Source organism: Stappia sediminis, from assembly GCF_009826895.1.
GTDB lineage: Bacteria > Pseudomonadota > Alphaproteobacteria > Rhizobiales > Stappiaceae > Hongsoonwoonella > Hongsoonwoonella sediminis.
In genome coordinates this window covers 510,859-567,371 of record NZ_WUMV01000003.1, presented here as the reverse complement: position 1 = coordinate 567,371, position 56,513 = coordinate 510,859, and the positions used below count along the sequence as shown (strand labels likewise).

56 protein-coding genes (2 of these 56 only partly in view) are annotated in these 56,513 nt (G+C 62.2%); 31 read left to right on the top strand and 25 right to left on the bottom strand.

The genetic code is table 11. The features are described 5' to 3' along the window. The 3 genes from GR183_RS09570 to GR183_RS09560 form a co-directional block, all read right to left on the bottom strand. Window positions 1–102: the 5' portion of an FtsK/SpoIIIE family DNA translocase gene (locus GR183_RS09570; protein WP_160775371.1), read on the bottom strand. It extends 2,598 nt beyond the left edge of the window; only the first 102 of its 2,700 coding nucleotides appear in the window; its start codon is at window positions 100–102; its stop codon lies beyond the left edge, outside the window. Continuing rightward, window positions 99–1,325 carry an aminotransferase class I/II-fold pyridoxal phosphate-dependent enzyme gene (locus tag GR183_RS09565; RefSeq protein ID WP_160775370.1) on the bottom strand — a complete coding sequence of 409 codons (1,227 nt, stop codon included), beginning with the start codon at window positions 1,323–1,325 and terminating at the stop codon, window positions 99–101. The genes GR183_RS09570 and GR183_RS09565 overlap by 4 nt, the downstream gene beginning before the upstream one ends. A 110-nt stretch (window positions 1,326–1,435) precedes the next feature. After that, window positions 1,436–1,687, bottom strand: coding sequence for a DUF1674 domain-containing protein (locus GR183_RS09560; protein ID WP_160775369.1), 252 nt, complete (start codon window positions 1,685–1,687; stop codon window positions 1,436–1,438). A 117-nt stretch (window positions 1,688–1,804) separates the two neighbouring features. On the opposite strand from GR183_RS09560, the gene htpX reads away from it, so the two are divergent. From htpX to purH, 4 genes are all read left to right on the top strand, one after another. Beyond that, window positions 1,805–2,791: a zinc metalloprotease HtpX gene (htpX, locus tag GR183_RS09555; RefSeq protein ID WP_160775368.1), complete on the top strand. Its 987-nt coding sequence runs from the start codon at window positions 1,805–1,807 to the stop codon at window positions 2,789–2,791. A gap of 136 nt (window positions 2,792–2,927) precedes the next feature. Further along, window positions 2,928–4,304 (top strand): RsmB/NOP family class I SAM-dependent RNA methyltransferase, encoded by a 1,377-nt coding sequence (locus tag GR183_RS09550; protein ID WP_160775367.1) that lies wholly within the window; start codon window positions 2,928–2,930, stop codon window positions 4,302–4,304. Window positions 4,305–4,432: 128 nt separating this feature from the next. Continuing rightward, window positions 4,433–6,181: a heparinase II/III family protein gene (locus tag GR183_RS09545; RefSeq protein WP_160775366.1), complete on the top strand. Its 1,749-nt coding sequence runs from the start codon at window positions 4,433–4,435 to the stop codon at window positions 6,179–6,181. Between the two features lie 129 nt (window positions 6,182–6,310). Next, complete coding sequence (gene purH / locus GR183_RS09540) at window positions 6,311–7,927, top strand: bifunctional phosphoribosylaminoimidazolecarboxamide formyltransferase/IMP cyclohydrolase (RefSeq protein WP_160775365.1); 1,617 nt, start codon at window positions 6,311–6,313, stop codon at window positions 7,925–7,927. Between the two features lie 13 nt (window positions 7,928–7,940). Here the strand turns inward: purH and GR183_RS09535 are convergent, their stop codons facing one another. Continuing rightward, complete coding sequence (locus tag GR183_RS09535) at window positions 7,941–9,317, bottom strand: MFS transporter (protein ID WP_160775364.1); 1,377 nt, start codon at window positions 9,315–9,317, stop codon at window positions 7,941–7,943. Continuing rightward, on the bottom strand, window positions 9,317–14,116 hold the full coding sequence (locus tag GR183_RS09530; RefSeq protein WP_160775363.1) for an NAD-glutamate dehydrogenase: 4,800 nt from the start codon (window positions 14,114–14,116) through the stop codon (window positions 9,317–9,319). Before GR183_RS09530 ends, GR183_RS09535 begins: the two co-directional genes overlap by 1 nt. 330 nt (window positions 14,117–14,446) lie before the next feature. Here GR183_RS09530 and GR183_RS09525 point away from each other — a divergent pair, with 330 nt between their 5' ends. The 4 genes from GR183_RS09525 (at window position 14,447) to msrQ (ending at window position 17,801) form a co-directional block, all read left to right on the top strand. After that, a complete protein-coding gene (locus GR183_RS09525) occupies window positions 14,447–15,019 on the top strand; it encodes a peroxidase-related enzyme (protein WP_160775362.1) in 573 nt (190 codons plus the stop codon). Between the two features lie 125 nt (window positions 15,020–15,144). Next, window positions 15,145–16,095: an N-acetyl-gamma-glutamyl-phosphate reductase gene (argC, locus tag GR183_RS09520; RefSeq protein ID WP_160775361.1), complete on the top strand. Its 951-nt coding sequence runs from the start codon at window positions 15,145–15,147 to the stop codon at window positions 16,093–16,095. A 31-nt stretch (window positions 16,096–16,126) separates the two neighbouring features. Further along, on the top strand, window positions 16,127–16,732 hold the full coding sequence (gene leuD / locus GR183_RS09515; protein ID WP_160775360.1) for a 3-isopropylmalate dehydratase small subunit: 606 nt from the start codon (window positions 16,127–16,129) through the stop codon (window positions 16,730–16,732). A gap of 172 nt (window positions 16,733–16,904) precedes the next feature. Further along, on the top strand, window positions 16,905–17,801 hold the full coding sequence (gene msrQ / locus GR183_RS09510; RefSeq protein WP_160775359.1) for a protein-methionine-sulfoxide reductase heme-binding subunit MsrQ: 897 nt from the start codon (window positions 16,905–16,907) through the stop codon (window positions 17,799–17,801). 52 nt (window positions 17,802–17,853) lie between these two features. Here the strand turns inward: msrQ and GR183_RS09505 are convergent, their stop codons facing one another. Both GR183_RS09505 and GR183_RS09500 read right to left on the bottom strand, forming a co-directional pair. Next, window positions 17,854–18,357: a cyclic nucleotide-binding domain-containing protein gene (locus tag GR183_RS09505; protein WP_160775358.1), complete on the bottom strand. Its 504-nt coding sequence runs from the start codon at window positions 18,355–18,357 to the stop codon at window positions 17,854–17,856. Window positions 18,358–18,659: 302 nt separating this feature from the next. Then, window positions 18,660–19,067, bottom strand: a complete 408-nt coding sequence (locus GR183_RS09500; protein WP_160775357.1) for a DUF2794 domain-containing protein — start codon at window positions 19,065–19,067, stop codon at window positions 18,660–18,662. A 470-nt stretch (window positions 19,068–19,537) separates the two neighbouring features. Here GR183_RS09500 and GR183_RS09495 point away from each other — a divergent pair, with 470 nt between their 5' ends. The 7 genes from GR183_RS09495 (at window position 19,538) to GR183_RS09465 (ending at window position 26,662) form a co-directional block, all read left to right on the top strand. After that, on the top strand, window positions 19,538–20,062 hold the full coding sequence (locus GR183_RS09495) for a GNAT family N-acetyltransferase (RefSeq protein ID WP_160775356.1): 525 nt from the start codon (window positions 19,538–19,540) through the stop codon (window positions 20,060–20,062). Window positions 20,063–20,217: 155 nt separating this feature from the next. After that, window positions 20,218–20,754, top strand: a complete 537-nt coding sequence (gene ppa / locus GR183_RS09490) for an inorganic diphosphatase (protein ID WP_160775355.1) — start codon at window positions 20,218–20,220, stop codon at window positions 20,752–20,754. Window positions 20,755–21,091: 337 nt separating this feature from the next. Further along, a complete protein-coding gene (locus GR183_RS09485; protein WP_160775354.1) occupies window positions 21,092–21,868 on the top strand; it encodes a methyltransferase domain-containing protein in 777 nt (258 codons plus the stop codon). A gap of 119 nt (window positions 21,869–21,987) precedes the next feature. Further along, window positions 21,988–24,426, top strand: coding sequence for a hypothetical protein (locus GR183_RS09480; RefSeq protein ID WP_160775353.1), 2,439 nt, complete (start codon window positions 21,988–21,990; stop codon window positions 24,424–24,426). Between the two features lie 137 nt (window positions 24,427–24,563). After that, complete coding sequence (yddG, locus tag GR183_RS09475) at window positions 24,564–25,487, top strand: aromatic amino acid exporter YddG (RefSeq protein ID WP_160775352.1); 924 nt, start codon at window positions 24,564–24,566, stop codon at window positions 25,485–25,487. Window positions 25,488–25,528: 41 nt separating this feature from the next. Then, window positions 25,529–26,419: an HpcH/HpaI aldolase/citrate lyase family protein gene (locus GR183_RS09470; RefSeq protein WP_160775351.1), complete on the top strand. Its 891-nt coding sequence runs from the start codon at window positions 25,529–25,531 to the stop codon at window positions 26,417–26,419. Window positions 26,420–26,455: 36 nt separating this feature from the next. After that, window positions 26,456–26,662, top strand: coding sequence for a DUF1737 domain-containing protein (locus GR183_RS09465; protein WP_160775350.1), 207 nt, complete (start codon window positions 26,456–26,458; stop codon window positions 26,660–26,662). Between the two features lie 10 nt (window positions 26,663–26,672). On the opposite strand, the gene GR183_RS09460 is transcribed toward GR183_RS09465, so the two are convergent. The 7 genes from GR183_RS09460 to GR183_RS09430 form a co-directional block, all read right to left on the bottom strand. Beyond that, entirely contained in the window at window positions 26,673–27,308 is a 636-nt protein-coding gene (locus tag GR183_RS09460) for a septation protein A (RefSeq protein WP_160775349.1), read from the bottom strand. 75 nt (window positions 27,309–27,383) lie between these two features. Next, entirely contained in the window at window positions 27,384–28,625 is a 1,242-nt protein-coding gene (gene ftsY / locus GR183_RS09455) for a signal recognition particle-docking protein FtsY (RefSeq protein ID WP_160775348.1), read from the bottom strand. 4 nt (window positions 28,626–28,629) lie between these two features. Next, window positions 28,630–29,898, bottom strand: a complete 1,269-nt coding sequence (mtaB, locus tag GR183_RS09450; protein ID WP_160775347.1) for a tRNA (N(6)-L-threonylcarbamoyladenosine(37)-C(2))-methylthiotransferase MtaB — start codon at window positions 29,896–29,898, stop codon at window positions 28,630–28,632. Continuing rightward, window positions 29,895–30,803, bottom strand: coding sequence for a diaminopimelate epimerase (dapF, locus tag GR183_RS09445; protein WP_160775346.1), 909 nt, complete (start codon window positions 30,801–30,803; stop codon window positions 29,895–29,897). Before dapF ends, mtaB begins: the two co-directional genes overlap by 4 nt. 144 nt (window positions 30,804–30,947) lie before the next feature. Then, a complete protein-coding gene (locus GR183_RS09440; protein ID WP_160775345.1) occupies window positions 30,948–31,586 on the bottom strand; it encodes a LysE family translocator in 639 nt (212 codons plus the stop codon). Between the two features lie 37 nt (window positions 31,587–31,623). Beyond that, window positions 31,624–32,262, bottom strand: coding sequence for a LysE family translocator (locus GR183_RS09435; RefSeq protein ID WP_208999803.1), 639 nt, complete (start codon window positions 32,260–32,262; stop codon window positions 31,624–31,626). Between the two features lie 125 nt (window positions 32,263–32,387). Then, window positions 32,388–32,921: a L,D-transpeptidase family protein gene (locus tag GR183_RS09430; protein ID WP_160775343.1), complete on the bottom strand. Its 534-nt coding sequence runs from the start codon at window positions 32,919–32,921 to the stop codon at window positions 32,388–32,390. Window positions 32,922–33,114: 193 nt separating this feature from the next. Between GR183_RS09430 and GR183_RS09425 the strand changes: the two genes are divergently transcribed. Further along, window positions 33,115–33,798 carry a response regulator transcription factor gene (locus GR183_RS09425; protein ID WP_160775342.1) on the top strand — a complete coding sequence of 228 codons (684 nt, stop codon included), beginning with the start codon at window positions 33,115–33,117 and terminating at the stop codon, window positions 33,796–33,798. Between the two features lie 27 nt (window positions 33,799–33,825). On the opposite strand, the gene GR183_RS09420 is transcribed toward GR183_RS09425, so the two are convergent. Continuing rightward, entirely contained in the window at window positions 33,826–34,419 is a 594-nt protein-coding gene (locus tag GR183_RS09420) for a TetR/AcrR family transcriptional regulator (RefSeq protein WP_160775341.1), read from the bottom strand. A 226-nt stretch (window positions 34,420–34,645) separates the two neighbouring features. Between GR183_RS09420 and GR183_RS09415 the strand changes: the two genes are divergently transcribed. After that, window positions 34,646–35,107: a (2Fe-2S)-binding protein gene (locus tag GR183_RS09415; RefSeq protein ID WP_160775340.1), complete on the top strand. Its 462-nt coding sequence runs from the start codon at window positions 34,646–34,648 to the stop codon at window positions 35,105–35,107. Between the two features lie 4 nt (window positions 35,108–35,111). Next, a complete protein-coding gene (locus tag GR183_RS09410; RefSeq protein WP_160775339.1) occupies window positions 35,112–37,310 on the top strand; it encodes a xanthine dehydrogenase family protein molybdopterin-binding subunit in 2,199 nt (732 codons plus the stop codon). Window positions 37,311–37,650: 340 nt separating this feature from the next. Here the strand turns inward: GR183_RS09410 and GR183_RS09405 are convergent, their stop codons facing one another. Continuing rightward, a complete protein-coding gene (locus GR183_RS09405) occupies window positions 37,651–38,031 on the bottom strand; it encodes a SpoIIAA family protein (RefSeq protein WP_160775338.1) in 381 nt (126 codons plus the stop codon). 68 nt (window positions 38,032–38,099) lie between these two features. Further along, a complete protein-coding gene (locus GR183_RS09400; protein WP_160775337.1) occupies window positions 38,100–38,834 on the bottom strand; it encodes an NAD(P)H-dependent oxidoreductase in 735 nt (244 codons plus the stop codon). A gap of 109 nt (window positions 38,835–38,943) precedes the next feature. On the opposite strand from GR183_RS09400, the gene GR183_RS09395 reads away from it, so the two are divergent. From GR183_RS09395 to GR183_RS09380, 4 genes are all read left to right on the top strand, one after another. Next, window positions 38,944–39,840 (top strand): LysR family transcriptional regulator, encoded by an 897-nt coding sequence (locus GR183_RS09395; protein WP_160775336.1) that lies wholly within the window; start codon window positions 38,944–38,946, stop codon window positions 39,838–39,840. A gap of 78 nt (window positions 39,841–39,918) precedes the next feature. Then, entirely contained in the window at window positions 39,919–40,674 is a 756-nt protein-coding gene (locus GR183_RS09390; RefSeq protein WP_244313659.1) for a DUF1194 domain-containing protein, read from the top strand. An 18-nt stretch (window positions 40,675–40,692) separates the two neighbouring features. Further along, window positions 40,693–41,583, top strand: coding sequence for a YghX family hydrolase (gene yghX / locus GR183_RS09385; protein ID WP_160775797.1), 891 nt, complete (start codon window positions 40,693–40,695; stop codon window positions 41,581–41,583). 320 nt (window positions 41,584–41,903) lie between these two features. Then, the gene (locus GR183_RS09380) at window positions 41,904–42,113 is read left to right on the top strand and encodes a cold-shock protein (protein WP_160775335.1); all 210 of its coding nucleotides are present in this window, start codon (window positions 41,904–41,906) and stop codon (window positions 42,111–42,113) included. A gap of 86 nt (window positions 42,114–42,199) precedes the next feature. Here the strand turns inward: GR183_RS09380 and GR183_RS09375 are convergent, their stop codons facing one another. The 4 genes from GR183_RS09375 to GR183_RS09360 form a co-directional block, all read right to left on the bottom strand. After that, complete coding sequence (locus GR183_RS09375) at window positions 42,200–42,787, bottom strand: GNAT family N-acetyltransferase (RefSeq protein WP_160775334.1); 588 nt, start codon at window positions 42,785–42,787, stop codon at window positions 42,200–42,202. A gap of 116 nt (window positions 42,788–42,903) precedes the next feature. Then, window positions 42,904–43,176 (bottom strand): NIPSNAP family protein, encoded by a 273-nt coding sequence (locus GR183_RS09370; protein WP_160775333.1) that lies wholly within the window; start codon window positions 43,174–43,176, stop codon window positions 42,904–42,906. 231 nt (window positions 43,177–43,407) lie between these two features. Further along, a complete protein-coding gene (locus tag GR183_RS09365; RefSeq protein WP_160775332.1) occupies window positions 43,408–43,692 on the bottom strand; it encodes a GIY-YIG nuclease family protein in 285 nt (94 codons plus the stop codon). Between the two features lie 286 nt (window positions 43,693–43,978). Continuing rightward, the gene (locus GR183_RS09360; RefSeq protein WP_160775331.1) at window positions 43,979–44,704 is read right to left on the bottom strand and encodes a glycoside hydrolase family 25 protein; all 726 of its coding nucleotides are present in this window, start codon (window positions 44,702–44,704) and stop codon (window positions 43,979–43,981) included. A gap of 333 nt (window positions 44,705–45,037) precedes the next feature. Here GR183_RS09360 and xth point away from each other — a divergent pair, with 333 nt between their 5' ends. Beyond that, window positions 45,038–45,841: an exodeoxyribonuclease III gene (gene xth, locus GR183_RS09355; RefSeq protein ID WP_160775330.1), complete on the top strand. Its 804-nt coding sequence runs from the start codon at window positions 45,038–45,040 to the stop codon at window positions 45,839–45,841. A gap of 289 nt (window positions 45,842–46,130) precedes the next feature. Here xth and GR183_RS09350 read toward each other — a convergent pair whose 3' ends face one another. After that, window positions 46,131–47,105 carry an NADPH:quinone oxidoreductase family protein gene (locus GR183_RS09350; protein ID WP_160775329.1) on the bottom strand — a complete coding sequence of 325 codons (975 nt, stop codon included), beginning with the start codon at window positions 47,103–47,105 and terminating at the stop codon, window positions 46,131–46,133. 78 nt (window positions 47,106–47,183) lie between these two features. On the opposite strand from GR183_RS09350, the gene GR183_RS09345 reads away from it, so the two are divergent. Further along, window positions 47,184–47,840, top strand: coding sequence for an RNA methyltransferase (locus GR183_RS09345; protein ID WP_312846807.1), 657 nt, complete (start codon window positions 47,184–47,186; stop codon window positions 47,838–47,840). A 114-nt stretch (window positions 47,841–47,954) separates the two neighbouring features. Here GR183_RS09345 and GR183_RS09340 read toward each other — a convergent pair whose 3' ends face one another. Next, the gene (locus GR183_RS09340) at window positions 47,955–48,503 is read right to left on the bottom strand and encodes a sigma-70 family RNA polymerase sigma factor (RefSeq protein ID WP_208999801.1); all 549 of its coding nucleotides are present in this window, start codon (window positions 48,501–48,503) and stop codon (window positions 47,955–47,957) included. Between the two features lie 276 nt (window positions 48,504–48,779). Between GR183_RS09340 and GR183_RS09335 the strand changes: the two genes are divergently transcribed. The 6 genes from GR183_RS09335 to GR183_RS09315 all read left to right on the top strand — a co-directional run bounded on the left by GR183_RS09335 (window position 48,780) and on the right by GR183_RS09315 (window position 53,638). Continuing rightward, a complete protein-coding gene (locus tag GR183_RS09335) occupies window positions 48,780–49,298 on the top strand; it encodes an invasion associated locus B family protein (RefSeq protein ID WP_202395939.1) in 519 nt (172 codons plus the stop codon). Window positions 49,299–49,622: 324 nt separating this feature from the next. Beyond that, a complete protein-coding gene (gene rlmN, locus GR183_RS09330; protein ID WP_244313703.1) occupies window positions 49,623–50,786 on the top strand; it encodes a dual-specificity RNA methyltransferase RlmN in 1,164 nt (387 codons plus the stop codon). A gap of 3 nt (window positions 50,787–50,789) precedes the next feature. Beyond that, window positions 50,790–51,257: a translation initiation factor IF-3 gene (locus GR183_RS09325; protein WP_160775326.1), complete on the top strand. Its 468-nt coding sequence runs from the start codon at window positions 50,790–50,792 to the stop codon at window positions 51,255–51,257. Between the two features lie 106 nt (window positions 51,258–51,363). Next, window positions 51,364–51,495, top strand: a complete 132-nt coding sequence (locus tag GR183_RS22190) for a hypothetical protein (RefSeq protein ID WP_260513583.1) — start codon at window positions 51,364–51,366, stop codon at window positions 51,493–51,495. Window positions 51,496–51,605: 110 nt separating this feature from the next. Further along, window positions 51,606–52,640: an aspartate-semialdehyde dehydrogenase gene (locus GR183_RS09320; RefSeq protein WP_160775325.1), complete on the top strand. Its 1,035-nt coding sequence runs from the start codon at window positions 51,606–51,608 to the stop codon at window positions 52,638–52,640. Between the two features lie 104 nt (window positions 52,641–52,744). Further along, the gene (locus GR183_RS09315; RefSeq protein ID WP_160775324.1) at window positions 52,745–53,638 is read left to right on the top strand and encodes a DMT family transporter; all 894 of its coding nucleotides are present in this window, start codon (window positions 52,745–52,747) and stop codon (window positions 53,636–53,638) included. Between the two features lie 110 nt (window positions 53,639–53,748). Here GR183_RS09315 and GR183_RS09310 read toward each other — a convergent pair whose 3' ends face one another. Beyond that, window positions 53,749–54,120, bottom strand: a complete 372-nt coding sequence (locus tag GR183_RS09310) for a YkvA family protein (protein ID WP_160775323.1) — start codon at window positions 54,118–54,120, stop codon at window positions 53,749–53,751. 143 nt (window positions 54,121–54,263) lie between these two features. Here GR183_RS09310 and GR183_RS09305 point away from each other — a divergent pair, with 143 nt between their 5' ends. Next, window positions 54,264–54,692, top strand: coding sequence for a DUF4399 domain-containing protein (locus tag GR183_RS09305; protein ID WP_160775322.1), 429 nt, complete (start codon window positions 54,264–54,266; stop codon window positions 54,690–54,692). A 63-nt stretch (window positions 54,693–54,755) separates the two neighbouring features. On the opposite strand, the gene typA is transcribed toward GR183_RS09305, so the two are convergent. Further along, window positions 54,756–56,513: the 3' portion of a translational GTPase TypA gene (gene typA / locus GR183_RS09300; protein WP_160775321.1), read on the bottom strand. The gene runs 60 nt beyond the window's last position; 1,758 of the gene's 1,818 nt are visible here — the last part of the coding sequence; its start codon lies off the right edge, out of view; it ends in the stop codon at window positions 54,756–54,758.

Sequence of the window (56,513 nt, the reverse complement as noted above, 5' to 3'; positions counted from 1 at the left end):
GCCGATCATGTTCCGCTTCATGAAACGGCGAAGCGGGCTCGCCGTATCTTCCAGATCGACCGGAACGTTTCGCCCAGGCCGCATGGCGGTCGTGCGCCTCATGCCGATCCTCCCAGAAAGTCCGCTATTCTCGAAAGCCCGTCGTCGATCGTCTCGCGGTCCTCGACAAGGGCGATGCGGATGAAGTCCGCACCCGGATTTTCACCGCCGCGTGCCGACGCGAGATAGGCGCCCGGCAGAACCTTGACGCCGGTTTCGGCCCAAAGAGCCTTCGTGACCTCGATGCCGCCGCCCCAGCGCTTCACGTCCAGCCAGAGGAAGAAGCCGGCCTCCGGCGTCACCTTCTTTCCCATAACAGGGCCAAGACGCTGTTCCGCAACCGCGAACTTCTCGTTGTAGAGCCTGCGGTTTTCCTCAACGTGCGCCTCGTCGGCGAAGGCGCGCACGGCAACGGCCTGCGCGGGCATCGGCACCTGCGGCGCTGCAAGGCCGCGAAACTTCACCCAACGGCTGAGGAACTCGGGATCGCCGGAAGCGAAACCGCAGCGAAGGCCGGCAAGGTTCGAACGCTTCGACAGCGAATTCAGCGAGACGACGCGCGAGAAACCCTCGCCCATGGAATGCGCGGCCTGCAAAATGCCGGGCGGCGGAGAGGAACGGTAAATCTCCGAATAGCACTCATCCGCGAAGACGAAGAAGTCATGCTTGCGGGCAAGGGCGATCAGCTTGCAGTAGGTCTCGAACGAGGCGACCGACCCTTCCGGATTGGAGGGCGAGGCGTAGATGAAGGCGACCGTGCGCTCAAGCAGGCTTTCGTCGAGCGAATCGATATCAGGCAGGAAGCCGTGTTCCGGCGTCGCATCGAGAAGCACCGCCTCCGCGCCCGCGATATGCGCGGCCGCCGCATAGGTCTGGTAGAAGGGATTGGGGAAGAGAACGGCCGGGCGTTCGTGCGATTTGCCGAGCTGGTCGCGCGCGGCGATCGCCGAAAACGAAAGCCCCTCGCGCGAGCCGTTGAGCGGCAGGACGCCCGATTTGCGGTCGATGGCGCCTTCGAGCCCGTAGCGCCGGTCAAGCCAGTCCGCCACGGCGGCACGAAACTCCGGCGTGCCGTCGATTGGCGGATAGCGGCGGAAGTCCGCAAGATTTTCCTGCAGGATCGGACCGACGAAATCGGGTATGGCGTGGCGCGGCTCGCCTATCGTCATGACGATGGGCGGTCTTGCGGGCTCCACCCCTTCGACCAACGCGGCAAGGCGCTGAAAGGGGTTGGCCGACGGCAGCGCGCCGGAAGACGGGGCTTGAACGGGTGTTTGGGCGGACATCGAAGACCGGGACTCTTTACGCTGAACAAGACTTCTTGGCGTGCAAGGCTAACGGTGCTTGGTAAATCTCCCATTAACCAAGCAAAACCAATTCGCCTCGCAGGGTCTGTTCAGAAATCGATCGCCAGCCCCTTGATTTCCCAGTCTTCGTAACGGACCGGGTCAAGACCGCCGCGGCCGCCGACCTCGCCGTTCATAGCGTTGTGCCGTTTGTCGATCTCCTTGCGCCGGGCTTCCGCCTCCTTCAGCGCGCGCTGAGCGGCGGGCGGGAGATCCTCGAACCGCTTGCGCGGAGCTTCGCCGTTCGGCTTTGATGCCGCAACGGCACCTGATTCGGATTGTTTTTGTTTGTCCTCGTTCATTTCTTTCCCGCCGATCCCAGGCCACGCGACGAATTCCCGCCGGTGAAACCTTGCGCGCCGATCGCTTCTTCCCAACATATAGGATCGATATAGCCAAACGCACCCGGATTCCAGACGATGAACTATTTCCGCACTGCGCTCCTCCTTGCGGCCCTGACCGCGCTTTTCATGGGCATCGGCTTCATGATCGGCGGCCAGTCGGGCATGGTCATCGCGTTCGTCGTCGCTGCCGGCATGAACGTCTTCAGTTACTGGAACGCCGACAAGATGGTGCTGAAAATGCACCACGCGGTGGAGGTGGACGAACGCCAGGCGCCGGAATTCTACGGCCTGGTGCGCGAGCTTGCCGCCAACGCCGGCCTGCCCATGCCGAAGGTCTACATCATCAACAACCCGCAGCCGAACGCCTTCGCGACGGGGCGAAACCCGGAAAACGCGGCCGTGGCGGCGACGACCGGCCTTCTCGACATGCTGAGCCGAGAGGAAGTGGCCGGCGTGATGGCGCATGAGCTTGCGCATGTGAAGAACCACGACACGCTCATCATGACCATCACCGCGACGATCGCGGGCGCGATCTCCATGCTCGCCAATTTCGCTTTCTTCTTCGGCGGGTCGCGCGACAACAACAACCCGTTCGGCTTCATCGGCGTGCTGGCGGCGGCGATCGTTGCCCCGCTTGCGGCCATGCTCGTGCAGATGGCGATCTCGCGCACCCGCGAATACGCCGCCGACCGCATGGGCGCGGCGATCTGCGGCCAGCCGATGTGGCTTGCCTCCGCGCTCGGCAAGATCGCCGGCGGCGTGAAGCACATCCACAACGACGACGCGGAGCGCAACCCGGCAACTGCGCATATGTTCATCATCAATCCGCTCTCGGGCGAACGGATGGACAATCTTTTCTCCACGCACCCCAACACGGACAACCGGATCGCGGCACTTCAGGAACTGGCCCGGGAAACGGGCGGCGGCGGCGGCGCATCGTTCTCGCAAACGCAAAGCTTTGCCGCGACCCCGAACCGGCACGGGCCTCAACAGGGGCCCCAACACGGACCATGGGGCGGCGGACCGTCCGAACCGCCGCGCCGTCGCGGCCCCTGGGGATGAACGATTATGAGCGCGTCTCGTTTCCCGCATTGACAATTAGCGTGCATGCACCGATGGAAGCTGGCCGGATCGGTGATAAGCTCACTGGTCCGGAATTTTGGGTTCCGGTGTTTTTAATGCACGAATCGAGAGCGAATTGACCGACAGGAAAAAAGCTGCGCCCAAGGGGCACGGCAAATCCGGTAACGCGACGGTGCCGGGCCTTGTCGCGCGAAAGGCGGCAAGCGACATTCTGGGCCGCGTGACCGGCAAGGGCCGCCCGCTCGACCAGGAAGTCGACCCGCAGAACGGGCATGCGGGCTTCAAGACGCTCGATACGCGCGACCGGGCGCTCGTTCGCGCGATCCTCGGCACGGCCTTGCGCCGGCGCGGGCAGATCTCCGCTATACTCGACGCGCTTCTGGATCGCCCGATCCCGGAAAAGTCAGGCGTCGTGGAAAACCTTCTCCATGTCGGCCTCGCTCAGATCCTGTTCATGGATGTGCCCGACCACGCTGCGGTGGACATTGCCGTATCGATGTCGGAAAAGGATCGCCGCTGCCTGCCCTACAAGGGGCTGGTGAACGCCGTTCTGCGCCGCGCGACGCGGGAAAAGGCGGAAATCCTGGGTTCCTTCGACAAGCCGGAACTGGCCGCACCCGAATGGCTCTTCAACCGCTGGCGCGCGGCCTTTGGCGAGGAGACGGCAGCCGCGATCGCGGGCATGCATGTTTTCGAGCCCAACCTGGATCTCACCGTGAAGGAGGATGCCGACGGCTGGGCGGAAAAGCTGGGCGGTACGCGGATCGGCAAGGCCACTGTGCGGTTGAGCGAGCATTCCGGCCCGGTCGAATACCTGGAAGGCTTTTCCGATGGCGCATGGTGGGTGCAGGATGCCGCAGCAAGCCTTCCTGCCCTTCTGCTTGGCGATATCGCTGGCAAGCGCATCGGCGACCTTTGCGCGGCCCCCGGGGGCAAGACGGCACAGCTTGCCGCCATGGGTGCGGATGTCACCGCGATCGACATTTCCGCAAGCAGGCTGAAGCGGCTTGAGCGCAACCTCGCCCGCCTCGGCCTGAAAGCGGCGATCGTCGCGACGGACCTGCGCTACTTCACGCCGGACGATCCCTATGACGCGATCCTGCTGGACGCGCCGTGTTCGGCGACGGGAACGATTCGCCGCCACCCGGACGTCGCCTGGTCGAAAACACCGCTCGACATCGAAATGCTCGCCGCCGTCCAGGAAGATCTGCTGACCCGCGCCTTCGCCTGGCTGAAACCCGGCGGGCTCATGGTCTTTTGCACCTGCTCCCTGGAACCGGAAGAGGGCGAAAAGCGGATCGAGGCCTTTCTCGCCGCCACGCCGAACGCAAGGCGCATCCCCGTAAAACCGGCGGAAATCGGCGGGATCGAGGGGGCGATCACCCCTGACGGCGACCTCAGAACCCTGCCATCGCTTCTGCCGATGGACCCACCCGAGCATGGCGGCCTCGACGGCTTCTTCGCCTCGCGGATCGAAAAAACCGCAAAATAACGCCAAGGCATTTCCCGAAATTTTGGTAACCGCCTGCTAACGTTAATGTTTACATATTAAAGCGCTTCAAAAGCGTAGAAGAGTCGGCATCAGACGCGATGTCGCAGTCGAGGGGGCTTAGGAAAGGCATGACGTTCGGAGCGGTTTCCGAACAGGCGCGCGTGTGGCGGCTGCTTGCCCATTCCGCATGGCAGTCGGGCCTGCGCTGGCTCCACGGTGGGCCCATGTTCCGTTGGCAGCCATTCTCGCCGACGCCCTCACGCCTGCTTATCGCACCGCAAGACCTGCGCACCGCCGATTCAGCCAATGCCGCCGACATCTACGCCGGGCGCTTCCTTTTCGCAGGCTACCTTGTCGAGACCGGAGGCCGCTCCCCCTTCGAGATCGAGCCGCCGTCCGACGACTGGTCGCGCGCGCTGCACGGCTTCGGCTGGCTGCGCCACATGCGCGCCGCCAATACCAATGTCGCCCGGCAGAATGCCCGCGCGCTCGTCGACGACTGGATCAAGACCTGCGGGCGCTGGAACGCCGTCGGGTGGGAAGAGCCGGTCGTCGCACGGCGCATCCTCTCGTGGCTTTCGCAATCTCCGCTGATCCTGGAAGGCTGCGACCGGGACTTCTACCGCCGCTTCCTGCGCTCGCTGGCCCGGCAGGTGCGCTACCTGCGCAAGACGATCAACGAAACGCATGACGGCGTGCCGCGCCTGACCGTGGCGATCGCCGTTGCGGCGGCAACCGTTTGCATGGCCGGCCAGAACCGCTTCGTGCGCCAGAGCCTGCGCCGGCTAGACCAGGAGCTTGCCCGCCAGGTCCTCGCGGACGGCGGGCACATCTCGCGCAATCCGGCGGCGCTCATCGAAATCCTCGTCGATCTGCTGCCCGTGCGCCAGGCGCTCAGCATGCAGGGCCTGCCGGCACCGCAGAACGTGATGACCGGGATCGACCGGATGATGCCGATGATCCGCTTCTTCCGGCACGGCGACGGAGCATTCGCGCATTTCAACGGCTGCGGCTCCACGGCCGCCGATCTGCTCGCCACGATCCTCGCCTATGACGACGCGCGCGGCGCGGCCCCCTCCAACGCCCCGCATTCGGGCTACCAGCGGCTGACCGGCGGCGACACCATCGTGCTGATGGAAACCGGCAAGCCGCCGCCGATTTCCGTGAGCGACCGCGCGCACGCGGGCTGTCTATCCGTCGAAATCTCGTCGCGCCGCAACCGGCTCGTCGTCAATTGCGGCGTTTCCGGCATCTCGCGCGGGCGCTGGAGCGCGGTCGCCCGGTCCACGGCGGCGCATTCCACCGCCGTCTTCGAGGACACCTCTTCGGCACGGTTCCTGAGCGGGCGCTATTCCGGGCGCTGGCTGGGCGCGCCGATCATTTCCGGGCCGACGAACGTGCCGGTCGCCCGCGAGGAAAGCGATGCCGGCACCCGCGTCGTCGCGAGCCACAACGGCTATCAGGAGCATTTCCGCATCGTGCATGAGCGCGACATCACGCTCTCCGCCGATGGTACGGTGATCGACGGCATCGACCGGTTCAAGCCGACAAGCACGCTCGGCAACGAGGACGCATACGCCGTGCGCTTCCACCTGCACCCGCAGGTGAAGGCGAGCCTCACGCGCGCGGGCACCGCCGTCCTCCTCGTCTGTCCCGACGGCGAGGCGTGGGAATTCGTCGCCCCGCATTCGGAAATGGCGATAGAGGAATCGATCTATCTTTCCGACGTCTACAGCCACCGCCGCACGGAGCAGATCGTGCTCTTCGGGCGGGCGAAGAAAGAACCCGAAGCGCGCTGGCAGCTTCGCCGCACCGCGACCTCGAAAACGGTGAGAAAGCGCGTCGGCGAGAGTGCGGCTCCCGAACTCAACCTCTGAAATTGCCGGCTGCCGGCCAATAATTGCCGCAGCGGCCCCTCCACCCCATTGCCGCCTTCCAGTTTCGTTCGGTTCGTGTTAGCAGGCGCAGCAACATTCCCCGTTTGCAAACTCGTGAGGCTCAAGACCATGGCCGTGGTGTCGAAACACGTCCCCGCTCCCGAACTCGTTGCCGTCAAGCGCGCGCTTCTGTCCGTCTCCGACAAGACGGGGCTGGTCGATTTCGCGAAGGCGCTTGCAAGCCGCGGAGTTGAACTGGTGTCGACAGGCGGAACCCGCGCGGCCTTGAAGGAAGCCGGGCTCGACGTTCTCGACGTTTCCGAGGTGACGGGCTTTCCCGAGATCATGGACGGACGCGTGAAGACGCTGCATCCGGGCGTTCACGGCGCCCTGCTCGCCATTCGAGACGATGCCGAACACGCGGACGCGATGAAGCAGCACGGAATTACCGGCATCGACCTTTTGTGCGTCAATCTCTACCCATTCGAGGAGACGGTGGCGAAGGGCGCGGATTATGCGACCGGCGTCGAGAACATCGACATCGGCGGCCCTGCGATGACGCGCGCGGGCGCCAAGAACCACGCCTATGTAACGGTGGTGAGCGACCCATCCGACTATTCCAGCGTCATCGGCGCTTTGGAGGCGAACAACGGCAGCGTGCCCTTGAGCCTTCGCAAGACGCTGGCGCAGAAGGCGTTCGCCAGGACGGCGGCCTATGACGCGGCGGTTTCCAACTGGCTCGCCACCGAAATCGGCGCCGAGGCGCCCGGTTACCGTGCGATCGGCGGCAAACTGGCCGAAGTGATGCGCTACGGCGAGAACCCGCATCAAGCGGCCGGCTTCTACGTCACGGGCGAAAAGCGCGCGGGCGTGGCGACCGCCCGCCAGCTGCAAGGCAAGACGCTTTCCTACAACAACATCAACGACACGGATGCCGCATTCGAGCTCGTGTCCGAATTCGATCCGGCACGCACGAAGGCGGTCGCGATCATCAAGCACGCCAACCCCTGCGGCGTGGCGGAAGCGCCGAGCCTGACCGAGGCCTACCACAAGGCGCTTCTTTGCGATCCTGTCTCCGCATTTGGCGGCATCGTCGCGCTGAACGATAAGCTTGACGCAGAAGCGGCGGAAGAAATCGTCAAGACCTTTACCGAGGTGATCATCGCGCCGGATGCTTCCGACGAAGCCGTGAAGCTCGTCGCCGCCAAGAAGAACCTGCGCCTGCTCGTGACCGGCGGCCTTGCCGACCCTCGCGCGCCGGGCCTTGCGGTGAAGAGCGTTGCCGGCGGGCTGCTGGTGCAGTCGCGCGACAATGGCGTCGTCGACGATCTCGACCTCAAGATCGTGACGAAGCGCGCGCCGAGCGAACGGGAAATGGCCGATCTGCGCTTCGCCTTCCGGGTGGCGAAGCATGTGAAGTCGAACGCCATCGTCTACGCCAAGGACGGCGCGACCGTCGGCGTGGGGGCCGGCCAGATGAGCCGCGTCGACAGCGCGCGGATCGCCGCCCGCAAGGCGCAGGACGCAGCGGAAGCAGCCGGGTTTGGCGAGCCGCTGACCAAGGGCTGCGTTGTCGCTTCCGATGCCTTTTTCCCCTTCGCCGACGGCCTGCTTTCGGCAGCCGAAGCGGGCGCGACCGCCGTCATTCAGCCGGGCGGCTCCATGCGTGACGACGAGGTGATCAAGGCCGCCGACGAAGCCGGCCTTGCCATGGTCTTCACCGGCATGCGCCACTTCCGGCATTAAACCAGCGGAGGGATTATCGCTCGCGCGGGTCGTCCACCCGCGCGAGCAGCACGAGGCCTAGCGTGAAGAAGGCGAGGATGACGGATATCCCCGCCGCCTGGCTGCCTGTCGCACCTGTCACGACGCTGACCGTAAACGGCGCGAGGAAGCTCGTGATCTTGCCCGAAAGCGCAAAGAGACCGAAGTGACGGGTCATTTCGCCCGGCGGGGCGAGATGCACGAGAAGCGTTCGCGAGGCCGCCTGGAGCGGACCTGCCGCGGCACCGAGAAAACCACCGAGGATCAGAAAGACGACTTCCGGAGCGGAGGCGAACAGCCCGCCGGAATTCGGTGCCACATCCACCACGAAGAACACCGTGTCCCGGTCGACCGAAACGAGGCCGAGCCCGCAGAAGATCAGGATCAGGAGCGCGCCCGAAATCACCGCCTTCGGCCCGAGCAGGTCATCGAGCCTGCCGCCGACGACGGCACCGATCGTGCCGGTGATCGTGAGCAATATGCCGAAGGTGCCGATCTCGATGGTCGTCCAGCCGAGCGCGCCGGCGGCGTAAATGCCGCCGAAGGCGAAGAGCGCCACAAGCCCGTCCTTGTAGATCATGTTGGCGGCAAGGAAGATCAGCATCGGCCTGTGGGAGCGCGCCTTCAGGAACGTTTCCTTCAGATCCGAAAGGCCGGCACGCACAGCAGGCGCAAGCGCCGAGCGCTTCGCCACATCCGGCGTGAAAAGGAAAAGCGGCGCGACGAAGACGAGATACCAGATAGCCGAGAACGGGCCGGAAGCGCGGTCGCCCCCTCCCGTTGCCGCATCGAGACCCAGGATCGGCGCAAACCCCAAAAGCGTGCGGCCCGTATCCGGGTTCGCGGCCATGAAGCCGAGCGCGATGACAAGCGACACGAGCCCGCCGGCATAGCCCAGCGCCCAGCCGGACCCGGAGAGCCGCCCGAGCCGGCTTTTAGGGACGAGATCCGGCATCATCGCATTCGTGAAAACGGTGGCGAATTCCACCCCGATCGTTGCGACCACGAAGCCGATGAGCGCGACCGCCACCGCATACGGCGAACCGGGCAGCGTCCACCAGAGCATCAGGCAGCCGATGACGAGCGGCACCGAAAAGGCCGCGATCCAGGGCTTTCGCGCACCCGTGCGATCCGCGATCGCACCGAGGACGGGCGCAAGAAGCGCGATGCACAGCCCGGCGGCGGCCGTGGCATAGCCCCAGAGCGTCTGCCCTTCAGCCGGTGTCGACGCGATTGCCGAGGCGAAGAACGGACCGAAGACGAAGGTCGTCACCAGCGTGTGGACCGGCTGCGTCGCCCAGTCGAACAGGAGCCAGCCGCCGACGGCCTTGCGCCCGGCCATCGGCTCGGCATCCACCCCGGCAATGTTCATCAGCGCGCAAGCTCGGCAAAGAGGCTGGCCGCGACGGAGAACTTGGAGACGGTCAATTCGCCGTCCATGATCTCTCCGGCAGCCCGGGACGTGCGCTTCACCCGCAGCTCGTTGGCTTCAAGCCAGTTTTCAAGGCCATCCGCCTCCAGCGCATCCAGGGTCAGGCGGCGCTGCGCGATATCGAGCGTCGCCCGAGCCCTGTCGAGCGCAAGCCCGTCGTAATAATCGCGAAGCTCCATGGAGCGGGCCTGCTGGTCCATCGCGCCGAGGCGGAAATGCGCCGCCACATCGAAATATGTGCGCGCGACATCCTCCAGCTCGCGGCCGGATTCCTCGGAAATGAGGACGATATCGGGTATGGCCGCCTCGCCCGGCAGGCGGGCGATCCGGTCGGCCAGTTCGCCCGGCACGCCGCCATCGGTCAGGCGCATGACTTCCGCCTGCAGCCGCTCCACCATGCCGACGGGCGCTATTTCGGCGAATTTCGCCGCAAGGCCGACGATGCCGGGCCGGAAGCGATTGACAATCGCCTCGATGCCCTCGGCAAAGGAGATATTGCGCAGGAACCAGACCGTCTGGCCGAGGACGAGGTTCTGCACGGCGGAATAAAGCTCAAGCTGCAGTGCGCCCGAGATCTTGTTGTCGAGCGCGTCTATCTCGCCGTTCAGGTCCGTCAGGCCGAAGGCGTCGCGAACGGCGGCGAAGGCTTGCGCGATCTGCGGCGCTTCCGCTCCCGTCTGGTCGGAAATCCTCGTCAGATAGGTCGGCCCGCCACGGTTGATCATGGAGTTGGCGAGCATGGTCGCGATGATTTCCCGGCGCAGGCGATGGCCGGAAAGCTCTTCGGCGTATTCCTCGCGCATGGCCTCGGGGAAATAGCGGAAAAGCTCCTTGCCGAGGTAGCTGTCGTCGGGAACCGGGCTTGCCAGAAGATCGTCGAAGAGCAGGATCTTGGCATAGGCAAGCAGCACCGCGATTTCAGGGCGCGTGAGCGTAAGGCCCGCCTTTTCCATGCCGCGCAGTTGATTGTCGTCCGGGAGTTCTTCCACCTCGCGGTTCAGGTGGCCGGCGGCCTCCAGCCGCTGCATCATGCGCGCCTGGTAGCCGAAATCCTCAAGCCCGCGCCGCGCGGCGAGCGAAAGCGAAAGCGTTTGCAGGTAGTTGTTGCGCAGGACCAGCGAAGCGACGTCATCCGTCATGTCCGCTAGCAGGCGGTTCCGGTCGTAGATATCGAGCTTGCCGGACCTGACGGCGGTGCCCAGCGCGATCTTGATGTTGACCTCCATGTCGGAGGAATTGACGCCCGCCGAATTGTCGATGGCGTCGGAATTGCAGTGCCCGCCGTTGCGATTGAACTCGATACGCGCCTTCTGCGTCATGCCGAGGTTGGCGCCTTCGCCGACAACCTTGGCGCCGAGTTCGGCGGCCGTCACGCGGATCGGATCGTTGGCGCGGTCGCCCGCATCGGCGTCCGTCTCCTCGCTTGCGCGCACGTAGGTGCCGATGCCGCCGAACCAGAAGAGATCCACCTTCATCTTCAGGATCGCGCTCATCACCTCCTGCGGCGTCGCCTTCGTCTTTTCCAGGCCCAGAAGTTCCTGAATCTGCTTCGACAGGGGAATGGACTTTGCCGCGCGCGAGAAGACGCCGCCACCTTCGGATATCAGTGCGGCGTTATAGTCGTTCCACGACGAGCGGCCGAGGTCGAACACGCGCTTGCGCTCGTTCCAGGAGGATTCGGGATCGGGATTCGGATCGAAGAAGATGTCGCGGTGGTCGAAGGCCGCGACCAGCCTGATCGCCTTGGACAAGAGCATGCCGTTGCCGAAGACGTCGCCCGACATGTCGCCCACGCCGGCGACCGTGAAGGGCTCCGTCTGAATGTCGCGGTCCATTTCCCGGAAGTGGCGTTTCACCGCCTCCCAGGCGCCGCGCGCGGTAATGCCCATCTTCTTGTGGTCGTAACCTGCGGATCCGCCGGAGGCGAAGGCATCGCCAAGCCAGAAATTGCGGTCGGTCGAAATCTCGTTCGCGGTGTCGGAGAAGGTCGCCGTGCCCTTGTCGGCGGCCACCACCAGATAGGGGTCGTCGTCATCGTGGCGCACGACAAGCTCTGGCGGCCAGACCGTATCGCCATCCAGATTGTCGGTCACGTCGAGCAGCGACGAGATGAAGATCTTGTAGGCTTCCGTGCCTTCGGCGAAAATCTCCTCGCGCGAGCCGCCGGCGGGAAGCCATTTGGGCACGAAGCCGCCCTTCGCGCCGACCGGCACGATGACGGCATTCTTCACCTGCTGCGCCTTTACAAGGCCCAGTATTTCCGTGCGGAAGTCCTGCGGACGGTCCGACCAGCGAAGGCCGCCGCGCGCGACCTTGCCGAAGCGAAGGTGAACGCCTTCCACCCGCGGCGAATAAACGGAAATCTCGCGGAACGGCCTTGGTTCCGGCAGCTCCTCCAGCCGGCGCGGATCGAGCTTGAAGGCGAAAGTCGGCTTCGGCTGCCCGTGAACGTCGAGCTGATAGAAATTCGTCCGCAACATCGCGTCGATGACGTTCTGGAAGCGGCGAAGGATACGGTCGTCGTCAAGGCTTTCCACCTGGTCGAAGGCGGCCGTCAACTCCTGCTCAAGGCGCGCGGCACCGAGCGAACGGTCCCCGTCCTCATGCGCGGGATCGAAGCGGATGTGGAACAATTCGACGAGCTGGCGCGTTATGTCCGCATAGCGGTTCAGCGTGCCCCACATGTAGTCCTCGGAGAAGCGGATGCCGGCCTGACGCAGATAGCGCGAGAGCGCGCGCAGCATGGCGATGTCGCGCCAGGCAAGGCCGGCCGACAGCACAAGCGCATTGTAGCCGTCCGATTCCGCGCGGCTTTGCCAGATGGCGATGAAAAGCGCCTCCAGCCGCTCGCGCTCGTCGTCGGAGAGAGCGATATCGCCGCCCGTGGTCGGTTCCAGCGTCGTCTCGTGCAAATAGGCAAGCGGCCGGTCCGCCGGCGTTATCCGGTAGGTCCGCTCGTTGATGACGCGGAAGCCCATGTTTTCCAGGATCGGAACGCGGGCGGAAAGCGGGATCGGCTTTTCGTGGTGGAAGACCTTGAGCGTCAGCCGGTTGGGCGCATCGTCCAGCCTGCGGGTGAAACGGATCGAGGTATCGCGCCGCTTCGATAGCTTCTCGATGACGCGAATGTCCTGGATCGCGGTTTCGGCGGAGAATATCTCCTTGTAGCCTTCCTGAAAGGCATCGGCGTAGCGGCGCGCTTCCTCTATGGCGCGGTTGCCGCCATAGGCGGTGCGCAGCACCTCCTTCAGGTCGTCCGCCCAGGTGCGCACGATCTCCGAAACCGCCTGCTCCAGTTCCTCCTGGCTCGGGTTCGGCGTTTCGCCTTCATAGCGGCCGATGATGAAATGAACGCGCGCAAGCGGGCCTTCGGGATAGGTGACATACCAGGCGGACAGGCGGCCGTCGAAGACATCGGCGAGGTAGTGGCCGATCTTCAGGCGCATTTCCGTGGAATAACGGTCGCGCGGGACGAAGCTGAGGATCGAAACGTAGCGGTCGAACCGGTCGCGCCGGGCGAGCACGCGAATGCGCGGACGCTCCTCAAGCTGCAGGATCGCCATCGAGAACTGGTAGAAAAGCTCGGGATCGATCTGGAACAGCTCATCGCGCGGATAACCTTCCATGATGTTCATGAGCGCACGGCCGGAATGGCTTTCCGGCTCGTAGCCGGCGCGCGAGAAGACGCTGTCGACCTTGCGCCTGAGATAGGGGATCGAGCGCGTGGAAAGCGTATAAGCGGTCGCCGTGAAGAGGCCGACGATCCTGAGTTCCCCGCAAAGCTCGCCGCTATCGTCGAAAAGCTTCACGCCGACATAATCCATGTGAACGCGCCGGTGCACCCGGCTCTTCACATTGGCCTTGGCGATGATTAGAGGCTCCGGCTTCATCAGGAATTCGCGGATTTCCGGCGTGATCACCACGAATTCGGACCCGCGCCGCAAGACCCTCACATTCGGGTCCTTCAAAAGGCCGAGGCCGGTGCCTTCCTTGTGCGAAAGCTCTCCGCGCTGCGCACCCCCTTCGAAGTGGTATTCGCGCATGCCGAGCAGGATGAAGTTGTCGGCCTCCATCCACTCCAGAAACTGCACGGCCTCGGCCAGATCGTCGGCGGCGAAAGGCGGCGGGCTTTCCTTGTAGGTCGAGATCGCCCGCTGCAGGCGGCCGCGCATGTCCGTCCAGTCCGTCACCGCGCGGCGGACGTCGTTCATCACGCCGTCCATCCGCTCCATCAGGCCGCTTCGCTCCATTTCCGCATCGATGCGCGCAACGTGGATATGGATGAGGCTTTCCTTGCGGACGTCCTTCTTTTCCGCGCCCGTAAACTTGCCGTGGCAGGCGAGCAGCTTGCCGTCCCCGTCGCGCTCGACCATCAGGATCGGATGCAGCACGAGGCGCACTTCCAGCCCGCTGTCCTGCAACTCCGCCATGACGGAATCGACCAGGAACGGCATGTTGTCGTTAACGACCTCGACAACGGTGACATCGCCCGCGCGCACCCCGTCGGCCCGGAAGGCGGGGTTATAGACGTTCACACGGTGCGTACCGACAGGGTGGTTCGCCATGTCCTTCCACGCCTCGCGGGCGAAGGCGGCAAGCTCGTCCTTGGTATAGGTGACGAGATCCTCGGCGGCCCCACGCTCGAAAAGCGCCTTGGCGAAGGGGGCAAGTTCGGGCTCAAGAGCACCGACCACGGCCTCGATCAGACGGTTTTTCGCGTTGTCCTTGGCTTCGGGCATGTCTCCCCCCGACTTATGTTTGTCGATTGTCGTTCGGCTGCGGCTAACGGACGGCTGTTCGCCCGGCCCGTTCGTTTCATACTCTCCACGCCGTCTCAGCGCCATGCTAGTCACCCGAATCTGAAGTTCGTCTCACTGTCCGGCATGCTCTGAACGAACTTCAGATTCAAAAGGGTGACCAGGATATTTAAGCTTCTAGTGTGGTTTTCGAATTTGAAATACGCTCCGGAGGCAGCTTCTGAACTGAGGCGTATTTCAAATTCACCACACTAGCCTGACGAGCGGAAACGGCAATGACGGAAATGATTTAATCCGCATAAGGATCGCATCATGACGGAAAATGAACGCATCACCGCGCTTGATCTCGGCGATGGATCGCCGCAAAGCCCGCAGACCGCTGCCTACTTCGCGAAATGCGAGGAGAAGCTCGGCCTCGTGCCAAATGTGCTCAAGGCTTACGCTTTCGACGACAAGAAGCTGCGTGCCTTCACGGAGATGTATAACGAGTTGATGCTCGGCGACAGCGGGCTTTCCAAGCTCGAGCGCGAGATGATCGCCGTCGCCGTGTCCTCGGTAAACCATTGCTATTATTGCCTGACCGCGCATGGGGCGGCCGTTCGCCAGCTTTCGCAAGACGCAAAGCTCGGCGAACTCATGGTGATGAACTATCGTGTCGCGGATTTGACGCCCCGCCACCGCGCCATGCTCGACTTTTCGGTGAAGCTGACGAAGGAACCGGAGACGATGCTGGAGGCGGACCGCGAAGCCTTGCGCAAGGCCGGTTTTACCGACCGCGACATCTGGGACATCGCATCCGTGGCCGCCTTCTTCAACATGTCGAATCGCGTGGCGTCGGCGGTCGATATGAGGCCGAACGACGAATATCACGGCATGGCACGATGACAAGGCACCGCGGTTTGGTGTAGAAGAAGCGCCGCTGCGGGCAAATTGGCCGCGCGAACGCTCGCCCGTGCGTTGGTGAAACCGATGCAGCGGGCGAAAAACCCCTCAGTTCGGAGACGGGAGCAATGGTCGCGAAGATTTTCATAGACGGTGAAGCCGGTACCACGGGATTGCAGATCCGTGAGCGCCTTTCCCGTCGCCGCGACATCGAACTCGTCTCGATTCCCGCCGACAAGCGCAAGGACGTCGAAACGCGCAGGGCGCTTTTGAACGCGGCGGATGTCGCGATCCTCTGCCTGCCGGACGACGCCGCGCGCGAGAGCGTCTCGCTGATCGAAAACGACACGACGAAGGTGATCGACGCCTCGACGGCCCATCGCGTCGCAGAGGGCTGGGACTACGGCTTTGCCGAGATGGACCGGGATCATGGCGCGAAGATCGCCACCTCGAAGCGCGTGGCGAACCCGGGCTGCTATCCGCAAGGGGTGATCGCCTTCCTGCGCCCGCTGATAAACGCCGGCATCGTGCCCGAAGACCTGCCGATCACGGTCAACGCGATTTCCGGTTATTCCGGCGGCGGACGCTCGATGATCGAGGCCTACGAAAAGGGCGAAGGCGGGAATGCGCCTTTCATGCCCTATGCGCTCGGCCTCAATCACAAGCACCTGCCGGAGATGCGGCTTTACTCGAAGCTTGAGAAGACGCCGCTTTTCCAGCCGGCGGTCGGCGACTATGCGCAAGGCATGGTGACCTTCGTGCCGCTGCAGCTCGAGACGCTGGCGAAGGTGCCGACGGGTGCCGAACTGCACGCGGCCGTTGCCGATCACTATGCAGGCATCCCCGGCAGCTTCGTGGATGTCGCCCCATTCGAGGCGGTGGAAAAGCTGCCCGGTCTCGATCCGCAAACCTTCAACGGCACGAACCATATGCGCCTTCACGTCTTCGCCAACGAGAAGCGTGCCCAGGCGCTGCTGGTCGCCGTTTACGACAATCTGGGCAAGGGCGCTTCGGGTGCCGCCGTCCAGAACCTGAACCTGATGCTCGGCATCGACGGCTCAACGAGCCTCGCCGCCTGAGGATGCGCTGAAAACCCAAGGAGAACTGTCCGTGGAAAAATTCACCACGCTCACCGGGGTCGCGGCCCCGATGCCGATCGTCAATGTCGATACCGACATGATCATCCCCAAGCAGTTCCTGAAGACGATCAAGCGTACCGGCCTCGGCACCGCACTGTTCCACGAAATGCGCACGCATGAGGATGGCTCGGAAAACACCGATTTCGTGCTGAACCAGCCGGCCTACCGCAATGCGCAGATCATCGTCGCGGGCGACAATTTCGGCTGCGGGTCGAGCCGCGAGCATGCCCCCTGGGCGCTGCTCGACTTCGGCATCCGCTGCGTGATTTCCACGTCCTTCGCCGACATCTTCTACAACAACTGCTTCAAGAACGGCATCCTGCCGATCGTCGTTTCCCAGGAAGAGCTCGACAAGCTGATGGACGACGCGCGGCGCGGCGCGAACGCGACGCTCACCGTCGACCTGGAAGCCCAGGAGATTCGCGGGCCGGACGGCGGGGTCGTCACCTTCGACATCGACCCGCACCGCAAGCACTGCCTGCTGAACGGGCTCGACGACATCGGCCTGACGATGGAAAAGGCGCCGTCGATCGCCACCTTCGAAGACAAGCTGGGCGAAGCGCGCCCCTGGGTCTGAGGCCGATCGCGAACATCGGCAACAATCATGCGAAGGCCGGGGCATTCCCCGGCCTTTGTTCATTCCGCCCGGCAGGCTCCGCCTTTTTCACGGCAGGTTGATCGGGCGTGTCGAGACATTCTTGAGCTTCGTTCGTATCTGTTAGATACATGATCGAACGGTACGGAACCTCATGACGAGCGCCCAAGCGACAAACAGCCTGACACCCTATATTCCCTGGACTGACGCTAGGGGACGATTTTCGCCTTTCAAGCTTGCCGTATTCGCCGGCATTCTCCTTCCCGGCCTCCTGCTTGCCTATGGGCTCGTCGCGGGAACGCTCGGCTCGAAGCCTGTCGAAGCGGCAATTCACGAGACGGGCGACTGGGCGATCCGCTTTCTGTTCCTTTCGCTTTTCGTAACACCGTTGAGACGCATCGCAAGCTGGCCGAAGCTTATCCAGGTGCGGCGGATGCTGGGCCTTGCCGCCCTCGGATATGCCCTTACGCATCTTACGTTCTATGCGGCGGATGAAGCCTGGGACCTGCAGAAGGTCGCAAGCGAGATCGTGCTGCGCATCTATCTCACGATCGGCTTTGCGGCACTTTTCATGATGTCCGTTCTGGGCGCGACCTCGACCGACGGCGCGATCCGCAAGATGGGCGCGAACTGGAACCGGCTGCACAAGATCACCTATGTTATCGCCATTCTTGCCGGGCTTCATTTCTTCATGCAGTCGAAATCCGATGTCACCGAAGCTACGCTCATGAGCGGCTTCTTCGTCCTGCTCATGGGCTATCGGATCGCGCACCGCCTGAAATTCGATATCGCCTCGCCGATCACGCTGACGATTGTAGCCGCCCTTGCCGGGCTTGCGACGGCGGGCCTCGAATATGCCTGGTATGCGATCGCGACCGGCATCCCGGCCGAGCGCGTGCTCGCCGCGAATCTCGATTTCAGCTACTCGATCCGCCCGGCTTGGTGGGTGGCCTTTACCGGCTTCGCCGTCGCCGTCCTGCCAATCCTCGTATTCCTCAAGGACCGGCTATTCGGAAATTCCGGGCCGCGTGTTTCATCGGCGCGGACCTGATCTCCTGCGAATCGCCCCTTCACGGGGCGAGCGGCCTGCCAGAGCGTATCGGTCAATCCGCAAGGGGACGTTTCGATTTCCGGTAGGCTTTGGCTTCCCGCTCGATCTGGTCGAGAACATTGCCTACGCGTGAAAGGGCGCGCGTCGTTTTCTGGAAACGGTCGACATGCGCTTCGAAGAGCGAGGCGGCGATTTCGGGAAACTCCTGCAGCATGCGCTTGAAGAGCGCGCGGCGGATGCGAATGAGTTCCACATCGCCTGAGGCAACCGCGCGGGCCGGCCGCCGCGTTTCCACCAGCAGTGCCAGTTCGCCGATCAGCGAGCCCGCCCCGAAGGTGCCCAGGTGCTCGCGTTCGTCCTGCCCGCGTTCCATGCTCACTTCGCCGGCCGCGATGACATAACCGCCGTCCGCACGTTCTCCTTCGCGAAAAATCACCTGGCCATCGCGGTAGGTGATGTTCTCCGCCGAAAACGCGAGCAGGCGCAACTGATCGTCCGGAAAGTCGGAGAGCAGCGGCACCTGCCGCAATAGGTTCATGTCGCGGGCGAGACTCATGCCTTGAGATTTAGCAGAGGCGCAAAGCCGCACAAAGGGTTAATGCGGGCTCGCCACCTCTCATCCGCTGCAGAACGAACGGAAACCGTGCCGGATGCGGCTGATTCGGACGCGGGGAAGCGGCAATAACCGGCGATCAGGCGTCGACCTGTCACCCGAATCTGAAGTTCGTCCCAATTCCCGGCATGCGCCGAACGAACTTCAGATTCAAAAGGGTGACAGTCAGATCTATGTTTCTAGTGTGGTTTTCGAATTTGAAATACGTTCTGGAGGTGGCTGCGAAAATGAGACGTATTTCAAATTCACAACACTAGCCGCAAGTGCCTCTTCTTCTCGAAAACCTTGAGCACCTGTGCAAGCTCCGATCCGCGCTTCAGGATCGCCCCGCCCGCGCCGATAACCGAGTAGGCGCCCTGACGACGGGCGTTCTTCGGATCCTTTTCGATGCGGAAAAGAGGCATTTCCGACGTTCGCCGAAAAACGGAGAAGACGGCTTTTTCTTTCATGTGGTCGATGGCGTAGTCACGCCACTCGCCGCTGGCAACCATCCTGCCGTAGAGCCTCAGAATCTGGTCGAGTTCCCGGCGGTGGAACGCCACGAGGGGAACGGCGCGCTGTGCTGGCGGGGCGGAGCGTTGCATCGGCGGGTGGCCTGCCCCGGCCGGTGCCGGCGCCCCGCCGGATACCGCATCTTCATCGAATTCGCTCATGGCGCCTCCTGTCATATAATGGACATCTTGCGCCCACCGACTGCGCGGATGCAAGAGCAGAGCAAAAAAGCGCAATGAAAGTTGAGCGACGAAGAAACGTATTATTCATATTTTCGCCCCAATCCGGCCCTGACCACGCCATCTTGACATTCGATAAATGGGCAGTTGCCTCAGAGAACCGATCTTCGAGGAGACTTCGGAACGCACTAGCCCCCCAGCCCCCCGGGGTCGCGAGAAGATCGGAAATTGATCCGGTTACGGTTCAATCCCGCAAGGTAACCCGAAGGGCCGGCTCTCAAGCCGGCCCTCTCCTTTTTGAGGCCTGGATTTCCGCGCCGGCGACTTTTCTCCTCCCCCAAATGCTTCCGCGTGCATTTCTCCGTCGTTTCGGATGCCGTTTTCGTCAATTTTATGAAGCCCGGCCCCAGCCCGTTCTTCCTTAGGACGTGCAAGCGGGCTATGCTTTTGCAATGAGCACGGATCTTATCGCCACCCGGCCCGCGCGGCCGGTCGATGCCGAGAGATTGTCCACCATCCATCTGGAGGCGTGGCGCGGGGCTTATCGCGGCCTTTTGTCGGGTGTCGACCTTGAGCGGATGATCTCGCGCCGCGGCCCTCGCTGGTGGCGCGGAGCATTGTCGCGCGGCGTGCTGATCCAGGTGCTTGAGGTTGCCGGCAAGACTGCGGGTTACGCCACATACGGGCGCTCGCGCATGCGCGAACTTCCCTTCGAAGGCGAAATTTACGAGCTTTACATCCTGCCCGAATATCAGGGTCTCGGTTTCGGGACCACACTCTTCAATGCGACGCGCCGCGCGCTCGTGCGCATGCGGCTCTCCGGCGTCACGGTCCGCGTGCTTTCCGAAAATGACGCCGCCATGCGGTTCTACCGTTCGCTCGGCGGCCAGCTTCTGATGAACACGCAAGAGCAGGTGGCCGGCACCTCCGTGGAACTTTCCGTCTTCGGCTGGTTCGCGGACAGCGATACGCCGTAAACGTCTGAAATCAATGATCGAAATCCGGACGCCGGACGGGGCGTTGGAGACGAACAGCATCTAGACATTTCGTTGCAGCGCACAAGTCGCGGCTTGCCATTGGCGGCTCCCCTTGCCATACAGCGCTCAAATCAGAATCTGGAGCCTGAACGATCATGCGTATCGATGCTGTGCCGATCGGCAAGAACCCGCCCGAGGATATCAATGTAATCGTCGAAGTGCCGGTGGGCGGCGAGCCGATCAAATACGAAATGGACAAGGAAGCGGGCGCAATGTACGTCGACCGTTTCCTCTATACGCCGATGCGCTATCCCGGTAATTACGGCTTCATTCCGCACACGCTATGCGGCGATGGCGACCCGCTGGACGTCGTTGTCGTGAACCAGCGGCCGATCGTTCCCGGCGCGATCATTAATTGCCGCCCGATCGGCGTGCTCTTCATGGAAGACGAAGCGGGCATGGACGAAAAACTGCTTGCCGTCCCCTCGCCCAAGATCACCCGGCGCTACGAAAGCGTTACCCATTACGAGGATCTGCCGCAGATCACGCTCGATCAGGTGAAGCACTTCTTCGAGCACTACAAGGACCTGGAAACCGGCAAATGGGTCAAGATCGTCGGCTGGGGCGGCCCGGACGATGCAAAGCGCATTATCATGGAATCTATCGAGCGTGAAAACGCCAAGGCGAAATAACTCCGAAAAACGGCGTAAAACACATAGGGCGGCACTAGAGCATATCCCGCCAAATCTGAAGCGGATTTGGCAACAAGGATATGCTCAAGACATTGATGCTGGAGCGAATTCTTATCGACCGGATGTTTCCATCCGGTCGGAAAGCGCTCTAGTCGCCCTTTTTCTAACTTGCCGTCGCACAGCCGCTTATTTTGAGAATTTGTATTTTCGACCTGCGGACCGGGATATAGACTAACGTATAGTAAGGCACTTTAATTCGCGCCCCATCCTCCCTCTTCAGGCGGCGCGGAGACCGCTTTACAGTGGATTTCGACCACTGCGATCCGGAGGCGACGCCATGTTGACGTTCGATGCTCAGACGGCCCGTATTCTGGATGATGCGTATCAGGGATCGGACATCGTAAAGCGGCGCATGGCGAATTTCGACGCCCTTGGCCTGAGGGCCGGCGACCGCGTGCTGGATCTCGGCTGCGGGACCGGGCTCATGACGCTGGAACTTTCCCGCGGTGTCGGCGAGGACGGGCGCGTGATTGCCATCGACCCGAGCGCGGAGATGCGCGAATACGCCAATTCACGCTGCTCGGCGCGGGAGAACATAGAAATCCACGAAGGTTGGGCGAACGATTTGCCCCTTGCCGATGAATGCATCGACAAGGTGGCTGCCGTTCAGGTGTTCGAATATGTCGAGGATATTCCGGGCGCTCTCAGGGAAATTCACAGGGTTCTTGCCCGGGGCGGAAGGCTTGTTATTGGCGACATGCATTGGGACACCATGGCGATGTTCACCGACGACCGGCCGCGCATGGGGTTGATGCGTTCCATCTGGGACCGGCACATGGTGGAGCGCCGGGTGCCGGCGGTCCTGCCGGCCATGATGGAAGATGCAGGCTTCGTCGTGGAGGAAATCAGGCCCCTGACCTATGTCGACAGGACGCTCAGGCCCGACGGGCTGGCGCACATGATGATCGTCCTCATGAAGAACTACACGATCCAGAAGGAACTGCTCGATTCTGCGATCGTCGAGGCCTGGGCGGACGAGCAGTTCGAACTGGCGCGCACGGGCCGCTTCTTCTTCACCATCTCACATTTCGTTGTCGCGGCAAGAAAGCGGTGAGGCAAACCGGCTGTATGGCCAGTTGACCGGTGAAGGTTTCCGGACTTCGATAAGGCTTCATTTATAAGTTTGTGCGAGCGCTGACAGTGCCTCGTATTATTGGTTTTTGGATTTTCCATATGTCCTATCGCGTTCGAAACATGACGAAATATGGTGACGGCGGCGTTGTCGAGGTCTCGCATACCAGCGAAAAGACATTCAAGCTCGCGATTTTTGCCGACAGCAATATCGAAGATGTCGCTTCCGTGGACGGCAGGCAATTCCTGCTGACGTCCGGCGCCGGCGATGTCGCCCTGCTCGATTGCGAGCGAAAGAAAGTGATCGCGCGGACCCGTCTTCCGATGCATCGGTTTGAGTCAATGTTCCGACCCGGAGTATTGGCACTGGAAGAACGCTCGAAAGCGTTCGTATGGCCGCGTGAAGGCCGGAGTTTCTTTGTTCTCGATATTCCGAGCCTTGAAATCGACAATCGTTTCAGCCTCGCCGAACAGATCGAGGGTGACAAGTACCGTTTGATCGATCTGACCGACGAGGAGCTTTTAGCGCAACGAAATAGCTACAATAACCTCCCAGCAAGCGAAGGCCCGCTGCGACGAATCCCTGTCAGCAGACAGGGAAACTGCGCCGTCCGCGCTGATGGAACTATCATAGCGCCAATTGAATATATCCAGCATGGACGAGAGTACGTCAGCGACTATCAGGTTAAGAATGGCAAAAAAATAAGCTCCACTAATACGTTGCGCCACACAATCATTGAAATATGCGAGATAGATTTAAACAAAAAGAAATGTAAATTCAATAAGATAACTACCTACAATGGAACCACGATCGGCCCGCGTTACTCGCTTCTTGATACAATCAGTCCCGACGGAAAATTCGCTATCGGTTTATCGCGCGGTCCTCGCCGGAAAACCAAAACGCCTGAAACGCGTTGGCCACTGGATTCCATATCCTGCGCGATGCCCGCGGGCGAGTACGCGTATTCGCTGGACGTGTGGGATATCACGTCTACGCCGAAGCTTCATAGGCAACCCGTAATCCAGCCTTTTCGCGATAGCGGATTGATAAAAGAACCTCGGCTCGATGGAGATGTCAGCGACTTTTCGCCAGTTCACGCCGTCGCAACCCTAATGTCTGGAATGAGGGCCGCGGCAGACGGAAAACTGGATGACTGGCGAGAAAGCTCCGATAGTCAAAGCGAAAACGAAGTCTTTGTACCGTCGGAAACGCCAGGGTCTTGGGGCACGACGCGCTTGGCGGAAGGGGATTTCACACACTTCAGGTTTTTTGGTCACATAGTCCATCTGTTCGCGCGACACATGCCGGAAGTCTTTCATGCCATGCCATGGGATGTCATGACCGACCGTCAAATGCGCGTCGTCGCGAAAACCCTGAAGGCGTTTTACGCCTACGCCGGTGGCGAGGCGATTTCGATAGTCTGGACTGACGACCCTGGAACTTTCTTGACATTGACGCATCACGGCACGATCCGGGAAGTCCATGTGACGAAAGGCGTCGGCCCCGAATATCGGCTCGACCTTGCAGCGCTCCCCGGATCGGGCTCAAATCTACCGAAGCTTTCTAGCGGGTCCAGGCTCGAATACGTGCACGAGCGCACTTTCGCCTTGGAAGCCGGAGTTTTTCGCTTCGAGTTCGAACTCCCGCGCACCAGGGAATACTCAGCCTGGCCTTCCAGCCCTCCCGTCCCGGTGCCGACGAAACTAACTCGCGACCGGGAAAGCTATAAAAGAGAGAAAAACGCTATCAAGCGCCTCATCCGGCAGATCAGGCCGGGTTTCGTCAAGATTAAGTCTGAAAACCCTGAGGAAATCATCTCCGGACTACGGAAACTGGCCGCCGAAATTCAAGTTTCATTCAGGGAAATCACTGCCGGCAACGTTTGGGAGCCTGTTCTTCACAAGGGTAAAAAAACGATCGGCGAGGAGGCATTCTGCGGCATTCTAAAAAACGATGGGTCGGCGAAAGCCATAGCCGCGCTTTCTACGCTCCTCGACGCGTTTTTGGCGCAACAGAAGACAGGCGCCTTGAGCTTCTGGAAAATATTCCATGATGATGATCAAACGCCCGCGTTGGCACCGACCGCATTTGCCCTCATCGAATTGACAGGCACCGTGCCGGACAATGTTTTCCGCTTTTTCACCCTGCGTGATGTCGAGCATGACGTCTATACCAGGGACAGGTTCGCCAATTTGGACCTAACTGAGGAACAAAGGGCCTCGCCGGCTTTGTTTCGGTTGCGGGTCAGACTCGCGACACAGGATATAGCGGACGGAAGCAGAGGGAGTAATTTAGCGGAGTTCTTCGGCTTCGATCATGAGTTGAAGAGCGTCATTTCGGGAGAACTGAACGCCGCGCATCTCGCGGATATGTTCGCTGAAGCCGCAAGCGCCGAAGCGCCGAATTTCTATTGGGACCCGCCGCATGACGCAGGCGGACTGCTGAAGATCATCGCAGGCGGCTTGCAGGGCAACGAACCGGAGATCGCAACGTTGAAAAGCGAACTTCGCAAGCGTTCGAACTTGATCGCCGGAAGTTGACGGGACGGCCTACAACACGCGGCAGGCGGAACAAACCGCCTTGCTGCCTGCGGATTTTCAACGCATTATCCCGCCAGTTCCGGCGCGCTTGAATATCTCATCCGATCCGTTCCCCATTTTCCGGGAGCCAAATCCCCTTGTCCTCATCCGTTTCGCGCCTGCAGGCCACGCTGATCGGCCTCACCGCCGTTCTCATGTGGTCGACGCTCGGTCTTTTCGGCGCGGCCTCCGGCAACGTGCCGCCGTTTCTTCTGAACGCGCTGTGTTTCGGCATCTCCGGCGCCGCGGCGACGATCTGGCTGGCGATGCGCCCCGGCGGGCTTGCCTTGTTGCGCCAGCCGCTGAAGGTCTGGGCGTTCGGAACCGCCGGCCTTTTCGGCTTTCACTTCTTCTATTTCACGGCGATCCGCAATGCGCCGCCGGTCGACGCCAATCTCATCAACTACACTTGGCCGCTGCTGATCGTGGTCTTCTCCGCCCTGCTGCCGGGCGAAAGACTGCGCATCCACCACGTGATCGGAACCTTGCTCGGCCTTGGCGGAGCGGCGCTGCTGGTGACGAAGGGCGAAGGGCTTTCGCTCGACCCGGCCTATGCGCTCGGTTATCTCGCCGCCGTCTGTTCCTGCCTTTTCTGGTCCAGCTATTCGGTCCTGTCGCGCAGGCTGGGTGCTGTACCGACGCAGGCGGTCGCCGGTTTCTGCCTTGCCACCTCCGCCCTTTCCATCGTCGCGCATCTGGCCTTGGAGGAAACCGTCTGGCCGGCGGACGCGGGTGAATGGCTTGCCGTCCTCGGCCTTGCCGCCTTTCCGGTGGGGCTTGCCTTCTTTGTCTGGGATATCGGGGTGAAACGGGGCGACATCCAGGTTCTGGGCGCTGGCGCCTATGCCGCGCCGCTTCTTTCCACGCTGCTTCTGATCGCCTTCGGCTTCGGCGCCTTCACCGTCATAATCGGTCTTGCCTGCCTGATGATCACGCTCGGCGCAATCATCGCGGCGAAGGATATGATCTTCCGCCGCCGCTCCGCCGAACGGACAGTGGCCGAGGCGCCGCTTGGCGAATAATCTCGTGGGCACTCGATTTCGCCTGCAACTGGATACAGACAATGACGAGCCCGACCGACTTTCGCCCCCGCCGCAGCGTTCTCTACATGCCGGGCTCCAACGCCCGCGCGCTGGAAAAGGCGAAGACGCTTGATGCCGATACCCTCATCCTCGACCTTGAGGATGCGGTGGCGCCTGATGCCAAGGATTCCGCGCGCGAGGCCGTCGTTGCTGCCGTCAAGGCCGGAGGCTACGGACACCGCGAGCTTGTCATCCGCATCAATGCCGCCGATACGCCGTGGGGCGCTGCCGACCTTGAGGCGGCGGTCGCCGCAAGGCCCGATGCGATCCTTATCCCCAAGGTCTCGACCGCCGCCGATATCGAGCGCATCGCCGACCGGGTGAACGCCGGCCATGCTCCGGCGAAGGTCAAGCTCTGGGCGATGATGGAAACCCCGCTAGCCATGCTGAACGCGCGCGATATCGCGGCCGCTGCCCGCAACCCGGAGACGCGGCTTGCCTGCTTCGTCATGGGCACCAACGATCTTGCCAAGGAAACGCGCGCCCGCATTCTGCCGGGCCGCGCGCCGATGATGCCCTGGCTGATGACCTGCGTTGCCGCCGCGCGCGCCTACGGTCTCGACATCGTCGACGGGGTCTACAACGACTTCAACAACGAAAGCGGCTTTGCCGCCGAGTGCCTGGAGGGGGCGGAAATCGGCATGGACGGCAAGACATTGATCCACCCGAAGCAGGTCGGGCCGGCAAATGCCGCCTTCTCGCCTTCTGACGAGGAAGTGAACTGGGCACGCAGGATCATCGCCGAGTTCGACAAGCCGGAAAACGCGAGGAAAGGCGCAATCCAGGTGGAGGGGAAAATGGTGGAGCGCCTGCATGCCGACATGGGCCGGCGGCTCGTCGCCCTTGCCGAAGCGATCGCCGCGCGCAAGTAAGGGCGCACAAAATCAACGCTTGAAACTGGATACGCCATGAAGCTCTACCGCATCATCACCGGCAAGGACGACAGCGAATTCTGCCACCGCATTTCGGCGGCGCTCGACAAGGGGTGGGAGCTTTACGGCTCGCCTTCGCTCACCTTCGACAGCGCGCGCGGCGTGACCATCTGCGGCCAGGCGGTCGTCAAGGAGGTCAACGGCAAGACCTATTCGCCGGAAATGAAGCTCGGCGAGCAGTAATCTTGCCACGTCAGCCCTCTTCCTGATCCAGCGAATGGCGCTGGATCAGCGGCAGCTGGAACAGCGTGAAGGCGACGGTGATCGGCATGATGCCGAACACCTTGAAGGACACCCAGAAGTCGGTCGAAAACGAGCGCCAGACGAACTCGTTCAGCGCGGCAAGCACGAAAAAGAACACGCCCCAGCGGAACGTGAGCTTGCGCCAGCCATCGTCGTCCAGACGGAAAACGCTGTCGAAAACGTAACCCAGCAGCGACTTGTTGAAGAAAAGCCCGCCGAGCAGCACCGTGCCGAACAGGCAATTCACGATCGTCGGCTTCAGCTTTATGAAAAGCTCGTCGTGCAGCCATAGCGTCAGCGCGCCGAACACGAGCACCACCACTCCGGAGACGACGGGCATGACGGGCAGGCGCTTCGTCAAGGCATAGGAAACGATGAGAGAGACCGCGATCGCCACCATGAAGACGGCGGTGGCGATGAAGATCGACCCACCGAGTTCTGCGAGCGCGGGAAACATCTCCGCAAGCATCTCGCCCCGTGCGTTGGCGAAGAAGAACAGAACCAGCGGCCCCAGTTCCAGGAGCAGCTTCGGGAATGGCGCGAGTTCGCGGCGATCAGGTGCGTTGGGCCCGTGTTCAAATTCCATGTGGCGTAAATCCGTTCCTTCAAATCCAGTCGCAGCCGTGCAGTCTTGACGGCAGATATTGGCACCGGTTGGGCATCATGCCGGAATTCCGGCAATCGCCTTCGCGAATTCTTCCGCCTTGAAGGGTTCGAGATCGTCGACCCCCTCGCCCACGCCGATGAAATGCACCGGCATGCGGTGCTTGGCCGATATGGCGACGAGAATGCCGCCGCGCGCCGTGCCGTCCAGCTTCGTCATGACGAGGCCCGAAACACCAGCCGTCTTGCCGAAGATCTCCACCTGGTTCATGGCGTTCTGGCCCGTGGTGGCATCAAGCGTCAGAAGCACCGTATGCGGTGCCGTTTCGTCGTGTTTCTTGATGACGCGCACGACCTTTTCAAGCTCGGCCATCAGCTCCGCCCGGTTCTGCAGCCGTCCCGCCGTGTCTATCAGGAGCACGTCGACGGCCTTTTCGCGCGCTTCCCTCATGGCATCGAAGACGAGGCCGGCCGCATCCGCGCCCGTGTCGCGGGCGATGACGTCGGCACCCGTGCGCTCGCCCCAGATCTTGAGCTGCTCGACGGCGGCGGCGCGGAAGGTGTCGCCGGCGGCCATCATCACGCGCTTGCCTTCAGTCGCGAATTTCGCCGAAAGCTTGCCGATGGTGGTCGTCTTGCCGGTACCGTTCACGCCGACGACGAGGATGACGTGGGGTTTCAGCGATGCATCGATCTCAAGCGGCTTCGCCACCGGCTCCAGCACGCTTTCGACTTCCTCGGCCAGGATGCGGCGCACTTCCTCTTCGGAAATTTCCTTGTCGTAGCGCCCGTCGGCCAACCGTTCGGTGATGTTCATCGCCGTCTCGACGCCAAGGTCCGCCTGGATCAGGATATCCTCCAGTTCCTCCAGCGTGTCGGCGTCGAGCTTGCGCTTGGTGAAGATCGACGAGATACCGCCTGTCAGCGCATTGGACGAGCGCGACAGGCCGTCGCGCAGCCTGGCGAACCAGCTTTTCCTTTCTTTCGCGGGCTCAGGTTCGGTAACGGGCTCGGGTTCAGGCTCTGTCGGCGCCGGTTCCTGTTCGGGCACCTCGACGGCGCTTTCCACGACAGTATCGTCGCGGTCTTCCGTTTTCGGGGTGGTTTCCGCCTCGGCTTCCGTTTCCGCAATTTCCGCAAGGCCTGCGTCGCGTGCTTCCGGCTCGGTCGCGGCCTCGGGCGCGTCGGCCGGAACCTCGCCTTCTCCCGCGCTGTTTTCATCGTCGCGCGCGGCATCGGGTGCCGCCTCGTCCTTCGCGCCGAAAAGCCGGCCGAAGAAGCCGCGTTTCTTCTCGCTCATGAATTCAAGCTGCCTTTGAAATCCGGTCCGCCAGGAGGTGTCGCCCGGTATGCCCCTTAATGGCCATCTCCACAAGGTCGCCGGAGGCATGGCCTTCGAATTCGACCTGGGTGAACTGCTCGGTGCGGCCAAGGCCCTCGCGCTCGACAAGCACGAAACGGCGCGCGCCCACCTCGCGCTCAAGATGGGCCTTGAGTGCCGCCTCGCCCTTTTCGCGCAGGCGCCCGGCCCGTTCCTTCACAAGCGCACGCTCGACCTGGGGCATGCGCGCCGCCGGCGTGCCGGGGCGCGGCGAGAACGGAAAGACATGAAGATGCGTCAGCCCGCAGTCGTCGACGATCTTCAACGTGTTGTCGAACATCGCCTCGCTCTCCGTAGGGAAACCGGCGATGATGTCCGCGCCGAAGACCACATCCGGGCGAAGCTGCCGCACCTCCTCGCAGAAACGGATCGTGTCGGCGCGCAGGTGCCGCCGCTTCATGCGCTTGAGGATCAGGTCGTCACCCGCCTGCAGCGACAGGTGGAAATGCGGCATCAGCCGCTCTTCCTCGGCTATGGCGCGCATCAGCGCATCGTCCGCCTCGATGCTGTCGATGGAGGAAAGCCTGAGCCGGTCGAGACCCGGCACCATCTTGAGGATCTTCAGCGTCAGCTGGCCGAGCGTCGGTGCGCCCGGCAGATCCGCGCCGTAGCTCGTGATGTCGACGCCGGTCAGCACAATCTCTCGGTGGCCGTTTTCGACAAGGCGGCGGATCTGGTCGATCACCACTCCCATGGGCACCGAGCGGGAATTGCCGCGGCCATAGGGTATGATGCAGAAGGTGCAGCGATGGTCGCAGCCGTTCTGGATCTGGACGAAGGCGCGCGCGCGCCCCTCCAGCCCGTCGATCAGGTGTCCCGCCGTCTCGCGCACGCTCATGATATCGTTGACGCGGACCTTTTCGGTCTCCTCGATGCCGAATTGCGCCACCCGGCCATAAGAAGCGCGTTCCAGCTTCTCGCTGTTGCCGAGGACGAGATCGACCTCTTCCATGCCTGCGAAGGTGCCGCTTTCGGTCTGCGCGGCGCAGCCGGTAACGATGATGCGCGCGTCCGGGTTCTCGCGCCTTGCCTTGCGGATCGCCTGGCGCGCCTGCCGCACGGCCTCGTTCGTCACCGCGCAAGTATTGACGAGGACCGCGTCCTTCAGCCCCGCGGCTTCGGCCTCGCGCTTCATCACCTCCGATTCATAGGCGTTGAGGCGGCAGCCGAACGTGACGACGTCGACACTCACTTCACGACCTCCAGAATAGGCTTGTCGCCCGGTCCGGTGCGCTGAAATTCAAGCGTCTCGATATCGATAAGGCCTTCGTATTCGATCTCCGTTCCGCCCGTCATCATCACGTGGTTGTCGCTTGTCCGCCATTCGATCTGAAGCGGCCCGCCGGGAAGATGCACGGTCACCTTGCGGTCGGTGCGCTTGTCGCGGGCGGCGGCAACCGCCACCGCGCAGGCCGCAGTGCCGCAGGCGCGCGTCAGGCCCACGCCGCGCTCCCACACCTTCACCTCGATCTCCGTGTCCGACAGCACATGGGCGAGCGAGATATTCGCCTTCTCGGGGAAGATCGGATGGCTTTCCAGCAAGGGGCCGATGCGCGAAAGGTCGTAGGCCTCGATGTCTCTGACCCAGAACACCGCATGCGGATTGCCCACGTTGACGACGCTTGGCGTGTGCAGGATCGGCTTGTCGATCGGCCCGATCTGCAATTCGATTGCGCGCGTGTCGTGAAACTCCTCGGCAAGCGGTATCTCATTCCAGGCAAAGCGCGGCTCGCCCATGTCGGCTGTGATCCTGAACGGATCGCCGGTGCTGTAGGCATGCAGCAGGCCGGCGTTGGTCTGGATCGTCACCGCGTCCTTGCCGGCTTCCTGCATCAACAGCCTGCCGATGCAGCGGGTCGCGTTGCCGCAGGCATCCACCTGGCCGCCGTCCCGGTTGTGGATGCGCATGAAGGCATCCGCGCCGATGGGCGAGCGCTCGACCGTGATCATCTGGTCGAAGCCGATGCCGTCTTCCGGATCGCCGATCGCCCGGATCTGATCGGGCGAAAGGCGCACGGGCTCGGCACGGGCATCCCAGACAACGAATTCGTTGCCCAGTCCGTTCATCTTCAAGAATGGTATGCGCCGCTCGCCCATGAACCTGAATGCTTTCGAAAATTCGCCATTGCGGGCACTATATGGCGGAAAACGCCGCGATTTTCCAGTGCCGCATAAGAAATGACGGACGATATTCCGCCATGGTCAATGGCGCGGCGAAATATTCGAAACGGTTTTTCGCATTCAGGTCCTGGACGTCAGCAACTTGTAGCTGGCGAAACAGAAAAAAGTGCCGAGGCCGGCTTCGATCCATCGCCGCGCGCGCGCATAAAACCGGATCATCGGACCGGTGGAAAAGGCGACGGCATAAAGCTGATGCGCAATAATCGACATCGACCCTCCCACCGCCATGATTATCCCGCCGACCCACCACGGCGAATCCGCGCTCACGCCAAGCGACATGATCGCGATCCACACGAGAACGGCCTTCGGGTTCGTCATGACGACCAGGAACCCGCGCCGGAAATAAGCGTTTCGGTTCGCCGTTGACGTCGTCTCAAGAAGCTCCAGCGGCTTCGGGTTCGCTGCCGAGCGGAAGGCCTTGAACGCAAGCCAGAGCAGATAGGCGGCACCGGCGATTTTCAGCGCTGTTATCGCGGAAGCATAGACCGTAAGAAGCCCGGCAAGACCCGCCCAGGCAAGCGTCGCCCAGATGCAGGCGCCAAACCCTATGCCGTAGGCGAGTGCCTTTCCCGCCGCGCGTCCCGCGCTCATCGACGTGCCGATGACGGAAAGAATGTTCGGCCCCGGCGTCATCAGGCCCAGCGCCGTTGCGCCAAGCGCAAGCAGGATACCGGGCAGGTAGGCGGTCACATATTCCATTTCACGGCTCGCTGCTTGTGCAATCCGGAGGGTGCGATCAGATCTTCGATGTCAGCAGCTTGTAGCTCGCGAAGCAGAAGAACGCGCCGAGCCCCGCCTGAATCCAGCGCCTCGCGCGGATGTAGACATTGACGACGGGCCGGGTGGAGAAGGCCACCGCATAGATCATATGTCCCGCAAAGGACATGATCGTCGTGCCCGCCACGATGCTGAGGCCGACCCAGAGCGGCGCGCCCGCCTGCATTCCGAGCGACATGATCGCGATCCAGGCGAGCGCCGCCTTCGGATTGGTCATCTGGATCGTCAGGCCGCGCAGGTAGTATTTCGACGGGCCGCCGGCAAGGTCGAGCGACTTCGCCTCGATGTCATGCGCGGAGGCGGCGGAGCGGAACGACTTCACAGCCAGCCAGAGCAGATAGAACGCGCCCGCCACCTTGATGACGGTCAAAACGGAAGCATAGAGCGTCAGCACGGCGGTGAAACCGCTCCAGGCAAGCAGGCTCCAGAGAAAAGATCCGCTGGCGATGCCCGCCGCCAGCGCCCTGCCCGAGGCTCGCCCCGTACTCATCGACGTGCCGATCACGGCCAGGATATTCGGCCCGGGGCTGAGAAGGCTTACCCCCATGGCGCCGAGAGCGAGAAGAATTCCCGGAAGATAGGTTTGAACGTCGGACAAGGCTTGTCTCCGTAAATTTACGCAAGAATGACGATACGGCAGTTTGTTCCTGATATGTTCCATCCAAGCACAGGTCGGATTTTCGCGAAACTCACAAGAGCTTTATCGGGTCTGGCGGCCTGTCGTCATTCGATTGCCATGATCGTGCCCGGCCCGCAGTGGAGAAGGATTTTCAGCATGTCGCTCCGCGAAACGGCGACGCAGCCTTCCGTTGGAGAATAATCGGGCCGCGCGCAGTGAAAGAAGATCGCGGAGCCAAGCCCCGGCACCGCGGGGCGGAGATTGTGATCGAGTACCACGACCACGTCATAGAGGCCGTCCTCGCGCCACATCTTTTCGTGGCTTGCGGGAAACGGCAATTCCACGGGCCGGTTGTAGCGCGGATGGCTAGGGTCGTCGCACCAGCCGAGGTCGGGCGTGATTTCACTGACCGGCAATCGGGTTGTCGGGCGGCGCAATCGATCCGCGCGATAATAGGCCGAGAGCAGTTCGAAGCATCCGACAGGCGTTTTTCCGTCGCCTTCGCGTTTTCTGATCGCAAGGCCCGATTTTCCGAGCGCACACGGGACCGTGATCGATTCTAAACTGAGCGTGCCCCTCTGCGGTGCGCCTGGCCTTGCCCGAACGGCAAGGACTTCCGCCGTTTTACCGTCCTTCATCCGTCTCACCCTGCGTTTGGCTTCGCATTTCGCGCACTTTCGAACCGATTTCCTGATAACCTTTCGGTAAAGGTCGCGTGAAGAAGAATTGACGAGATCACAGGCAATTGGAGAAGATTTTATCTCGCGCTACCGCCTCGCGAACACTAAGTGTGTCGGCAACCGGTTTAGCCGATCAAAGGGAGTAAAAGCCATGAGCGCGCGGAATATCCTGATCGTCGACGACGACAATGATCTGCGCGAGGCGCTCGTCGAGCAGCTGTCGCTTTACGACGAGTTCGAGACCTTGCAGGCGGACAACGCCACGACCGGCATCAGCGCCGCCAAGAGCGAGCATGTCGATCTTCTCCTGATGGACGTCGGCCTGCCGGATATCGACGGACGCGAGGCGGTGAAGCTTCTGCGCAAGAACGGCTTCAAGGCCCCCGTCATCATGCTGACCGGCCACGACACCGATTCCGACACGATCCTCGGGCTTGAGGCCGGCGCGAACGACTATGTCGCCAAGCCCTTCAAGTTCGCCGTGCTACTTGCGCGCATCCGCGCGCATCTTCGCCAGCACGAGCAGAGCGAGGATGCCGTCTTCACCATCGGCCGTTTCTCTTTCCGTCCCGCACAGAAGCTGATGGTCGACGAGAAGGGCGCCAAGATCCGCCTGACGGAAAAGGAAACGGCAATCCTGAAGTACCTCTATCGCGCGGGCGAAAAACCGGTGACGCGCGACGTCCTCCTGCATGAGGTCTGGGGCTACAATTCCGGCGTCACCACCCACACGCTGGAAACCCACATCTACCGTCTTCGCCAGAAGATCGAGCGCGATCCGTCGAACGCGGAACTGCTGGTCACCGACGCCGGCGGCTACAAGCTCGTCCCGTAATCGTGGCCTTGGCGATCTGGCGGGAAGTCATTCCCGCCCGTAGCTTTTCATGATCATTTCGACGGAACGGTCGACAATTCCCGCCATTTCCTCACGGCTGACCGGCGCGTCGGTAAAGATGCGCGGGTAGAAGCCCTGCGACTTGATAAGCCCGAGGAACTGCTCGGCGGCGAGTTGCGGGTCGGGCGCATGCAGTTTTCCGTCCGCGTTCGCCCGCGCCATGAACTCCTCGAAAACGGCCGTCTTCGTCATGCGGCTGTTCATGTCGGCGGCAAGTTCTGGATCGCGGATCGTCTCGCCCATCACCATGCGCGCCAGTTTCATGAAATCGGGATCGGTCAGGAGATCTCCCTCCGCCCAGGCGAGGCGCTCAAGCTGCGGGCGGATCGGTCGGTCCGGGTCGTAGGCGATCTCGAGTGCCGCGTTCAGCCTGTCGGCAAGGCGCTGGATGATGGCGCTGAACAGCACATCCTTGCTCTCGAAGTGATTGTAGACCGTGCGCTTGGAGACATTCGCACGGCAGGAAATCCTGTCCATGCTCGCGCCCGCATAGCCCTTTTCCTGGAATTCCGCGATCGCCGCGTCGACGATCTGCTTCTGCTTTTCTTCCGAAAGGGCCATTTCTCTCACTCGGGCAATCTGGCTCGGGACGCACCCCGGATGGCGGGCGGCGACATTGAAATGTAAACTTGGCAGTTTACATTAAGCGCATCAGCGCCTAAACTACACTGAATAGTTTACCTTCTTCGAAAGTACGCATCAGATCAACCTGCACTCAGGCGAAGCCGCCAGAACGCAGAAAATTGATCGCATTCAGGATGCTCTAGTCACCGGAGGCTTTCAAGACATGGCTGTCAACGTCACCATCAACGGTGTCGAGCGTTCGATCGACACCGACCCCGAAACGCCCCTTCTGTGGGTGCTTCGCGACGAACTGAAGATGACGGGAACGAAATTCGGCTGCGGCATCGCCCAGTGCGGCGCCTGCACCGTTCACCTCGACGGGTATCCGACGCGTTCCTGCCAGACCTACCTTTCCGACGTCGAAGGCGCCTCGATCACCACGATCGAGGGCGTCGAGGGCAAGGCGGCGGAAGCGGTTCGCGCCGCCTGGCGCGAGCTTGACGTTCCGCAATGCGGCTATTGCCAGTCGGGCCAGATCCTCGCCGCGACCGCCCTTTTGACCGAGACACCGAAACCGAGCGATGAGGATATCGACGCGGCGATGGACGGCAACGTCTGCCGCTGCGCGACCTATGTGCGCATCCGCGCCGCGATCCACCGCGCCGCCGAAACCATGGAGGGCTGAGGAAATGCTGCATCTTCTCGACAAGCCGCTCGCCGCCGCGAAGCCCTCGCGCCGTTCGTTCCTGAAGCTTTCGGCGGGTGCCGCCGGCGGCCTTCTCATCGGCCTCAACATGCCTTATGGGTCCGGTGCGGCGAAGGCGGCGGAAGGGACGGCGGAATTCGCCCAACCCTTCGTCCATATCCGGCCGGACAATAAAGTGGTCGTCATTTCCAAACACCTGGACAAGGGCCAGGGCGCGGCGACGGGCCTTGCCACTCTCGTTGCCGATGAACTCGACGCCGACCGTGCGCAGGTCGAGGTCGAATTCGCGCCCTCCAACCCGGAAGTCTACAAGAACCTCCTCTTCGGCCTTCAGGGAACCGGCGGCTCCACGGCAATCGCCAATTCCTTCCTGCAGTACCGCGAGGCGGGCGCCGCCGCCAAGGCGATGCTGGTCGCCGCAGCCGCGAAGCAATGGGAGGTCGATCCCGCCTCCGTCACGGTCGAAAAAGGCATGGTGAAACACGGCAGCGGCAAGCAGGCGACCTTCGGCGAACTCGCGGGCGCCGCCGCGCTTCAGGACGTTCCGGAAAAGCCGAAGCTGAAGTCGCCGGACGAGTGGGTCTATATCGGCAAGTCCTTCCCGCGCGTCGATACGAAAATGAAAACCGTGGGCGCGCCGTCGACCTACGGCATGGACGTGCAGCATGAGAATATGCTGGTCGCCGTGCTCGCCCGCCCGCCGAAATTCGGCTCAGTGCCGAAAACCTTCGACGCCAGCGAGGCCAAGAAGGTGAAGGGCGTCATCGATGTCATTTCCGTGCCGAGCGGCGTCGCGGTCCTCGCGGAAAGCACATGGCCCGCGATCAAGGCCCGCGATCTGGTAGAAGTCGAATGGGATGAAAGCGCCGCCGAGACGCGCAGCAGCAGCGAGATGCTGGCGGACCTCAAATCCATGACGGGCGAGCCGGGCCTTGAGGCGCATGTTCATGGCGATGCGGAAGCCGGCCTTGCCAATGCGGCGAAGATCGTCGAGGCGGACTACACCTTCCCCTTCCTCGCCCATGCGCCGATGGAGCCGCTCGACGCGACGATCCTCTTCGACGGCAAATCGGCCACCGTATGGACGGGATCGCAACTCCAGACGATCGACCACAACGTGACCGCAGGCGTCCTCGGGCTTTCGCCGGAGAACGTGAAGATCGAAACGCTTTGGGCGGGCGGCTCCTTCGGGCGGCGCGCGCAGCCGGACAGCCACCCGGTCGCCGAAGCCGCACATCTTGCAAAAGCCTGGGCGGATGCCGGCAATGCTCCGCGCCCGATCAAGGTGGTGTGGACCCGCGAGGACGATATCAAGGGCGGCTACTATCGCCCGATGGTCGCCCACAAGGTCAGGGTCGGGCTTGATGCCGATGGCAACCCTCTCGGCTGGCATCACCGGGTTGCGTCGAAGTCGATCCTCATCGGCTCGCCTTTCGAGCAGTTCCTCGTCAAGGAGGGCGTCGACGAAACGACGGCCGAGGGCGTCACCGATATGACGTACACCGTGCCCGGCATCCGCGTCGAGGTGCACAACGCGAAGACCGCCGTACCGGTTCTGTGGTGGCGCTCGGTCGGCCACACCCACACGGCCTACGTCATGGAAACCATGATCGACCGTCTGGCAAGGGAAGCCGGCAAGGATCCGGTGGACTACCGCATGGCGCTCCTGAAGGACGATCCTCGCAAGCTCGGCGTGCTGAAGCTCGCCGCCGAAAAAGCCGGCTGGGGCGATCCGCTTCCGCAAGGGCGTTATCGCGGTGTCGCCGTGCAGAAATCCTTCAACACCTATGTCGCCGAAGTCGCGGAAATCTCCTTCCGCGAAGACGGCACGGTCAAGGTGGAGAAGGTCACCTGCGCGGCCGACTGCGGCATCCCGGTCAATCCGGACAATATCCGCGCCCAGGTGGAAGGCGCGGTCGGCTACGGCCTCGGCGCGATCCTGAGGAACGAGATCACGCTGACGGATGGCGAAGTCGATCAGGCCAACTTCGACACCTACCTGCCGATCCGCATCAGCGATATGCCGCAGGTCGAGGTGCATATCGTCCCGTCGACCGAGGCTCCGACCGGCATCGGCGAACCCGGCACGCCGCCGGTCGGTCCTGCGGTTGCCAATGCGATCGCGGCGGCGAAGGGCGAATGGGTGAGCGAGCTTCCACTCTCGAAGCACGGCCTCGCTTGATTTTTTCGGCCATTATCGCAGCAATAAGGCCGTCCGGGCACTCCGGACGGCCTTTTCGATTTGCACCCCGCGCCGCGTATTTTCATCTGCCCCCTTCGAACCCGGGCAACATTCCGACCACGACTGGCAAGGAATCGTCCCGGAATCAATACATCGGAGTTTCGATTTTGCAGAGGTGGCGCAACCCGCTCTTCACCTCTCCCCGCGAAGTCGGATGTTTCCGACTTCGCCATCTATCTTCCAAACTCGGGAACACCCGAGTTTGGCGGGAGAGGTCGGCGCGCAACGCGCCGGGTGAGGGGGCATATCTTTATCGTTCGCTACGGTTTCAGAAACACCCTCAACCGTTCCCCGCCGTCTCGTCTTCGGTGATCCAGACGCGCGCTTCTTCCGCTTCCGCCTTGGAAAACAGTTTCAGTTCGAAGGGCATGATCGGCCTGATGAAGGCATAGGCCCGCTTCACCCAGTCCGCGTCGGAAACGATGGCGATCCGACCCCAGCTCATCAGGTGGCGCGTGCCGAAAACCGCATCCTCCAGGATCAGCCCCATGCTCGGGTTCGCATCGTCCTCGATCTGGATGAGAACGCGCACCTTGATGTGTTTCGCCATCGCCGCTTCGGCGGCGGGCACGACCGTTTGCACATAGTCGGCGCGCGTTACCTCGCCGCTTGCTCGCACCGCGACCACATAGTCGGGAAAACTCGTCAGATGCTCGATCATGGCTTACCCCTTCGCATGGGACCATGCGAGCATCCTACCCATATTTGGCGATCAGGTGACGGACGGCGTCAAACAGTCATTTCCAGCTTGCGGCCCTCGCCGTCCCAGTCGCCCCAGCCGGGGAAGGAAAGCGGCTCGTCACGCTCTATCGCGCCAAGCCGGGATTCCCAGTTCTCCAGATGCTCCTTCATAAGCGCGTCGAAGTCGCCGTCGTCCGCATAGGAATAGCCATGCCCGGCAACGCCGAAGGCGAGGAATGGCGGCAACACGGAAAATCCCATGTAGTGCAGGGAATAGTGGACCGGCCACAGCAGCCGTTCGATATCGCCGCCGCGCCCGCCCGGCCCCATGGCGGCTGCCGGTGCTCCGGTGGTCAGCGAGACAATGGCTCGCCTTCCCTTGAAATATCCCCGGTCGTAGCGCATGCGGCTGGTGTAGAGCCCGCCGTTGACGAACACCCGGTCCATCCAGCCTTTCAGCATCGCCGGCACCTGGTGCCACCAGAGCGGAAACTGGAAGATCACGAGGTCGGCCCGCTCCAGCCGCTCGATCTCGCGCACCACATCCCCCGGCAGGCTTCCCGCCTCATGGGCATGGCGCTGTTCGGCCAGCGGCGAAAATATCTTCGCATCGACCCTTGATCGATAGTGCCCGCCCCGCTCGACGGGATCGAAGCCTTCCGCATAGAGATCCGACAAGGCGACCTCATGTCCCGCACGCGTCAGGCTTTCGCGCGCGGTTTGCGTCATCGCGCCATTGAACGACGTCGACTCGGGGTGAACGTGAACGATATGCACCTGCATTTGCGGCGGCTCCCGGTTCGGCGGTCAGAATTTGATGAATGTTCGGTGCAGGCTATACCGTTCGTTTTCGGACTATAATTCACAAATTCCGTCGATTGGCCTTGCAAGAATGAACAGCAAACTCGCGTGGGACGACCTGAAGCTGATCCTCGCCATTGCCGATGCCGGCACGCTTTCCGGCGCGGGACGCGTGCTTGGCTGCAGCCACGCGACGGTCTTTCGCCGCCTCGCGGATGCCGAGGCGCGCCTTGGCGTCAGCCTTTTCGAACGTTCGCGTGCAGGCTATTCGCCCACGGCCGAGGGCGAGGAGGCGGCGGAGGCCGCCCGTGCCATCGCCACAAGGGTTTCGGATGTGGAACGCCGCATCGCCGGTCGCGATCTCAGTCCCTCCGGCACGGTTCGCGTGACGACGACGGACACGCTTCTTTCCGGCCTGCTCGCGCCGCTGCTTGCCGATTTCCAGCACGCCTTCCCGGAGATCCGCCTGGAAATCGCGGTCTCGAACGAACTTTTCAGCCTGTCGAAACGCGAGGCCGATATCGCCGTCCGCCCGTCCGACACCCCGCCCGAAACCCTTGTCGGGCGCAAGGCGGGGCGGATCGCGCAGGCGGTCTACGCCGCGCCCGCTCTCGCCACAAAGCTCGAACCGGGAGATGTATTCGCTTCCAGCGGCTGGATCGGGCCGGACGAGCGCATGGCCTATCCCGCCCTGCACCGCTGGTTTTCGGACCAAGGGCTCGACGAAAGGTGCCATTTGCGCGTCGACACCATCCTAGGCATTCACGCTGCCGCGCGCGCAGGCGCCGGGGTTGCCGTCCTGCCCTGCTATCTCGCCGACGATGACAGCGTGCTCCGTCGCATCGGCACGCCCGTTCCGGAGCTCGCGGTGGATCTATGGATCCTGACGCACCAGGACCTGCGCAAGACCGCGCGCATCCGCGCCTTCACGGATTTCATGTTCGAGGCGATATCGAGCCGCCGAGATCGTCTTGCGGGCGTTGCGTGAGAACCTTGCCGGCGGGCTTCGATAATCTATTTGCAGGAATCGCTCCGCCAGGGAAGTCGGTGAGACAGGAGACCGGGAATGATCCATGGGATGTTCGCCCGCCTGACCGCGTTTTTCGCGTGTCTCTTTCTCAGCGCTGCCGCAATCGCGCAGGACGGCAAGACGGTCGACATCGAGCTCGTCCTGCTGGCGGATGCGACCGGCTCCATCGACGATGCCGAAATCCGTTTCCAGCGCGAGGGTTATGCCCGCGCGATCACCGATCCCTCGGTCATAGCGGCCATCACCAGCGGCATTCACGCGCGCATCGCCGTTACCTATGTGGAATGGGGAAGTGCCGAATCCCAGGAAGTCGTCGTCGGCTGGACGGTTGTGGACGGCGAGGCTTCGGCGAACCGCTTCGCGGCCGCCCTTCTGGAGCCGCCACGCCGCGCCTTCGGGCGCAATGCCATTGGCGCCGCGCTTCTTTTCGGCAAGGCGCTGATCGACGGCAACGACATTCAGGGCGTCAAGCGCGTGATCGACCTTTCCGCCGACAGCGCCAACAACTGGAACGGCCCGTCGATCGAGGATGCCCGGGAGATCGTGGTTTCCTCCGGTATCGTCATCAATGGTCTCGCCGTCCTTTGCCGGCATTGTTCGGGGCGTCCTGCCGCCTACAATCTGGAGGATGCCTTCGCCGCGCGGATCATCGGCGGGCCCGGCTCCTTCGTCATTACCGCCGACAACCGCACCACATTCGCCGAGGCCGTCCGCCGCAAGCTGATCCTTGAGATCGCGGGCGAGCCTGGGACCGATAAACTCGCCAAAGTTCAAAACGAGGGAAGAGAATAAATGAACGACCAGACGCCGATACGCCGCAAGACGGCCAAGGATTTTCCGCAAGAACTTCTGGACCTCTACGACTTTTACGCCCACGGCAAGATCACGAGGCGCGAGTTTCTGGACCGGGCGGCGAAATTCACTGTAGCGGGTGTCACCGCCGCCGCTCTCCTCAAGGAGCTTTCGCCGAATTACGCCCTTGCCCAGCAGGTCGCGCCCGACGATCCGGGCATCGTCACGAGCCGCATCACCTATCCCTCGCCGAACGGCCACGGCGAGGTGAACGCCTATCTGGTCCGCCCTGCCGGTATCGACGGCAAGCTGCCGGCGGTCCTCGTCGTGCATGAGAACCGCGGCCTGAACCCCTATATCGAGGATGTCGCGCGCCGCTTCGCCAAGGCGGGCTTCATGGCGATGGCGCCGGACGGTCTCACCTCCGTCGGCGGTTATCCCGGCAACGACGACAAGGGGCGCGAATTGCAGCGCACCGTCGACCGGGAAAAGCTGATGAACGACTTCTTCGCCGGCTTCGAATATCTGCTGAAGAGCGAGGACAGCACCGGCAAGGTTGGCGCGGTCGGCTTTTGCTACGGCGGCGGTGTGGTGAACGCGATCGCTGTTGCCTATCCGGAGCTTGCGGCCGCCGTGCCCTTCTACGGGCGTCAGCCCGCGCCGGAAGATGTCGCGCAGATCGAGGCGCCGCTCCTCATCCAGTACGCGGAGCTCGACGAGCGGGTCAACGCCGGCTGGCCCGCCTTCAAGGAAGCGCTCGACGCCGCCGGCAAAACCTACACCATGCATATGTACGAAGGCGTCAACCACGGCTTTCACAACGACACGACGCCGCGCTACGACGAAGATGCGGCGACGCTTGCCGAAGAACGCACCATCGCCTTCTTCAAGCAGCATCTGACCGACTGACCGACGATTGCCGGGGCGGCGCACCCGCCCCGGCAGGCCGTTTTCGGATGCTTCGTTTTTTTGAAATACGGCGGATAACAGCCGTTTTTTCCGTCTCAAACCACGGTCTATCCGTTACGCGGTGCGATTTTTCTTGTATTGACGCGCGGAACGGCCCATATAGCGCCCATCGATATTTGGCCGGACTACTGGGCCGCGACGCCTCTTTCAAGACGAGTTGCACGTTTCAGACTTCATCCAAGATCGACAAGCCGAAACCGGTTCGTGCAGGCTCTGCGCGTCCTGTTTCACGTGCAAAATCCGTAAAACGAGGTATTCCCATGGATAACGGCACAGTCAAATTCTACAACAGCCAGAAGGGCTTCGGCTTCATTCAGCCCACGAGCGGCGCGAAGGACGTTTTCGTTCACGCAACCGCCCTGGAGCGTGCCGGCATCTTCGGCCTGAACGAAGGCGACAAGGTGAACTTCACGACGCGCGAAGATCCGCGCAGCGGCAAGATTGCCGTCGACACGATCGAACTCGCGTAACGGCGAACTCGCGTAACGGGTTTTCCCGTTCGCCAGTGACCTTTAGAAACCGCGGCAGCTCGCGCTCGCCGCGGTTTTTTATTTGTTTAAAACAGCTTCGTCATCAAGACCCAGTTTTCGCCCTCGTTCTTCCAGTCTTCCTTGACCATCGGGCGGGACGCGATCTCGCGGTAGCCGCAGCGCTCGTATAGCCTGCGCGCGCCGGCGTTTGCATCGGAAACGATGAGGCTCATTCCCGCCTTGCCGAGCTTGCGCCCCGTTTCGTCGGCAAACTTCATAAGCTCGCTGCCGAGCCCGTGTCCGCGATGGTCCGGCAGCACGGCCAGAACGTTCACGTACCATGTGTCGGGGGCGAGGTTCTCAAGCTCCTGCAGAGGCACGAACATCGCCGACATGTCGTCGCCGATGGGTTCCGGCTCATCCGACGTTTCGTAGCCGATCAGGCAGCCGGCGGCCTTCCCGTTGCGCTCGATCATCATCGCGTTTCGATAGGAAAACGAGCCTTCCTCGCGCGCGGCGCGCTTCCTGCCGACTTCCCACGGCGTCTGGTCCGCTTCGGCCATGCCGGCCCAAAGGTAGAGCGGCAGGCCCTCGCCGGCATAGTTGACCAGCTCGGCCAGCACCGTCACATCGGCTTTCGTCGCGGGGCGGATCGTGTCTACGGCAGTCGTCATGGCGCTCTCGTTCCTTGAAGGACTTCAGGCACCGCCAGTTCGGGCGGTAAAACGCCTATTTAGGGTCGAAACGGCAATATGCCTGTGACGCTCTTCACAGAATGCGCAAAGCGGATCTAGCTGGACTCATGCGCGAACCAGATCTGCACGGGGCCTGAAACGCCGAGCGCGCGCATCCTCTCCGCAAGGCCTTCCGAACTCGCGAAAGCCTTCGCATGCTCCAGCGTGTCGAAGTCGTGCATCACTGTGATGTCGTTCGGGTCGTCGGAGGAGCGGTAGACGGCGTGGTCAAGCACGCCCCACTCCTTGCGGAACTCCGTGCCCTTGTCGTACCCGGCCTTCCAGGCATCGAAATCCTTCACGGTATGGCGAACGAACAGACGGATCATTTCGGCCTCCCGGGTTTGCGAGCCATGACCGCGAAATCACTTTTTATGCAAAGGTCGGCTCACATTGGCTACCGCAAGGTAACACATTCGCGCTTTTATCGACGTGGCGATTTCTGCGTTGTCTTGAGAGAAGAAGGGTTTCATCCTTGCGTTGTCCGGCAAAGGTGCCGAAGCGCACAGCATTTCCTTCGTCATTGCCGGGCTTGACCCGGCAACCCATACAGCACCGCATCACGCGAGGCTTTCATAAAGGTCAACCCACTCTGGATTCATCGCCCTGATCAGGTCGACCTTCCATCGTCTGGGCCAGTGCTTGATGTTCTTCTCCCGCTGAATAGCAAGCGTCATCGTGGCATGGCACTCGTACCAGACCAGTTGGTCAACGCTGTATCGGCTGGTAAATCCGGGTATGAGATGGTTGCGGTGTTCATAGATGCGGCGCGAAAGGTCGCTCGTCACCCCGACGTATAGCGTCCCGTTCCGCTTCGAAGCGGTGATGTAGACCCACCCAGCCATATGCGGATGCAACCGCTAATAGGTTGCCGGGTCAAGCCCGGCAATGACGATAGAGAGGTTGCACGCCGCCAACTAACCTCAAGCGTGCCGGCCTCTCGGTTCGTCATGCCCGGGCTTGACCCGGGCACCCAATCAACCGTTCCCTTAACACTCGGAAGTTGCGCACCTTACCTTCCCGAACTGACCTGACTCGGAAACCTCCTTCCGTGGAATGGAGCGCGTCCCTGTCATCGCCGAGCCCAACCACTCCCACGCCCATCAAGAGGCATAGGAAGACGCTAAATTCTCACCCCGAACGCTTGCCACCGGTCAGCCATTCCTCCCACTCCGAGCGGGTGCCGAAGAAGACGTTGCGGTCGACGTTGCCGTCGATGCCGTCGACCTCGCCTTCTGCCGTGTATTGCCAGAAGGTCCAGCCGTCGCGGCCGTCGTATTTGTGGCGCGGGTGGCTTGCGACGGAGCGCAGCCAGAATTCATAGCCGTTCTTTTCGCCCTCCAGCCGGTCGCGGTGGAAGTCGACGGAGGAATAGATGATCGGCTTCTTGCCGTAGTGCGCCTCCACCGTGTGGAGGAAGGCCTTCATCTCGCGGATGACCTCGTCCTTGCCTGGCTGCTTCTTGCAGGTCTTGGAGTGGCCGTTCCACTCCATGTCGAGGACGGGGGGCAACGCATCCGGGTCGTAGGGCACGTTCTCGATGAACCATTGCGCCTGTTCCAGCCCCGTACGGCAGAAATAATAGAAGTGATAGGCCCCGCGCGGAATTCCGGCGGCTTTCGCCTTGTACCAGTATTCCTTGAACTTCGGGTCGGCGTAGTCGCCGCCTTCCGTCGCCTTCAGGAAGGCGAACTCGACGTCATCGCGCTTGGCCGCGTGCCAGTCGATATCGCCCTGGTAGCGCGACACGTCGATGCCATGAATCGCGAAATCCTCCGGCGTCGGGTCCGGAAAATCGTAGATCGCGCAAGAGGCGACGAAGAATGAGCATAGAAGTGCGAGCACGTGCCTGATCATTTAGTTTCCGTCCGATCGAAGCCCGGTATTGTTCCTTTGGAGCGGATTTCCGCGGGCCGGATATCATTTCCGGCGAGAAACCGCCCTCACGATCGAGCGGGATTTTAGTCCAACAGGTTAACCGGAAACTTACCATAGGGCCGTCCGCGTCAAAAAAAGGGCAGCGCGGGCATGGAAGCCCACACTCACGAATTCGTGATCGAATTTTGCGACTATCTTCCGCGAAGGCATTTCATGGTTCCGCCCCATCCTCCTTGCATCCTCCGGTCAGGGCTGGCATCTCCGTTGAGATCCCGCTTCCGGTTCCCTTCCGCAGAGATCGAGACCTGAGCAATGCCAGACAAGCTGACGATCGCGACCTGGAACATCAACTCCGTGCGCCTGCGCCTGCCGATCGTCGAGCGGTTCCTCACCGAATACGCCCCGGATGTCCTCTGCCTTCAGGAAACCAAGTGCCCGGACGCGAATTTCCCGCTGAACGCGCTGCGAAAGCTCGGTTACGAGCACATCGCCATCCACGGGCAGAAGGGCTATCACGGCGTGGCGACCATCTCGCGCCGGCCGTTCGTGGCGCAGGAAAAGCGCGAATTCTGCGGCAAGGGCGACAGCCGCCATGTGGCGACCGAGGTCGCCTTCAACGGATCGTCCGTGCGGCTGCATAATTTCTACGTGCCGGCGGGCGGAGACGAGCCCGATCCGGAGGTGAACGACAAGTTCGCCCACAAGCTCGCCTTTCTCGATGAAATGACCGAGTGGTTCGCGGATACCACGACGCCCACCGTCATCGTCGGCGACCTCAACATCGCCCCTTACGAGCATGACGTTTGGTCGCACAAGAAGCTTCTGAAGGTCGTCAGCCATACCCCGCTCGAGTGCGAGAAGCTTGAGACCATGCGCGAGGCCGGCCCCTTCGTCGACCTCATGCGCCGGCACGTGCCGATGGACGAAAAGCTCTATACATGGTGGAGCTACCGCGCGCGGGACTGGTCGGAGGCCGACAAGGGCCGGCGCCTCGATCACATCTGGTCGACGCCCGACCTCGCACCGCTTTCAAGCGATATCCGGGTCCTGCGCGACGCCCGCGGCTGGGAAAAGCCGTCCGACCACGCGCCCGTCATGGCCACCTTCGAGGGGTGAGGTGCGGTGCTAGTCCGCTGGCCGGCCGCTGGATTGATCGATAGCCCAATCTCTTCCAACCGCGCAGATGCAGCTTTGTCCTGAGCATCTGACGCAGGCGATTCCCCTCTCCCCGCCAAACTCGGGTGTTCCCGAGTTTGGAAGATAGGTGCCGAAGTCGGAAACATCCGACTTCGCGGGGAGAGGTGAGGTGCAAGTAGCAAATGCTCTGCATGATCCCGATTTCGGGTAGGATCCACCACGATTACATCACGTCCTTCATCAAATATGCGGAGCGCCATAGCCCCCCTCAGGGCGCCACGATCACCTTGCCCTTGGCCTTGCGTTCGGCGATTTCCTGAAGCGCTGACGCCGTATCCTCCAGCTTGAAGACCTTGTGCACATGCGGCTTCAGCTTGCCGTCGCGCACCCAGGAAAGCAGGGTTTCCATGTTCTCCCAGTGGCCTTCCGGATCGCGGACGGTTGCTTCGCCCCAGAAGACGCCGAGCACGTCGCAGCCTTTCAGAAGCACGAGGTTCAGCGGTATTTTCGGAATGTCGCCCGACGCGAAGCCGACGACGAGGTAGCGCCCCTCCCAGCCGGTCGCCCGAAGGGCCGCTTCGGCAAGAGGGCCGCCGACGGGATCGTAGACCACGTCGACGCCGTTGCCGTCCGTCAGTTCCTTCAGGCGGTTCTTCAGGTCTTCCTCGGCGTAGTTGACGAATTCGTCCGCGCCGAATTCCCTGGCGAATTCAAGCTTCTCCGCGCTCGAGGCGCAGGCGATCACCCGCGCGCCCATGACCTTGGCGATCTCCACCGCCGCCTGGCCCACCCCACCGGAGGCGCCAAGCACGGCGACCGTTTCGCCGGGCTGAAGCTTCGCCCGGTCCTTCAGCGCGTGCAGCGTCGTGCCGTAGGTGACGGTCAGGCCCGCCGCCTGTTCGAAGCTCACACCATCGGGCAGCAGCACCAGGTCGTCCTCGTTGAGGAGCACCTCCTCGCGCGCAGCCCCCCATTTCACATAGGCAAGCACGCGGTCGCCCGGTTTCACCCGGTCCACACCCTCGCCGATGCTTTTCACCACGCCTGCCATTTCCGCGCTTGGAGAAAACGGCATTTCGGGCCGGTACTGGTATTTGCCCTGGATGATCAGCGTGTCGAAAAAATTGAGCGCGGCGGCCTTTACCGACACCACCACCTCGCCCGGACCGGCTAAAGGCGCCTCGATATCGCGCAGCGCAAGCTCCGACGGCGGACCGAATTTCTCGCAAAGAACGGCTTTCACTTGGTCTTCCCCTCATGGCAACCAGAAGATTGCTCCCCGCAAATCGCCTAACACGGGTTGTTAACCATGAAAAGGCAAATGCGCGAAGAAATCCTCGTCAATTCTGACAGTGCTAGAATGTCGCGGCTTCTTGCCGAAGGAGGCGCATGGGGCTATGTGCTGACGCCTTCACTGCCAAATTCCGGGAAGGATATCATGCGCGGCTATTTCGCAATCGGCGCCGAAGGCATTTCGAAGCCGATGAACCTCGGCAACCTGATGCGCTCCGCGCATGCCTTCGGCGCGAGCTTCTTCTTCACCGTCGATGCCCACCAGCGCATTCTGTCCGCGCCGAAATCCGACACCTCCAACAGCACCGAGCATCTTCCGCTGTTCCACTGGCCGTCGATTGCGGCAATGGACCTGCCGCAGGACTGCAAGCTCGTCGGCGTGGAACTGACGGAAGACGCAGTCGACCTGCCAAGCTTCGGTCATCCGGCGCGCGCGGCTTACGTGCTTGGTCCCGAGCAGGGCTCGCTGTCGCCGGAGATGGTCGCGCGCTGTTCCCACACCATCAAGATCCCGACGCGCTTTTGCATCAACGTCGCCATGGCGGGTGCCATCGTCATGTACGACCGCTACCGAATGCTTGGCCAGTTCGCCCCGCGCCCGGTCCGCTCCGGCGCACCGACGGAGGCGCGCGAGGCGAGCCGCAAGACGCGGCGCGACATCCGTCCGAGCCGCCTTCCAGGCTGAGCGGAATACGGCGCCAAGGCGTCCTCAGGATATTTCGGTACCCGAAATGGCGGCGAATTTTCCCGTACCGGAATTTTCCTCAACGCCGATTTCGCGGGGATAAACCGGGAAAACTCAGTCGGTATCGACGGCCTGATCGGTTTCGAGCGTCCGCCGAAGCCGCCCGAACGCCAGCCTGATCCGGGATTTCACGGTGCCCAGCGGCAGGCCCGTTTCCTCCGCGATCTGGCTGTGCGACAGGCCTGAGAAAAAGGCGCGGCGAACGAGATCCGCCTGCTCTTCCGGCAGGTTTTTCAAGGCGATACGGATGCGCTTTTCGCGCAGCCGCGCGTCCAGTTCCTCCCCCGGTTCCTCGGGCGCGGCCGGCCGCAGCGAGGGATCCTCGGCATCGATCATGCCGGTCCGATCGCGCCGCGCGGCATCGATCCTGCGGTTTCGCGCGATCCGGAAAAGCCACGTCGCGGCGGAAGATTTCGCGGGATCGAACAGCGCCGCCTTGCGCCACAATGTGATCATGACTTCCTGGGCAAGCTCCTCGGCGAGAGCCTGATCCGCCCCCAGTTTTATGAGATAAGCCTTGATTCGCGGCGCGAAATGGTCGAACAGCTCAGTAAATGCCGCCTGGTCGCGGCTTTCGGCCACACGCAGAATCAGCTCGTTCAAATGCTCCGCGTTCGCCAAGTTGGCCGCCCCGCACTTTCGCTACCCGGTCCGGCATGGCGCCTCTCCGCGCTTCGCCGTCAAATTCTTGCCCGAATCTTGCCGCCAGTGGACCTGATGAGTTTTGTCGATAGTAGCCCGCCTCGCCTGCCCGCCACAATGCCGAACGGGCGTGCAACCCTTTCGTAACCTGTTTTAAGGTAACCTTAAAACTAGGTGTATAGGCGAAAGACAATTCGAAACGAACCTGAAGCGCAAACGAGAAGCGGTTTGGAGATCATGCACGTACGAACCCTCGCAAGAATCCTGGTTCCGGCCTTCCTGGCGCTCGCCCTTTCAGGCGTGGCGGCGAGTGCGCAGACGCCAACTCTCGTCAATCAGTTCAAGGATTGGGCGACCTACACGTATGGCGGCCCGAAGGGCAAAGTCTGCTACGCACTGTCGAAACCTCTGGAAATGACGCCCAAGGACCGCAACCACGGCGATGTCTTCTTCTTCGTCTCCACGCGGCCTTCCGAAGGCGTGACGAACGAACCGATGGTCATGGTTGGCTACCCCTTCAAGGACGGCTCGTCGGTCGAGGTGGACGTGGACGGCAACAAGTTCACGATGTTCACCAAGGGCGACGGCGCCTGGGTGGAAAACGCCGCCAAGGAGCAGGAACTGGTCGGCGCAATGAAGGCGGGACGGTCGATGACCGTATCCGGTCTTTCCAGCCGTAACACGCAGACGAGCTACAAATATTCGCTGTCCGGCATTACGGCTGCGATCGACGCCGCCGGCAACGCCTGCAAGTAGGCGCCCGACGCATCGGCCCTTCCTTCGCACGGCAGAAACGCTAGCGAAGGGGGTCACAAACTGCGCCATTTGCGCTATATGAGCGCCAACGAACCCGATTGCGGAGCCCGTGGGACACCTCCCACGGGCGCCGTTTTTGTCGTTTGAGGAAACCGTCGGCCTAAAATCCGTTTTCGGGTTGGAGCCACGAAAAAGACGTTCATTCCTTTATCGACGGCAGGACGAATTACCGGACGAAACACTATGCCCGTAACGCTCGATATTGCGCATGAATCGCAGCCAATCGCTCCGCAGGCGGAAGCTGCCGCATCTGCCCGCGCCGTGATGGCGGCAGGAGAAAAGCCGTCGCTGATCGGGATGGACCGCGACGATCTGGCGCAAGCCCTGAAGAGCATAGGGGTTGCGGAGAAGCAGGCCCGCATGCGCGTCAGCCAGCTCTGGCACTGGCTTTACGTACGCGGCGTTTCCGACTTTTCGGCAATGACCAATGTGTCCAAGGATCTGCGCGCAACGCTTGCCGAAAACTTCACGATAGCGCGACCGGAAATCGTCTCCGAGCAAGTCTCCGTCGACGGTACGCGCAAGTGGCTGTTCCGGTACCCCGCGCGCGGCGCAGGCCGCCCGGTAGAGGTCGAGACCGTCTATATTCCGGAAGAAGGTCGCGGCACGCTATGCGTTTCCTCTCAGGTCGGCTGCACGCTCACCTGCACCTTCTGCCACACGGGCACGCAGAAGCTCGTGCGAAACCTGACGGCTGAGGAAATCCTCTCGCAGGTGCTAATCGCGCGTGATCGGCTGGGCGATTTTCCGGACGCCGAGACGCCCCAGGGCGCGGCCGTGCCGTCGGAAGGCCGCCTCGTCACCAACGTCGTGATGATGGGCATGGGCGAACCGCTCTATAATTTCGACCATGTGAAAAAGGCACTTCTTATCGCCTCGGACGGCGAAGGCCTGTCGCTTTCCAAGCGGCGCATCACGCTGTCGACCTCCGGCGTCGTGCCGATGATCGAACGCACCGGGGACGAGATCGGCTGCATGCTCGCCATTTCGCTGCATGCCGTGCGCGACGAGCTGCGCGACGAACTGGTGCCGATCAACAAGAAGTGGAACATCGCCGCATTGCTGGACGCCTGCCGCAACTATCCGGGCCTTTCCAACGCCAAGCGCATCACCTTCGAATACGTGATGCTTAAGGATGTGAACGACAGTCTGGCGGACGCGAAGGAGCTTGTACGGCTCCTGAAGGGCATTCCGGCGAAGATCAACCTGATCCCCTTCAACCCCTGGCCCGGCTCTCCATACGAATGCTCGGACTGGGAACGGATCGAGGAATTCGCAGATGTCGTGAACCGGGCCGGATACGCCTCGCCGATCAGAACGCCGCGCGGGCGCGACATTTTCGCCGCCTGCGGCCAGCTTAAATCGGAATCGGAGCGCCTGCGCAAGCGCGACCGCGAGGCGCTGGAAGCGGACGCGAGCACTTCCTGATCGATGATCCACGCCGGCAAGCTCCTTTGGCAGATCGTCAAGATCGTCTTCGGATACGGGCTGGCGCTCGCCGCGGCCGGGCTGTTCCTTGCCTGGGGTCTGTTCCAGCCGCAAGGCATCGAGGCCGATCCGGCGCGCTTTGCCGCAACCATCTGGACCGGAGCGGTTTCGGGCATGGTCATCGGCGGCATGGCGGCGGTTCCCGCTTTCGCCGCGATCGCGGTCGCCGAAATCCTTCGCGTGAAATCCATGATCCTCAATCTCGCTGCGGGCGGGCTGATCGCCTTCGGGCTCTGGAGCCTCGGCGAGCCGGGCGTGACGGCGGGCGAACCCGCGCTCCGCCCCGGCACGAGTGTCGCGCTCGCAGCCGGTTTCGTGGCGGGCTTCGTTTACTGGCTGATCGCCGGACGAACGGCGGGAAACTGGCGTCTCGAACGCAAGGCGGCGCAACAGGGCGAAAGCGGCGAATAAACCCGGCCTGACAGGCATTCACCCCGATCACACGCATGACAGTTGACTTTGATCGCCTTTCCCGTCATGACGTGCAGCGAATTCGAAGCGAATGGATTTTCATTCCATGGCTCGCCGCCTTGACGACATCGCCAGCCTTTTCAGGACCGCCTTCGGCGCGGTGGCGATGACGCGCGTGCGCCAGACCGTTCGAACGACGACCGTTTCCAAAACCACGACCACGAAAACCACCGTCTGACGGTGCCTCTCGTCCCGCGCTCCCCCGGGATACGAGGGGCGCGAGCGGGCCGGCGGTCGTGAGATGCGACCGAAAGGCCGCGGGGAGCGGACAAGAGAGGAAGAACCGAAATGGGTTACAAGGTCGCAGTTGTCGGCGCCACGGGGAATGTGGGCCGCGAAATGCTCGATATCCTTCACGAACGCGGCTTTCCCGCCGACAAGGTGGTGCCGATCGCCTCGCGCCGCTCGCAAGGGGTGGATGTTTCCTACGGCGACGACACGCTGAAGTGCCAGGCGCTTGAAAACTACGACTTTTCCGACACCGACATCTGCCTGATGTCCGCCGGCGGCAGCGTATCCAAGGAATGGGCGCCGAAGATCGCCGCCAAGGGCTGCGTCGTGATCGACAATTCCTCCGCCTGGCGCTACGACGCCGACGTGCCGCTGATCGTCCCGGAAGTGAATGCCGACGCGGTGACGGGCTTCACCAGGAAGAACATCATCGCCAATCCGAACTGCTCGACGGCCCAGCTCGTCGTGGCGCTGAAGCCGCTGCATGAGGCGGCCAACATCAAGCGCCTCGTCGTTTCGACCTACCAGTCCGTCTCGGGTGCGGGCAAGGACGCGATGGACGAACTCTTCAACCAGACGCGCGCGATCTTCGTGAACGATCCCGTGGAGAGCGAAAAATTCACGAAGCGCATCGCCTTCAACGTGATTCCGCACATCGATGAATTCATGGAAGACGGCTACACCAAGGAAGAATGGAAGGTGCTGGCCGAAACGAAGAAGATGCTTGACCCGAAGATCAAGGTCACCTGCACGGCCGTGCGCGTGCCTGTCTTCATCGGTCATGCGGAATCCGTGAACATCGAATTCGAAAAGCCGTTGAGCGCAGAAGACGCCCGCTCGATCCTGCGCGAAGCGCCGGGCTGCCTTGTCGTCGACAAGCAGGAGGACGGCGGCTACGTCACGCCTTACGAATGCGCGGGCGAGGATGCGACCTTCATCTCCCGCATCCGCGAGGATGCGACCGTCGAGAACGGCCTCAACATCTGGGTGGTTTCCGACAACCTCCGCAAGGGCGCCGCGCTCAACACGATCCAGATCGCCGAACTTCTGGTGAACCGAAAGCTCATCCAGCCGAAGAAGCAGGCAGCCTGACGCACAACTTCTGCCGGGCGGCCTGACGCCGCCCGGTCTCCTTCATTCTTTCTGTTCGCGCCGTTGCCCGGATCGTCCGGACGTGCCGCGACCCGGATTTCTCGATGTTCATTTATGAATTCGCCGCGCTTGCCGCGGCGCTGACCTGGGCCATGACCGGCCTGATTTCCGCCGGACCAGCCGCACACCTCGGCGCTATCGCCTTCAACCGGGTCCGCATGGCGATGGTCTTCGTCATGCTCGCTGCCTACGCCACCGTCACCGGAACCTGGCAGACGATAGGCACGGACCAGCTGCCGGCGATCCTGGCCTCCGGCTTCATAGGTATATTCCTGGGCGATACGGCGCTGTTTTTGACCATGAACCGCATGGGCCCGCGCCGCACCGCGATCCTCTTTTCGCTCAATGCGCCCATGTCCGTGCTGCTTGGATGGCTGTTCCTGGGCGAATATCTGCCGCCCAGCGCCCTGATCGGCGCGCTTTTAACCTTCGCCGGCGTGGTGCTCGCAATCGCCTACGGCAAGCGCCGCTCGCAGCTCCACCACTGGGAAAACGTCAAGGGCCCCCTTTGGGCCGGCATCCTGCTTGGGCTGGCGGCGGCGCTCGCGCAATCGATCGGTTCGCTGATCGCCCGCCCCGTCATGGAAACGGGCGTCGATCCCGTCGCTGTATCCGCCCTGCGTGTCGGCACGGCGGCGCTTGGCCTGACGCTCCTCATGCGCCTGCCGCTGCAGCGGTTTCAGGCGGCCAATCCGCTGACATGGAAGGTTACAAGCATCGTCGCGCTTTCCGGCCTGCTCGGCATGGGCGTCGGCATGACGCTGATCCTGTTTGCGCTTTCGGGCGGCGAGGTCGGCATCGTCTCAACGCTTTCGGCGACAACGCCCGCCCTGCAGCTGCCGCTCTTGTGGTGGCGCACGAAAGAAGTCCCGGCACCCGGCGCATGGGCGGGTGCGATCCTCGTCATCGTCGGCTGTGCCCTGATCTTCAACGGGTAGCGCATGCCCCCCCAAAAGTGATAAGCGGTTTTGGGATAAGGACATGCGAAATATCATAAATTAGTGCGCGCCCCGCGGGCCCGCCCAAACAAGTCCGCTCCGGCTCCAGCTCACTCTTCGTCCTTCAGGGCTTCCTTCGCGGCGTCGTAATGTTCGTCGCGGATATGGGCGCGCACCATGGCGATTGCCGCCATCAGAACGGTGGCATCGTCACCAAAGCCAACGCCCAGCAGGAAGTCCGGCACCACATCGAGCGGCAGGACGAAATAGGCAAGCGCGCCGAGAAGCGTCGTGCGCACCTTCGTCGGCGTCGCAGGGTCGAGCGTGCAGTAATAGGATGCGATCACGTCTTCTATGAACGGCACCTGCCGCGCAGCCTTCCGCGCCGTGCGGAACAGCTTGTCCCGGATCTTGCTTTTCTGCTCTTCTTCCGGGCCCAGTAATTCCGGATCGAAGCCCAGTTCGTCGAAGGTGCTGTTCATCGTCTCGTCTGCCATTCCCCATAAATGGGGTTCAAAAGGCGGAATGTGAAGCTTTTCATGGAATAACCAAGCGTAACTTATAGCCGATCCATGCTACAGTCTGCGGCCGGCTACTCCGGTCAGCATCCCTGCGGGAGAGAAATATGGATCGCCTTTACGCCGCCGCTTTCGCGGCTTTGACTTTTACTCTCTCCACGGCTGCAACAGCTGGTGAAACGCCGGCTCCTGAGGGCGCGAGAGTCTACTTCATCGACCTGATCGACGGCGACAAGGTATCGAGCCCGCTTGAACTGCGCTTCGGCATAGAGGGCATGCAGGTGGTGCCGGCAGGCACGGAGCAGGAGAATTCCGGCCACCATCACCTTTTGATCGATACTACGCTTGATGGCGGCGCGCTCGATGTCCCGATCCCCTCGGACGCGCAGCACGTCCACTTCGGTGGCGGCCAGAGGGAGGCAAGCGTGGAGCTTTCACCGGGCGAGCACACGCTGCAGCTCGTTCTCGGCGATCACAACCATATCCCGCACAATCCGCCCGTAATGTCGGAGCGGATCACCATCACGGTGGAATAAACGCGAAATAAAAAAGCCCCGCCGGGTAGCGGCGGGGCCATGACTGACTGAAATCAGCGCCGACTATGCGGATTTCGCCGCGCGCTCGGCTTTCTTACGGTCGTTAGGATCGAGGATCGCCTTACGCAGGCGGATCGACTTCGGCGTCACCTCGACCAGCTCATCATCGGCGATATAGGAAAGCGCCGCTTCCAGGCTGAGCCGGATCGGCGTCGTCAGCTTCACCGCCTCGTCCTTGCCGGCGGAGCGGATGTTGGTGAGTTGCTTGCCCTTCAGCACGTTCACTTCAAGATCGTTGCCGCGCGTATGCTCGCCCACGATCATGCCGCGATAGACCTTGACGCCCGGATCGATCAGCATCGGCCCGCGATCCTCAAGGTTCCACAGCGCATAGGCGACCGCCTCGCCGTCGCCATTGGAGATGAGCACGCCCGTGTGGCGGCTCGGGATCTCGCCCTTGTAGGGCTCATAAGCATGGAAGACGCGGTTGAAGATCGCCGTGCCGCGCGTGTCCGACAGAAGCTCCGACTGGTAGCCGATGAGCCCGCGCGTCGGCGCGTTGAAAACGAGGCGCGTGCGCCCGCCGCCCGACGGGCGCATTTCAAGGAGCTCCGCCTTGCGTTCCGACAGCTTCTGCACGACCGCGCCGGAATGCTCCTCATCGACGTCGATGGTCACTTCCTCGATCGGCTCCAGCCGCTGGCCGTTCTCGCTCGTCTGGTAAACGACGCGCGGACGGCCGACGCAAATTTCGAAGCCTTCGCGGCGCATGTTCTCGATCAGGATGGCAAGCTGCAGTTCGCCACGGCCCGACACGATGAAGGCATCGCCGCCCGGCGCTTCCTCCACTTTCAGCGCGACGTTGCCTTCCGCTTCGTCGTAAAGCCGCTTGCGGATGACGCGCGACTGCACCTTGTCGCCCTCGGTACCCGCAAGCGGGCCGTCGTTGACGAAGAAGGTCATCGAAAGCGTGGGCGGGTCGATCGGCTGGGCCGAAAGCGGCTCCTTCACTTCCGGAGCGCAGAGCGTGTCGGAGACGGTGGCCTCCGCGAGACCCGCCAGCGAGACGATGTCGCCGGCCTCGCCTTTTTCGATGGGCTGACGTTCCAGCCCGCGGAAGGCAAGCACCTTGGAAATGCGGCCCGTTTCGACCGTCTTGCCGTCACGCGACAGGGCCTTGACGGCCATGTTCGGGGTCGCGGTGCCCGATACGATGCGCCCCGTCAGGATGCGGCCGAGGAATGGGTTCGACTCGATCGTCGTCGCCAGCATGCGGAAAGTGCCTTCCTCGGCCTTTGGCGCCTCGACATGCTTGAGCACAAGATCGAAGAGCGGGGCCATGCTGTCCTGCGGGCCGGAGGGATCATCCGCCATCCAGCCCTGCTTCGCGGAGCCGTAGACGACGGGGAAGTCGAGCTGCTCCTCATTTGCATCAAGTGCCGCGAAAAGGTCGAACACTTCGTCCAGCACCTCTTCGGCGCGCTGCTCGGGCTTGTCGATCTTGTTGATCGCGACGATGGGACGAAGGCCGAGCTTCAGCGCCTTGCCGAGCACGAACTTCGTCTGCGGCATCGGGCCCTCGGCTGCATCGACCAGAAGCACGACGCCGTCGACCATGTGCAGAATACGCTCCACCTCGCCGCCGAAATCGGCGTGGCCCGGCGTGTCGACGATGTTGATGCGCGTCTCGCCCCATTCGAGCGAAGTGACCTTGGCTAGGATGGTGATGCCACGCTCGCGCTCAAGATCGTTGGAATCCATCATCCGCTCTTCCGTGCGCTGGTTCTCGCGGAAAGAGCCGGATTGCTTCAGTAGAACGTC

Coding starts and splice junctions, on each gene's coding strand:
- GR183_RS09370 (WP_160775333.1), bottom strand. CDS start 43,176: ATGATCCGTCTGTTCGTTCGCCATACCGTGAAGGATTTCGATGCCTGG.
- GR183_RS09360 (WP_160775331.1), bottom strand. CDS start 44,704: ATGATCAGGCACGTGCTCGCACTTCTATGCTCATTCTTCGTCGCCTCT.
- ftsY (WP_160775348.1), bottom strand. CDS start 28,625: ATGAGCGAGAAGAAACGCGGCTTCTTCGGCCGGCTTTTCGGCGCGAAG.
- GR183_RS09410 (WP_160775339.1), top strand. CDS start 35,112: ATGCTGCATCTTCTCGACAAGCCGCTCGCCGCCGCGAAGCCCTCGCGC.
- GR183_RS09525 (WP_160775362.1), top strand. CDS start 14,447: ATGACGGAAAATGAACGCATCACCGCGCTTGATCTCGGCGATGGATCG.
- msrQ (WP_160775359.1), top strand. CDS start 16,905: ATGACGAGCGCCCAAGCGACAAACAGCCTGACACCCTATATTCCCTGG.
- GR183_RS09480 (WP_160775353.1), top strand. CDS start 21,988: ATGTCCTATCGCGTTCGAAACATGACGAAATATGGTGACGGCGGCGTT.
- GR183_RS09440 (WP_160775345.1), bottom strand. CDS start 31,586: ATGGAATATGTGACCGCCTACCTGCCCGGTATCCTGCTTGCGCTTGGC.
- GR183_RS09305 (WP_160775322.1), top strand. CDS start 54,264: ATGGATCGCCTTTACGCCGCCGCTTTCGCGGCTTTGACTTTTACTCTC.
- GR183_RS09535 (WP_160775364.1), bottom strand. CDS start 9,317: ATGAACATTGCCGGGGTGGATGCCGAGCCGATGGCCGGGCGCAAGGCC.
- GR183_RS22190 (WP_260513583.1), top strand. CDS start 51,364: ATGGCTCGCCGCCTTGACGACATCGCCAGCCTTTTCAGGACCGCCTTC.
- GR183_RS09460 (WP_160775349.1), bottom strand. CDS start 27,308: ATGGAATTTGAACACGGGCCCAACGCACCTGATCGCCGCGAACTCGCG.
- GR183_RS09430 (WP_160775343.1), bottom strand. CDS start 32,921: ATGAAGGACGGTAAAACGGCGGAAGTCCTTGCCGTTCGGGCAAGGCCA.
- GR183_RS09465 (WP_160775350.1), top strand. CDS start 26,456: ATGAAGCTCTACCGCATCATCACCGGCAAGGACGACAGCGAATTCTGC.
- ppa (WP_160775355.1), top strand. CDS start 20,218: ATGCGTATCGATGCTGTGCCGATCGGCAAGAACCCGCCCGAGGATATC.
- xth (WP_160775330.1), top strand. CDS start 45,038: ATGCCAGACAAGCTGACGATCGCGACCTGGAACATCAACTCCGTGCGC.
- GR183_RS09565 (WP_160775370.1), bottom strand. CDS start 1,325: ATGTCCGCCCAAACACCCGTTCAAGCCCCGTCTTCCGGCGCGCTGCCG.
- GR183_RS09315 (WP_160775324.1), top strand. CDS start 52,745: ATGTTCATTTATGAATTCGCCGCGCTTGCCGCGGCGCTGACCTGGGCC.
- GR183_RS09560 (WP_160775369.1), bottom strand. CDS start 1,687: ATGAACGAGGACAAACAAAAACAATCCGAATCAGGTGCCGTTGCGGCA.
- GR183_RS09335 (WP_202395939.1), top strand. CDS start 48,780: ATGCACGTACGAACCCTCGCAAGAATCCTGGTTCCGGCCTTCCTGGCG.
- GR183_RS09310 (WP_160775323.1), bottom strand. CDS start 54,120: ATGAACAGCACCTTCGACGAACTGGGCTTCGATCCGGAATTACTGGGC.
- purH (WP_160775365.1), top strand. CDS start 6,311: ATGGCCGTGGTGTCGAAACACGTCCCCGCTCCCGAACTCGTTGCCGTC.
- GR183_RS09320 (WP_160775325.1), top strand. CDS start 51,606: ATGGGTTACAAGGTCGCAGTTGTCGGCGCCACGGGGAATGTGGGCCGC.
- GR183_RS09375 (WP_160775334.1), bottom strand. CDS start 42,787: ATGACGACTGCCGTAGACACGATCCGCCCCGCGACGAAAGCCGATGTG.
- GR183_RS09425 (WP_160775342.1), top strand. CDS start 33,115: ATGAGCGCGCGGAATATCCTGATCGTCGACGACGACAATGATCTGCGC.
- GR183_RS09400 (WP_160775337.1), bottom strand. CDS start 38,834: ATGCAGGTGCATATCGTTCACGTTCACCCCGAGTCGACGTCGTTCAAT.
- GR183_RS09395 (WP_160775336.1), top strand. CDS start 38,944: ATGAACAGCAAACTCGCGTGGGACGACCTGAAGCTGATCCTCGCCATT.
- GR183_RS09415 (WP_160775340.1), top strand. CDS start 34,646: ATGGCTGTCAACGTCACCATCAACGGTGTCGAGCGTTCGATCGACACC.
- dapF (WP_160775346.1), bottom strand. CDS start 30,803: ATGGGCGAGCGGCGCATACCATTCTTGAAGATGAACGGACTGGGCAAC.
- GR183_RS09500 (WP_160775357.1), bottom strand. CDS start 19,067: ATGAGCGAATTCGATGAAGATGCGGTATCCGGCGGGGCGCCGGCACCG.
- GR183_RS09325 (WP_160775326.1), top strand. CDS start 50,790: ATGATCCACGCCGGCAAGCTCCTTTGGCAGATCGTCAAGATCGTCTTC.
- htpX (WP_160775368.1), top strand. CDS start 1,805: ATGAACTATTTCCGCACTGCGCTCCTCCTTGCGGCCCTGACCGCGCTT.
- GR183_RS09505 (WP_160775358.1), bottom strand. CDS start 18,357: ATGAGTCTCGCCCGCGACATGAACCTATTGCGGCAGGTGCCGCTGCTC.
- argC (WP_160775361.1), top strand. CDS start 15,145: ATGGTCGCGAAGATTTTCATAGACGGTGAAGCCGGTACCACGGGATTG.
- GR183_RS09390 (WP_244313659.1), top strand. CDS start 39,919: ATGATCCATGGGATGTTCGCCCGCCTGACCGCGTTTTTCGCGTGTCTC.
- GR183_RS09420 (WP_160775341.1), bottom strand. CDS start 34,419: ATGGCCCTTTCGGAAGAAAAGCAGAAGCAGATCGTCGACGCGGCGATC.
- GR183_RS09530 (WP_160775363.1), bottom strand. CDS start 14,116: ATGCCCGAAGCCAAGGACAACGCGAAAAACCGTCTGATCGAGGCCGTG.
- GR183_RS09380 (WP_160775335.1), top strand. CDS start 41,904: ATGGATAACGGCACAGTCAAATTCTACAACAGCCAGAAGGGCTTCGGC.
- GR183_RS09485 (WP_160775354.1), top strand. CDS start 21,092: ATGTTGACGTTCGATGCTCAGACGGCCCGTATTCTGGATGATGCGTAT.
- GR183_RS09365 (WP_160775332.1), bottom strand. CDS start 43,692: ATGGCTGGGTGGGTCTACATCACCGCTTCGAAGCGGAACGGGACGCTA.
- GR183_RS09345 (WP_312846807.1), top strand. CDS start 47,184: ATGCGCGAAGAAATCCTCGTCAATTCTGACAGTGCTAGAATGTCGCGG.
- GR183_RS09495 (WP_160775356.1), top strand. CDS start 19,538: ATGAGCACGGATCTTATCGCCACCCGGCCCGCGCGGCCGGTCGATGCC.
- rlmN (WP_244313703.1), top strand. CDS start 49,623: ATGGCGGCAGGAGAAAAGCCGTCGCTGATCGGGATGGACCGCGACGAT.
- GR183_RS09405 (WP_160775338.1), bottom strand. CDS start 38,031: ATGATCGAGCATCTGACGAGTTTTCCCGACTATGTGGTCGCGGTGCGA.
- GR183_RS09545 (WP_160775366.1), top strand. CDS start 4,433: ATGACGTTCGGAGCGGTTTCCGAACAGGCGCGCGTGTGGCGGCTGCTT.
- GR183_RS09470 (WP_160775351.1), top strand. CDS start 25,529: ATGACGAGCCCGACCGACTTTCGCCCCCGCCGCAGCGTTCTCTACATG.